The sequence below is a fragment of the Butyrivibrio proteoclasticus genome, assembly GCF_900115735.1.
Taxonomy (GTDB): Bacteria; Bacillota; Clostridia; order Lachnospirales; family Lachnospiraceae; genus Butyrivibrio; species Butyrivibrio proteoclasticus_B.
On sequence record NZ_FOXO01000008.1, the window covers coordinates 1 to 57,671 of the forward strand.

At 39.5% G+C, this 57,671-nt stretch carries 44 protein-coding genes and 1 riboswitch (1 of these 45 running past the window's edge); of the genes, 31 read left to right on the forward strand and 13 right to left on the reverse strand.

The genetic code is table 11. The annotated features are described in order from the left end of the window. Positions 1-714: 714 nt before the first annotated feature. Entirely contained in the window at positions 715-2,544 is a 1,830-nt protein-coding gene (typA, locus tag BM146_RS06435) for a translational GTPase TypA (RefSeq protein WP_074886093.1), read from the reverse strand. Between the two features lie 206 nt (positions 2,545-2,750). After that, a riboswitch (Lysine riboswitch) is annotated at positions 2,751-2,923 on the forward strand. Between the two features lie 117 nt (positions 2,924-3,040). On the opposite strand from typA, the gene dapA reads away from it, so the two are divergent. The 3 genes from dapA to hisA all read left to right on the forward strand — a co-directional run bounded on the left by dapA (position 3,041) and on the right by hisA (position 5,735). Then, on the forward strand, positions 3,041-3,925 hold the full coding sequence (gene dapA, locus BM146_RS06440; protein ID WP_074886096.1) for a 4-hydroxy-tetrahydrodipicolinate synthase: 885 nt from the start codon (positions 3,041-3,043) through the stop codon (positions 3,923-3,925). Positions 3,926-4,020: 95 nt separating this feature from the next. Beyond that, complete coding sequence (dapB, locus tag BM146_RS06445; RefSeq protein WP_074886100.1) at positions 4,021-4,776, forward strand: 4-hydroxy-tetrahydrodipicolinate reductase; 756 nt, start codon at positions 4,021-4,023, stop codon at positions 4,774-4,776. Positions 4,777-4,937: 161 nt separating this feature from the next. Then, positions 4,938-5,735 (forward strand): phosphoribosylformimino-5-aminoimidazole carboxamide ribotide isomerase, encoded by a 798-nt coding sequence (gene hisA, locus BM146_RS06450; protein ID WP_074886102.1) that lies wholly within the window; start codon positions 4,938-4,940, stop codon positions 5,733-5,735. Positions 5,736-5,869: 134 nt separating this feature from the next. Here hisA and BM146_RS06455 read toward each other — a convergent pair whose 3' ends face one another. Beyond that, the gene (locus BM146_RS06455) at positions 5,870-6,070 is read right to left on the reverse strand and encodes a cold-shock protein (protein ID WP_013281837.1); all 201 of its coding nucleotides are present in this window, start codon (positions 6,068-6,070) and stop codon (positions 5,870-5,872) included. Between the two features lie 270 nt (positions 6,071-6,340). On the opposite strand from BM146_RS06455, the gene BM146_RS06460 reads away from it, so the two are divergent. After that, positions 6,341-6,625, forward strand: coding sequence for a YerC/YecD family TrpR-related protein (locus tag BM146_RS06460; protein WP_022773837.1), 285 nt, complete (start codon positions 6,341-6,343; stop codon positions 6,623-6,625). A 61-nt stretch (positions 6,626-6,686) separates the two neighbouring features. On the opposite strand, the gene BM146_RS06465 is transcribed toward BM146_RS06460, so the two are convergent. The 4 genes from BM146_RS06465 to BM146_RS06480 all read right to left on the reverse strand — a co-directional run bounded on the left by BM146_RS06465 (position 6,687) and on the right by BM146_RS06480 (position 12,509). Beyond that, on the reverse strand, positions 6,687-7,148 hold the full coding sequence (locus BM146_RS06465; protein ID WP_074886104.1) for a bactofilin family protein: 462 nt from the start codon (positions 7,146-7,148) through the stop codon (positions 6,687-6,689). 14 nt (positions 7,149-7,162) lie between these two features. Then, entirely contained in the window at positions 7,163-7,945 is a 783-nt protein-coding gene (locus BM146_RS06470; protein ID WP_074886107.1) for a murein hydrolase activator EnvC family protein, read from the reverse strand. 143 nt (positions 7,946-8,088) lie between these two features. After that, complete coding sequence (locus tag BM146_RS06475; RefSeq protein ID WP_074886110.1) at positions 8,089-9,621, reverse strand: autotransporter outer membrane beta-barrel domain-containing protein; 1,533 nt, start codon at positions 9,619-9,621, stop codon at positions 8,089-8,091. Between the two features lie 437 nt (positions 9,622-10,058). Continuing rightward, positions 10,059-12,509, reverse strand: coding sequence for a glycoside hydrolase family 94 protein (locus tag BM146_RS06480; RefSeq protein ID WP_074886112.1), 2,451 nt, complete (start codon positions 12,507-12,509; stop codon positions 10,059-10,061). 385 nt (positions 12,510-12,894) lie between these two features. Between BM146_RS06480 and BM146_RS06485 the strand changes: the two genes are divergently transcribed. The 8 genes from BM146_RS06485 to BM146_RS06520 all read left to right on the forward strand — a co-directional run bounded on the left by BM146_RS06485 (position 12,895) and on the right by BM146_RS06520 (position 21,375). Beyond that, the gene (locus tag BM146_RS06485; protein WP_074886428.1) at positions 12,895-13,917 is read left to right on the forward strand and encodes a LacI family DNA-binding transcriptional regulator; all 1,023 of its coding nucleotides are present in this window, start codon (positions 12,895-12,897) and stop codon (positions 13,915-13,917) included. 70 nt (positions 13,918-13,987) lie between these two features. Beyond that, positions 13,988-15,424, forward strand: a complete 1,437-nt coding sequence (locus BM146_RS06490) for a type 2 periplasmic-binding domain-containing protein (protein ID WP_074886116.1) — start codon at positions 13,988-13,990, stop codon at positions 15,422-15,424. Positions 15,425-15,530: 106 nt separating this feature from the next. Continuing rightward, on the forward strand, positions 15,531-16,448 hold the full coding sequence (locus tag BM146_RS06495; protein WP_074886119.1) for a carbohydrate ABC transporter permease: 918 nt from the start codon (positions 15,531-15,533) through the stop codon (positions 16,446-16,448). 16 nt (positions 16,449-16,464) lie between these two features. Then, positions 16,465-17,328, forward strand: a complete 864-nt coding sequence (locus BM146_RS06500; RefSeq protein ID WP_074886122.1) for a carbohydrate ABC transporter permease — start codon at positions 16,465-16,467, stop codon at positions 17,326-17,328. 255 nt (positions 17,329-17,583) lie between these two features. Then, positions 17,584-18,087: a helix-turn-helix domain-containing protein gene (locus BM146_RS06505; RefSeq protein WP_074886125.1), complete on the forward strand. Its 504-nt coding sequence runs from the start codon at positions 17,584-17,586 to the stop codon at positions 18,085-18,087. Between the two features lie 221 nt (positions 18,088-18,308). Next, positions 18,309-18,764, forward strand: a complete 456-nt coding sequence (locus tag BM146_RS06510) for an ACT domain-containing protein (RefSeq protein WP_022773851.1) — start codon at positions 18,309-18,311, stop codon at positions 18,762-18,764. A 53-nt stretch (positions 18,765-18,817) separates the two neighbouring features. Continuing rightward, positions 18,818-20,026: a homoserine dehydrogenase gene (locus BM146_RS06515; protein ID WP_074886128.1), complete on the forward strand. Its 1,209-nt coding sequence runs from the start codon at positions 18,818-18,820 to the stop codon at positions 20,024-20,026. Positions 20,027-20,055: 29 nt separating this feature from the next. Further along, positions 20,056-21,375, forward strand: a complete 1,320-nt coding sequence (locus tag BM146_RS06520) for an aspartate kinase (RefSeq protein ID WP_074886131.1) — start codon at positions 20,056-20,058, stop codon at positions 21,373-21,375. A gap of 510 nt (positions 21,376-21,885) precedes the next feature. On the opposite strand, the gene BM146_RS06525 is transcribed toward BM146_RS06520, so the two are convergent. Continuing rightward, on the reverse strand, positions 21,886-22,683 hold the full coding sequence (locus tag BM146_RS06525; protein WP_074886134.1) for a hypothetical protein: 798 nt from the start codon (positions 22,681-22,683) through the stop codon (positions 21,886-21,888). A 309-nt stretch (positions 22,684-22,992) separates the two neighbouring features. Here BM146_RS06525 and BM146_RS06530 point away from each other — a divergent pair, with 309 nt between their 5' ends. The 5 genes from BM146_RS06530 to BM146_RS06550 all read left to right on the forward strand — a co-directional run bounded on the left by BM146_RS06530 (position 22,993) and on the right by BM146_RS06550 (position 30,422). After that, entirely contained in the window at positions 22,993-23,505 is a 513-nt protein-coding gene (locus BM146_RS06530; RefSeq protein WP_074886138.1) for a DUF6106 family protein, read from the forward strand. Positions 23,506-23,558: 53 nt separating this feature from the next. Continuing rightward, positions 23,559-25,016, forward strand: coding sequence for an IMP dehydrogenase (gene guaB / locus BM146_RS06535; RefSeq protein WP_074886141.1), 1,458 nt, complete (start codon positions 23,559-23,561; stop codon positions 25,014-25,016). A gap of 23 nt (positions 25,017-25,039) precedes the next feature. Next, entirely contained in the window at positions 25,040-27,769 is a 2,730-nt protein-coding gene (locus BM146_RS06540; protein ID WP_242949355.1) for a sensor domain-containing phosphodiesterase, read from the forward strand. A 67-nt stretch (positions 27,770-27,836) separates the two neighbouring features. Continuing rightward, positions 27,837-29,543: a glutamine--tRNA ligase/YqeY domain fusion protein gene (locus BM146_RS06545; protein WP_074886144.1), complete on the forward strand. Its 1,707-nt coding sequence runs from the start codon at positions 27,837-27,839 to the stop codon at positions 29,541-29,543. A gap of 21 nt (positions 29,544-29,564) precedes the next feature. Next, on the forward strand, positions 29,565-30,422 hold the full coding sequence (locus BM146_RS06550) for a DUF2225 domain-containing protein (RefSeq protein ID WP_074886147.1): 858 nt from the start codon (positions 29,565-29,567) through the stop codon (positions 30,420-30,422). Between the two features lie 223 nt (positions 30,423-30,645). Here BM146_RS06550 and BM146_RS06555 read toward each other — a convergent pair whose 3' ends face one another. Next, entirely contained in the window at positions 30,646-30,984 is a 339-nt protein-coding gene (locus BM146_RS06555; protein WP_074886158.1) for a hypothetical protein, read from the reverse strand. Positions 30,985-31,199: 215 nt separating this feature from the next. On the opposite strand from BM146_RS06555, the gene BM146_RS06560 reads away from it, so the two are divergent. Genes BM146_RS06560 through BM146_RS06570 form a run of 3 tightly spaced genes read left to right on the forward strand, consistent with a single transcriptional unit; the run spans position 31,200 to position 39,352 of the window. Further along, entirely contained in the window at positions 31,200-35,414 is a 4,215-nt protein-coding gene (locus tag BM146_RS06560; protein ID WP_074886162.1) for a hybrid sensor histidine kinase/response regulator, read from the forward strand. Between the two features lie 19 nt (positions 35,415-35,433). Next, positions 35,434-36,195: a response regulator gene (locus tag BM146_RS06565; RefSeq protein WP_074886165.1), complete on the forward strand. Its 762-nt coding sequence runs from the start codon at positions 35,434-35,436 to the stop codon at positions 36,193-36,195. A gap of 10 nt (positions 36,196-36,205) precedes the next feature. After that, positions 36,206-39,352 carry an ATP-binding protein gene (locus BM146_RS06570; RefSeq protein ID WP_074886168.1) on the forward strand — a complete coding sequence of 1,049 codons (3,147 nt, stop codon included), beginning with the start codon at positions 36,206-36,208 and terminating at the stop codon, positions 39,350-39,352. 1 nt (position 39,353) lies between these two features. Here BM146_RS06570 and BM146_RS06575 read toward each other — a convergent pair whose 3' ends face one another. Then, positions 39,354-41,870, reverse strand: a complete 2,517-nt coding sequence (locus tag BM146_RS06575; RefSeq protein WP_074886171.1) for an ATP-binding protein — start codon at positions 41,868-41,870, stop codon at positions 39,354-39,356. Between the two features lie 161 nt (positions 41,871-42,031). On the opposite strand from BM146_RS06575, the gene BM146_RS06580 reads away from it, so the two are divergent. The 6 genes from BM146_RS06580 to tig all read left to right on the forward strand — a co-directional run bounded on the left by BM146_RS06580 (position 42,032) and on the right by tig (position 48,954). Next, positions 42,032-42,634 carry a TetR/AcrR family transcriptional regulator gene (locus tag BM146_RS06580; RefSeq protein ID WP_074886173.1) on the forward strand — a complete coding sequence of 201 codons (603 nt, stop codon included), beginning with the start codon at positions 42,032-42,034 and terminating at the stop codon, positions 42,632-42,634. Between the two features lie 13 nt (positions 42,635-42,647). Further along, positions 42,648-43,589, forward strand: a complete 942-nt coding sequence (locus BM146_RS06585; RefSeq protein WP_074886176.1) for a carbohydrate kinase family protein — start codon at positions 42,648-42,650, stop codon at positions 43,587-43,589. A gap of 162 nt (positions 43,590-43,751) precedes the next feature. Continuing rightward, complete coding sequence (malQ, locus tag BM146_RS06590) at positions 43,752-45,272, forward strand: 4-alpha-glucanotransferase (protein ID WP_074886178.1); 1,521 nt, start codon at positions 43,752-43,754, stop codon at positions 45,270-45,272. 82 nt (positions 45,273-45,354) lie between these two features. After that, positions 45,355-46,386, forward strand: a complete 1,032-nt coding sequence (locus BM146_RS06595; protein ID WP_074886182.1) for a LacI family DNA-binding transcriptional regulator — start codon at positions 45,355-45,357, stop codon at positions 46,384-46,386. A 114-nt stretch (positions 46,387-46,500) separates the two neighbouring features. Beyond that, positions 46,501-47,058: a CYTH domain-containing protein gene (locus BM146_RS06600; RefSeq protein WP_330391764.1), complete on the forward strand. Its 558-nt coding sequence runs from the start codon at positions 46,501-46,503 to the stop codon at positions 47,056-47,058. Between the two features lie 453 nt (positions 47,059-47,511). Continuing rightward, a complete protein-coding gene (gene tig / locus BM146_RS06605) occupies positions 47,512-48,954 on the forward strand; it encodes a trigger factor (protein ID WP_074886183.1) in 1,443 nt (480 codons plus the stop codon). A gap of 14 nt (positions 48,955-48,968) precedes the next feature. Here tig and BM146_RS06610 read toward each other — a convergent pair whose 3' ends face one another. Together BM146_RS06610 and BM146_RS06615 are read right to left on the reverse strand one after the other, a co-directional pair. Further along, entirely contained in the window at positions 48,969-50,102 is a 1,134-nt protein-coding gene (locus tag BM146_RS06610) for an anti-sigma-I factor RsgI family protein (protein ID WP_207649902.1), read from the reverse strand. Between the two features lie 26 nt (positions 50,103-50,128). Then, positions 50,129-50,881, reverse strand: a complete 753-nt coding sequence (locus BM146_RS06615; protein WP_074886190.1) for a sigma factor — start codon at positions 50,879-50,881, stop codon at positions 50,129-50,131. 167 nt (positions 50,882-51,048) lie between these two features. On the opposite strand from BM146_RS06615, the gene BM146_RS06620 reads away from it, so the two are divergent. The 3 genes from BM146_RS06620 (at position 51,049) to clpX (ending at position 53,984) form a co-directional block, all read left to right on the forward strand. Continuing rightward, positions 51,049-51,786: a hypothetical protein gene (locus BM146_RS06620; protein WP_074886193.1), complete on the forward strand. Its 738-nt coding sequence runs from the start codon at positions 51,049-51,051 to the stop codon at positions 51,784-51,786. Positions 51,787-52,098: 312 nt separating this feature from the next. Then, positions 52,099-52,701: an ATP-dependent Clp endopeptidase proteolytic subunit ClpP gene (gene clpP / locus BM146_RS06625; RefSeq protein ID WP_074886196.1), complete on the forward strand. Its 603-nt coding sequence runs from the start codon at positions 52,099-52,101 to the stop codon at positions 52,699-52,701. 14 nt (positions 52,702-52,715) lie between these two features. Continuing rightward, entirely contained in the window at positions 52,716-53,984 is a 1,269-nt protein-coding gene (gene clpX / locus BM146_RS06630; protein WP_074886199.1) for an ATP-dependent Clp protease ATP-binding subunit ClpX, read from the forward strand. Positions 53,985-54,032: 48 nt separating this feature from the next. Here clpX and yihA read toward each other — a convergent pair whose 3' ends face one another. After that, positions 54,033-54,641, reverse strand: a complete 609-nt coding sequence (gene yihA, locus BM146_RS06635; protein ID WP_074886201.1) for a ribosome biogenesis GTP-binding protein YihA/YsxC — start codon at positions 54,639-54,641, stop codon at positions 54,033-54,035. A 103-nt stretch (positions 54,642-54,744) separates the two neighbouring features. On the opposite strand from yihA, the gene BM146_RS06640 reads away from it, so the two are divergent. Next, the gene (locus BM146_RS06640) at positions 54,745-55,344 is read left to right on the forward strand and encodes an HdeD family acid-resistance protein (RefSeq protein ID WP_074886204.1); all 600 of its coding nucleotides are present in this window, start codon (positions 54,745-54,747) and stop codon (positions 55,342-55,344) included. Between the two features lie 22 nt (positions 55,345-55,366). Beyond that, positions 55,367-56,557, forward strand: coding sequence for a cob(I)yrinic acid a,c-diamide adenosyltransferase (locus BM146_RS20000; RefSeq protein ID WP_242949356.1), 1,191 nt, complete (start codon positions 55,367-55,369; stop codon positions 56,555-56,557). A 637-nt stretch (positions 56,558-57,194) separates the two neighbouring features. On the opposite strand, the gene BM146_RS06650 is transcribed toward BM146_RS20000, so the two are convergent. Further along, positions 57,195-57,671: the 3' portion of a methyl-accepting chemotaxis protein gene (locus tag BM146_RS06650; protein ID WP_074886207.1), read on the reverse strand. It continues 1,257 nt past the right edge of the window; the window shows 477 of its 1,734 coding nt (coding positions 1,258-1,734); its start codon lies off the right edge, out of view; its stop codon occupies positions 57,195-57,197.

The following is a 57,671-nucleotide window of genomic DNA, read 5'->3' on the forward strand; positions in this document are numbered from 1 at the left end:
GAAATACGAGAGAAAACGCATACATCAAGATGTTTGAAGGAGATTCACCTTTCAGCTTTTTTACATTAGATGATTTCAATATCGCAGAAACATGAAATTTATTGAAGAAAATCTTGATTGAATCTGTTATCTGCTTAGTATCGAGTTCATTCTGTGATATAATCTTAGACAAGGCGTTGGTCTCCTTATGGTTAATTTTTGGTGGTACTTAAATTATACCAATTTTAGAGGCTTATCGCCTTTTTTGTTGCCAGTTTTTATTGAATTTTCAAGGTTCTAGAGCACTTTTTAATGTGCGAAGTTTCAGTAAATAAATTGTCACAGTAAAATGAAAATATAGCCCTACACATTATTGAAAGTAGCCGCCACTACTGTTCTCGGAGTCAGAGCCTGAGGCAATAATTCCTAGCCACACCGCAGGTGCTTGCCATTGACGGGTTCTGAGGAAAACGCTACAATGCTGAATCCGACGGTGTGAGAAAACTACTGTTCCCATCATCCTCACCGTCGGCTCGCAGACCAAAGCGTTTTCCTCTGGTTCAGTCAATGGTGGCGTACGAAGCTGCAATCTAAATTTTTTAGAATGTTAGAGAAGTCACTTACGCATATACAAAGGGAGAGTATTGCGATGGGTGCGATTAGCATCCATCAGAATACTCTCCCTAATTTACAATATATATTTTGACAGTTTATTGCGTCCTGCTCGCAAAAACATTATTTCTTGAATCCGGCTCTCTTACGAAGAGTAGGATCAAGGATTCTCTTTCTGATACGAAGGCTAGTAGGTGTTACCTCCAAAAGCTCATCGTTATCGATGAATTCGATGCACTGCTCAAGAGACATGATCCTAGGTGGAACAAGACGAAGAGCTTCATCAGAAGCTGATGTTCTGGTGTTTGTAAGATGCTTTGTCTTGCAGACATTAACCTCAACGTCCTCAGACTTACCACTTGTTCCAATAACCATTCCTGAGTAAACCTTGTCACCAGGCTTAATAAAGAGCTGTCCACGGTCCTGAGCATTGAAAAGACCATATGCTGTAGCTTCACCTGACTCAAAAGCGATAACTGAACCTGTCTTACGGTAGTTCATATCTCCCTTGTAAGGAGCATATCCGTCGAAGATTGTGTTGATGATACCGTTACCCTTTGTATCAGTCATGAACTCACCTCTGTATCCGATAAGTCCACGTGAAGGAATGTTGAACTCAAGACGAGTGTATCCACCGTTTCCGGCACCCATATTTACAAGCTCACCTTTTCTTTCGCCGAGCTTCTGAATAACGCTTCCGGAGAATTCATCAGGAACATCGATATAACACTTCTCCATAGGTTCAAGCTTGTGGCCCTGTTCGTCTGTGTGGTAGATAACCTCTGCCTTACTTACAGCAAACTCAAAGCCTTCACGACGCATTGTCTCAATAAGGACTGAAAGGTGAAGCTCACCACGTCCTGAAACCTTGAATGTCTCTGTAGTATCTGTATCTTCAACACGAAGAGAAACATCAGTGTTAAGTTCTTTATAAAGTCTGTCACGAAGGTGACGGCTCGTTACATATTTACCTTCCTGTCCGGCAAGTGGAGAGTCATTAACAATGAAGTTCATTGAAATAGTAGGCTCTGAAATCTTCTGGAATGGAATAGCAACCTGATTATCAACTGAGCAAAGTGTATCACCAATCTTAAGATCTTCGATACCTGAAATGGCAACGATTGAACCGATTTTTGCTTCCTGAACTTCAACTCTTCCAAGGCCATCGTACTCATAGAGCTTGCTGATCTTGGTCTTGATACGTCTGTCTGGCTCGTGGTGGTTAACAACTACAACTTCCTGGTTAACCTTAACAACACCGTTATCAACCTTACCTACACCGATACGTCCAACGTACTCGTTGTAATCGATTGTGCTGATAAGTACCTGTGTGCTGGCATCAGGATCACCAACAGGAGCAGGAATATAATTAACGATTGTGTCAAGAAGTGGCTTCATATCTGTGCCGGGCTCATCAAGTGAAAGTGATGATGTTCCGGCCTTAGCTGATGCAAATACGAATGGGCAGTCAAGCTGATTGTCATCTGCGCCAAGATCCATAAGCAGCTCAAGTACCTCATCGATAACATCGTTTGGTCTTGCCTCAGGACGGTCAATCTTGTTGATACATACAATAACAGGAAGACCAAGATCCATTGCTTTACCAAGAACGAACTTAGTCTGTGGCATAGGACCTTCGAAAGCGTCAACAACAAGGATAACGCCGTTAACCATCTTAAGAACTCGCTCAACCTCACCGCCAAAGTCTGCGTGACCTGGAGTATCAATGATGTTGATCTTGATATCTTTATATGTGATAGCTGTGTTTTTAGACATGATGGTAATACCACGCTCTTTTTCGATATCTCCGGAGTCCATAACACGTTCTACAACTTCCTGACCGGCACGGAATACACCACTCTGTCTTAAAAGTCCGTCAACCAAAGTCGTTTTACCATGGTCAACGTGAGCGATAATAGCAACGTTTCTTACATCATTTCTAGTCTGCTTCATAAATAAACCTTTCTTATAATTAATACAATTAACAATTATTTCTCAAAACTTTAGTAGTATAGCACGCGGTTTTTTCTAGTTCAACCCCATTTTCATTTCCTTAATAAAGTAATAATAAAATGTTTATAGTGGCTACTTTATTGGAAAAAGTGCGGCGCTCTTGACACGCTATTTTTCGTGTTGTAGTATTTAAAACAACTAAAGACGGTTTAGATAGAGGTTGCGTATTTAATGAGTATTTCTGTGGATGTGACAGGCACAGATGAATCAGAAAAAAAGGTAAATACGCCGAAAGGTTCAATTACCTGAAGATTGGATACTTGGGCATGCAGCAAACAGCTGTATGACTGTCATCGAAAGATGGGGCGCTATCAACAATGCAAATGCTTTAACCAGGATTGTTATAGGCTCATCAGATTTTCTGCTGAGCCTTTTTCTTTGAGTTTGATCGAGGAGAACAGGGTATTAGCGCACCAAAAGCCAAAAGGAGGGCAAAATGGCTATTTTTAAGGGAGCAGGAGTTGCAATCGCAACACCATTTAAGGAAAACGGAGAGGTCAATTACGAGGAGTTTGAGCGTCTTATTGAGTTCCAGATTGAGAACGGAACAGATGCCATAATCGTATGCGGAACCACCGGAGAGGCAGCAACCATGAGTGAAGAAGAACATATGGATGTTGTGAAGTTTTGTATAGATAAGGTAGCAAAAAGAATTCCTGTAATTGCTGGAACAGGATCTAATTGCACAGAGACAGCGGTCAAGCTTTCAAAGCTTGCCGAGGAGTATGGTGCTGACGGATTACTTCTCGTTACTCCTTATTATAATAAAGCTACACAGGGTGGCCTTATGGCGCATTTCTCAGCTGTTGCAAAAGAAGTAAATATACCTATTATTCTCTACAATGTACCAAGCAGAACAGGCTGCAATATCCTTCCTGAGACAGCTGTTAAGCTTGCACGTGAATACAAGAATATAGTTGGTATCAAGGATGCTACAGGTAATATTTCACAGACAACCAAGATGATGCAACTAGCAGAAGGCTGCATTGATCTTTACTCAGGTGATGATGATCAGATCGTACCTATCATGTCAATTGGCGGCCTTGGTGTTATTTCGGTTCTTTCAAATATCGCTCCGCGACAGACACATGAAATTTGCCAGAAATGTCTTGATGGAGAATTTGCGGCAGCGAGAGAGCTTCAGTTCAAAGCGTTTCCTCTTGTGAAAGCTCTTTTTTCTGAGGTTAATCCTATCCCTGTTAAGAGTGCCCTTAAAATGGTAGGCTTTGCAGCAGGCCCTCTTCGTCTTCCACTTACAGAGATGGAACCTGAAAATCAGGAGAAGCTCCGCGCAGAGATGAAGAAGTTCGGACTTATCTGATGAATTTTTCCACAAGTTCAAGCTTATAAAAGGAAGTTTTCCACAATTGATCGGTGCATAAATGTTTTTAAACGCACGATTTCGGAGGATTAAAGATGACAAAAATGATAATGCACGGCTGCAATGGCCGTATGGGACATGTAATAATCGACCTTGTTAAGGAAGACAAGGATATAGAAGTTGTTGCAGGAGTAGATGCATATGGAGAAAGCTCCTATGATTTTCCTGTTTTTAAAAGCCTTGAGGAATGCAATGTGGCAGCAGATGTCATTGTTGATTTCTCAAATGCTTCTGCAGCAGAAGGGCTTCTTGCCTACTGTGAAAAAACTTCTACTCCGGTGGTTCTCTGCTCAACAGGCCTTTCTGAAGAACAGCTCCTTAAGGTAAAAGAGACATCCAGGAATGTTGCAGTTTTAAAGTCTGCTAATATGTCTGTAGGTGTTAACGCCCTTATGAAGGTGTTAAAAGAGGTTTCTCCACTTTTGGCTGCGGCCGGATTTGATATAGAGATAGTTGAAAAACACCACAATCAAAAACTTGATGCACCAAGCGGAACAGCAATTGCCCTTGCGGACAGCATCAACGATTCTCTTGGCAATGAATACGAGTACGTATATGACAGAAGCACAAGAAGAGAAAAGAGACCTGAAAAAGAAATAGGAATCTCAGCGGTACGTGGAGGTACGATCGTTGGGGATCACGATGTTATCTTTGCGGGACACGACGAAGTTGTAACGCTTTCTCACAGAGCTTATTCAAGAGCAATATTTGGAAAAGGAGCTATTGAGGCTGCCAAGTTCCTTGCAGGAAAACCTGCCGGAATGTACGATATGAGTGACGTACTTGCCTGATGATATGGCTGAAGTTATACTACACAATCTTGAGGGATACATGTGCAGAGCTTCAGCCATTTTTATATTTTTTTGTTTTTCTGAGGAAAAACAAAAAAATATAGAATAAACGAGACGGACGTAAAAAAGTCGCGAGTAACTTTTTTCTGAAAGGAATGACCATGAAGCTTAGACCATGCATTGATATTCATAACGGAAAAGTTAAACAGATAGTTGGAAGTAGTCTTGTAGATGACGGAGACATGGCCAGAGAAAACTATGTTTCTTCAAAGGATGCTGCTTTTTATTCTAATATGTACAGAGAGTTGGGGCTTTCTGGAGGGCATGTCATTTTGCTTAATGCTGTGGACAGTCCATACTATGAGATGACAAAACAACAGGCAATTGGAGCTCTCATGGCTAATCCTGGGCTTTTGCAGGTAGGTGGTGGAATAACTGCTGACAATGCGCAGGAATTCATTGAAGCAGGAGCATCTCATGTTATAGTTACTTCTTATGTATTTAAGAATGGCAAGATCAGCTATACAAATCTAAAAAAGCTACTAAAGGCCGTCGGTAAAGAAAGGATAGTTTTGGATCTTTCCTGTAAAGCCAAAAATGATAAAGATGTTCATGTGCAGGGGGCATCTTACTATATTGTTACAGACAGATGGCAGAAGATGTCTGACGTCAGACTCTGCAATGAGACTTTGGAAGAACTCTCAAATTATTGTGATGAGTTTCTGGTGCATGCCGCAGATGTTGAGGGCAAACAAAATGGAATAGAAGAGAAAGTGGTAAAGGTATTGGCTGATTGGGGGAAAATACCAATTACATATGCCGGCGGTGTGGGAAAAATATCAGATATTGAAAAACTGAAAAAGCTTGGAAAAGGAAAATTGGATGTCACTATAGGTTCAGCCCTTGATATATTTGGTGGACATCTTGTAATGAACGATGTTATAGCTGCATGCGATTAAAATAAAGCTAAAAAAGGCCATCTGACAAATGTCAGATGGCTTTTTCTATTAATCATTGTTACAATCTTGCAAATTCAATATATATATATTAGAATAAGGCACTTTGTAGTCTGATTAATTGCTCTAATTCAGAATTAAAGCTTGTTTACGTTTACGGCCTGAGGTCCCTTTTCGCCCTGGATTACATCATACTCTACAGAAGCGCCCTCTTCGAGAGACTTGAAACCTTCCATGTTGAGTCCTGAATAGTGTACGAATACATCATTTCCAGCCTCGTCTGAGATGAAGCCGTAACCCTTCTGGTTGTTGAACCACTTAACAGTACCTTTGTTCATTGTAATACCTCCACTAAAAATAAAAAAATATTCGTTCTGTTGTCTAGTCTATGACAACATATTTACAATAGCACAGTAAAATACAAAAGTAAAGCGCATATTTTGTATTTTGCGTATAATCATTACAATTTTTAGTGCTTTTCCGATATAAAAAATACCTCTTTACTTTACAAATTTAGAGTGATAAAATGTTTAAGCACGAAAGTATTTTAAACGAAATATTGATAAGTTGTGGCGACAGAAAAAATATGGAATTGGAGGACATGGCATATGAACAAAAAAATTAGAACAGATGCAGTAGATCACCTGTTTGATGCAATTCTTTGCCTTCAGAATAAAGAGGAGTGTTACAGCTTCTTTGAAGATCTGTGTACTGTTAATGAGCTTCTTTCTCTTTCACAGAGATTTGAAGTTGCTTCTATGCTGAGAGAACATAAGACTTATTTGGAAATCGCGGAAAAGACCGGTGCGTCTACCGCAACCATAAGCAGAGTTAACCGCTCGCTTAACTATGGTGATGATGGCTACGAGTTAGTTTTCGAGAGAATGAAATAAAACAAAAAAATTCGCTTGCCTTGGATGATATCCATAGGCAAGCGTTTTTTTATTCTATTTTTCAGTTGGCTTCTGTCTTATTTTCTTCAGCCGTTTCTTCTTTTGATTCCTTGTCAGCAACAGCTCTTTCTTTCGCTATAGAAGCAGAAGACTTGTCCTGACCGGTCATTTCACATTTGCCCTGGAAAACGGCATTCTCATCAATGATGATTCCCTTGCAGGAAATGTCGCCATAAACTTTTCCAGTATCACTTATCTCAATCTTACCCTGTGGAGCAGTGATATTACCTGTAACCTCACCGGCAACATATACGTTAAGCGCTGAAATTGTACCTGTTATCTTGCCTTCCTGTCCGATGATAAGTGCACCTGAGATAGTTACATTTCCTTTAATTGTCCCATCAATTCTGGTTGAATCTTTAGTTGTCAGTGGGCCTTCAATTACTGCGCCGGGGCCAATGATTGTTCCAACCTGTTCCAGTAATGCGTTGTCTTCGGCTGAGTCTTTTTTGTTTCCGAACATGATTATCCTCCGATTTAACCATTAATCTCTATTAGTTCTTCAGGATCGATAAATTTATCATCCTGCTGAATCTGATATCCAAGGGTGGTATTGTCGCTTACCACAAAGATAATGTCGCCTCTGTCTATGGCATCGCCTTCAGAAACAAGTGGATCTCCTGCGTTTCTATAGAAAGTGATATATCCATTGCCATGGTCAATGGTGACCATATTGCCAAATTTGGCATCAGTAGTTACTGATAAAACTGTGCCTGTACCTGTTGCAATTACATTGCTTCCGGCTGTTGCTTCAAATAAAACAATAGGATTGCCGGTAGCGGTATCTTTATTTTCATCTGTAATCTTGGTAACAGTAGTGGAGTTCGTATCGTCAACAGCTGCAATAGGTGCTGAAGCTCCTGCTGTAAGTGGAAAACCTGTTGGGACAGCGAGAGTCTCAGCTTCTTCAGCTGACTGCTGCTCATTTTCCAGTCTCAGATTAAGAGCTGCTCTAAGCTGTTGTTCCTCAGTTACAAGAGTCTCATTCGATGCTTCCAAAGTACTGTTTTCTACTTTGAGATCTTCAATCTGTTTTTTTTGCTCAGCCTGTATGGACCTGAGAGTATTTATGGTCATTGCCGAGTAGATAATGTAGCAGACCAGTGCAAGAACTATTGCAAAAGAACAGTAGGCAAGCAATTGTGTCTTAAAATGATTAAGATGGAGACGCTTTGTGCTTCCGTCAGAGTCTCCTGAAATAATCATGAAAGTATAATGTCTTTTATGCCTGTGCTTTCTGGGCTTTTTTTCTGCGCTCATATTCACCTCCGACTAACTAATAATTTTATCATAAATGCCTGTGATATGGCAAATTTGCGCAGAAATTTCCTTCTAATGTAAAAAAATCCTATACAGCAAGGCTCTTTGGAGGGAAATCCATGCTATATAGGAAAGTTTGACTGTTATTTTGTGCCTGTTAAAGCTGTACCGTTTACATAGAGTGTATAACCGTTGCTGATGATGCTTGAAGCATCTCCATCAAATGAGGTTATGTAGGTATCAGCAGTGAGTGTCCAAGTACTGCTTGAATCGATGCTTACTGAAACTGTTCCAATTTTCGAAGAAACTGTTTCGCCATCAGCATTAGTTATGTTTCCATCTATATTACCTTCAAATGTAGATCCATTTGTAAGGTTTAAAGTAAATTCTGAATCATCCCCAACAAGAATGGTTCCTGACAAAATCTGATCATCTGCATTGAGAGTAGCTATATTGTTATCGCCTGTCCATCCGTCTGCACATACTGAGAGAAGGATGTTATCAGAATCGGCATTGCTGATGCTTACACTTGAGAGGTTGATGACCGCGTTTGTGTTTGTAACGTGGAATACGTGACCATTTTTACTTGTAAGTGAGCCGCCGTTCATTGTAAATGTAGATGTTCCGCTGTCTGCATCACCTGACATTGACTGGTAGATCATGATGGTGTCGTAGAATGTAGCGTTACCATTAGTGTCAGTATTATTTGCAGTCATATCGCAGTCATTTAAAGTGATAGAGTTGATACCTTCTATGCATACACCTTCTGAAAGATTTGAGGTAAGTGTTGCATTTGAAACAGTAATGTCTGCTGTTGAGTAGATGGCAGGTGATCCCAGACCATTTGTAGTATATGAACCGCCATCTACAGTAACAGTACCGCCACCTCTGTCCGTTCTGATGGCAGCAGAAGACTGACCTGATGTTTCGACTGTAAGATTAGATGCTTTTGTAACACCGCCACCTGTTGTCATGATACCGCCTGAACCATCACCTGTTGTTGTGATTGAGGTGTCAGAAATAATCACTGTTGTGCCATCTCCGGAAGCACCGTTTTGTCCACCGTTACCACCGTAGGAGAATACTCCGTTTGCTCCGTCTGCATCAGAAGTGATAGTTCCACCTGTTATGGTAGTTGTAGATCCGTCTTTTACCAGAACTGCTGCGTTTAATCCGTAGAAGTTACAGTTGTCACCACCGTCAGAATCACCAGTCTTTTCGACTGTTGGATTTGTAATTGTTACATCATCTGAAGTTGCAACCAAAAGAGCGCTCTGATCAACTGTACTTGTTGAATATGTCTTTGAGTCCTGAGTATCGGCAGATGTGATCTCAACTGCGCCTGAATAATCTATATCAGCGCTGCTGCTACCGCCGCCAAAGCCGCCACCACCTTCTCCTACGGGACCACCGCCGGGTGCTCCATCGGGAGCTTCACCCTGAGGCTTTTCTCCATCAGGTGCCTCGCCTTCAGGCTTTTCACCTTCTTTATTATCTGCAGGCGCTTCGCCTTGAGCCATGTCTTTTTCACCAGCTTCTGCAGGTGCTTCAACACTGCTTTCAGCCTGGGCATCCTGAGTTGAAGCTGTACTTTCCTGACCGCAGGCAGCAAGTGATGCGCACATTACTGTTATAGCTGCAGTAGATATCAGTTTTTTGACATAATTCTTTTTCATCTTAAGTCATCTCCTAATAGATTTGCTTTTTAGTTTATGTGTGCATTATGAAACTTAAACCTAAAATTAACTTAAAATGTAAAAAGAAAATCAAACAATTATTATATTCTCATGTTTTCCATCGACTCTTACAGTAGTTGTGGAGTAGATAAAGTCGATATGCAAAAAGCCGCATAAATCTGCTTGAATGCAGAAAATATGCGGCTTTTAGGCATTTCTTAAAAGAGGTATAAAAAAGTATGCATTCTTGAATCAACAATTCAAGAATGCATCAACCAAGCCAATTTAAATCGACTTCGTCGATGAGGCTTGGTTGACTCTACACTCATATTCTCACGAAATCCGCAGTATATGCGGATTTCTGGAATTTAGTTCAAGATGTCATAATTCTTTTATGAAAAATAAGTTTCGTGGTCGATATCTTTTATAAAATAAGATTACATGATAACTTCAACTTTGTACTCTTTTATTCCGGCTTCATAAGGAATTACAGTTCCTTCGATCTCTTTGCCGTTTACAGTTAGTTTCTTGACTCCGCTCTGTGAACCATTTGTCTTAACATCAATTGTATAAATTGCATCTCTGTACTTTCTTGTGATTGTAAAGTCACCAAAGTCCTCAGGAACACAAGGGTTTATAGAAAGACCATTGTGAGTAGGATATACACCAAGAATGTACTGTGAAATGTTAACAAATGTCCATGCGGCAGTACCTGTAAGCCAACTGTTTTTGCCCTGACCGAAGAATTTGGCATCTCTTCCTGCAACCATCTGAGAGTATACATAAGGCTCAGTGCAGTGAACATCGCTGATGTCTTCAATATAAGCAGGACATGTCTTTTTGTAGATCTCAAAAGCTCTGTTTCCGTGGCCAAGAACTGTCTCAGCAATAGAAACCCAAGGATTGTTGTGGCAGAAGATACCGGCATTTTCCTTGTATCCCGGTGGATATGAGCTTACTTCACCAAGTTCAAGGTGATATTTTGTGTAAGCAGGCTGAAGGATCATTACGCCATACTTGGTATCAAGTCTTTCTTCAACGCTCTTAAGAGCCTTAGCTGCAAGGCCTTCCTTAACACCGATTCCTGCGAGAACGCAGAAGCCCTGAGGCTCGATGTAGATCTGACCTTCTTCACATTCTTTTGAACCAACTTTGTTGCTGTAGGCATCATATGCTCTTACAAACCATTCGCCGTCCCAACCTGCATCGAGTACAGCGTCATAAACTTTTTTAACTTCGTCTCTTGCGCGCTTTGCTTCAGCATCATCGCCTAAGAGTTCAGCGAGCTGAGCGTACTCTTCGCCGTACTTAACGAACATTCCGGCAATGAATACAGATTCTGCAACAGGTCCTTCAGAAGGTCCGAATGTCTGGAACGATTCACCTGGGTGCTCTGAGAAGCAGTTGAGGTTCAGACAGTCGTTCCAGTCAGCTCTTCCGATAAGAGGAAGTCCGTGAGGTCCCTTGTGAGTGATAGTGAAGTTAAGTGAGCACTTTAAGTGTTCCATAAGTGTCTTTGCAACACTCATATCGTTATCAAAAGGTACGATCTCTTTTAATATAGAAAGATCACCTGTCTCTCTTACATATGCGCTTGTTCCTGCAATGAGCCAAAGCGGATCATCATTGAAGCCGGATCCGATATCGGAGTTACCCTTCTTGGTAAGTGGCTGATACTGATGATATGCGCTACCATCCTGGAACTGAGTAGAAGCGATATCAATTATACGCTGTCTTGCTCTGTCCGGAATAAGGTGAACAAAGCCCAGAAGATCCTGACATGAATCTCTAAAGCCCATTCCACGGCCGATTCCTGACTCATAATAAGAAGCAGAACGTGACATGTTGAATGTTACCATGCACTGATACTGGTTCCAAATGTTGACCATTCTGTCAACTTTCTCATTTTTGGAAGAGATGTGGTAGATTCCAAGGAGGTTATCCCAGTAATCGCATAACTCTTTAAGAGCCTTATCAACAGCTTCCTCTGTCTTGTAGCTGTCAAGCATCTTGAATGCAGGTTTTTTATTAACAACAGAAGGAGCTTCCCATTTATCATCTTCAGGATTCTCGATATAACCGAGTGTAAAGATGAAAGTCTTGGACTCGCCGGGAGCAAGCTCAAGGTTGATCTGCTGAGATGCAATAGGAGACCATCCGCTTGCAACTGAATTTGTTGCCTTTCCTTCTGCAACTACATCAGGGCTGTCAGGGCCGTTGTATGCACCAAGGAAAGCATCTCTGCTAGTGTCGAATCCATCAACTTTAGTATTTACACCGTAGATAGCATAGTGGTTACGACGCTCTCTGTACTCTGTCTTGTGGAAGATAACAGATCCGCCGTCAACAACTTCAACTTCACCGGTGCTTAAGTTTCTCTGGAAGTTCTTCATATCATCATCAGCATTCCAAAGGCACCACTCTACATAAGAAAAAAGTGACAACTTAGCTGCTGTGTTCTTGTTATTTGTAATTGTGAGCTTTGAGATTTCACAGTTGTCATTCATAGGAACGAATGTTAAAAGTTTTGCTTCAACATCATTTTTGGATGATGTGAACTTGCTATATCCAAGGCCGTGACGACATTCGTAGCTGTCAAGTTTTGTCTTGACAGGCTGCCAACCCGGATTCCATACAACAGTGTTAGCGGCATCTGTTACATCTTTAATATAGAAGTATTTACCATTGTTGTCATAAGGCACGTTGTTATAGCGATATCTTGTGAGTCTTAAAAGCTTGGCATCCTTATAGAATGTATAACCGCCACAAGTGTTGGATATTAGTGAAAAGAACTCTTTATTCCCGAGGTAGTTGATCCAGGGAAGGGGAGTCTTTGGGGTAGTGATGACGTATTCACGAGCTGCGTCGTCAAAGTAACCGTATTTCATATCGACCTCCTAATACTTAAACGTTTAAGATAATTTCCTAGTGACATTATATATGGCAAGTTGATGGAATGCAATAGAAAAAATCGAAAAAAGATTCACCTGAATGCCGCACAAAACCTAAGGGTAATTAAAATAAACAAATCGTTTCCGTGGAATAGGCGCAGAACCTGTATTATAGCGAAAACGTTTAAATCAAAAATGAACAAACTATGTACAACTCTAGAAAAGTGTATGAAAAAGCGATAACGTTTTTGTAAAAAACAAACAAAATTATATAATGTGCACAAAAAAATAATAATGATACTTGATTTGAAAGTCAAAATGATGTATATTGAAATTACGAAAACGATTAAGTGTATGTGAAAAGGTACTAATGACAAAGAGAATGGTTTCACTCAAAGACATATCTAAGGCTTGTGGAGTGTCGGTTGCGACTGTTTCCAAGGCCCTTAATGATCATAGTGATATAAGTAAAGAAACAAAAGAACGTGTCAGAGAAATTGCTGAACAGCTTGGCTATCATCCCAATGCTGCGGCTCAGGCTCTCAAGACAAATAAAACCAATAATATCGGAGTATTATTTGTTGATGAAGCTAACAGTGGTCTTACTCATGATTACTTTTCACATGTTCTTGACAGTTTTAAAAAGAAGGCAGAGCAGGAAGGCTTTGATATCACCTTTATAAATGGTGATAAGACCCGCAACAATATGAGCTATTTATCCCACGCGATATACAGAGGATTTGACGGTGTGGTAATTGCCTGTGTTGATTTTTCAGATCCGCAAGTTGATGAGCTTATTAAGAGCAAAATCCCGGTTGTCACTATCGACCACTCTTTCTTCAATAGAATATCGATCATGTCTGACAACATAAAAGGTATTAAGGATCTGGTTACATATATATATGAAATGGGACATCGGAAGATAGCTTATGTACACGGCTACGAAAATACAGCTGTTACACAGAGCAGATTGGCGAGTTTCTATAATACATTACAGGAACTTGGGGTAAATGTTCCGGATGAATATATTATTGGAAGTCCTTACAGAAATACCGAGAAGGCTTATGAAGCTACCAAGAAGCTCCTTGATCTTCCTGATCCACCGACATGTATACTTTATCCTGATGATTTTGCAGCCTTTGGTGGATTTAATGCAGTAAGAGAGAAAAATCTGCGTATACCGGAAGACATTTCTATTGCCGGTTACGATGGAATTGAGATAGCAAGACGCATAAGCCCACGCATGACCACAATAGTTCAGGATACAGATAAGATTGGGACAATGGCAGCGGCCAAGCTCATAGATCTGATAAATAATCCGAAAGGAACTCTTATCGAACAGATAGTTATAGAAGGAACCCTTGAGAAGGGCGAGTCAGTGGGACGTATAGAGACAGAAGGATAAGGTTTAAAGCGGCCAAGCCGTTTTAGATAAAAATTATTAAACACTCATATAAAAGGGAGGTACATTAGTTATGAAGAAGAAAGTACTTGGATTGTTACTTTCAACAACTATGGTAGCAGGTATGCTTTCAGCATGCGGTAGCACAGCTACTACAACAGAGACTCCGGCAGCAGAGACACCTGCAGCTGAGACAACAACAGAAGCTCCGGCAGCAGAGACACCTGCAGCTGAGACAACAACAGAAGCAGCTGCTGAATTACCAGCAGATGAGGGAAAAGTTCTTAACATTTCAGCATGGAACGAAGAGTTTAAGTCTCGTCTTACAGATCACTATCCAGGATATGAGGTAGTTGATGGAACAACAGGTAAGATCGGTGATGTAACAGTTAACTGGCTCATTACTCCTAACGAAGAGAACGCTTACCAGAACAGACTTGATGAGCTTCTTCTTGCACAGGATAGTGCAGCAGCAGATGATAAGGTTGACCTTTTCCTTGTAGAAGCTGACTACGCTGTTAAGTACACAGATACAGATTACACACTTCCTGTAAAGGATCTTGGAATCACAGATGAAGATCTCAAAGATCAGTATGCATACACACAGGCAGTTGTTACAGATTCTAACGGAGTTCTTAAGGGAACATCATGGCAGGGCTGCCCTGGCGTTATGATCTACAACAGAGCAATTGCAAAAGAAGTATTCGGAACAGACGAACCTGCAGATATCCAGGCTAAGTTCTCAGATTGGGATAAGTTCTTTGAGTCAGCAGGCGAACTTGATAAGGCTGGCTACGATGTAATTTCTTCAACAGCTGATACATTCCGTGTATATCAGAACAACGCTAAGCTTCCTTGGGTAGATGGAACAAAGATCCAGGTTGATGACAACCTTAAGAAGTGGGTTGAAGATTCTAAGAAACTTGCTGACGCTGGTTACTGCAACACTTGGGGACAGTGGGGCGAAGACTGGAACAAGGGATTCTATCCTGAAGGAAAAGTATTTGCTTACTTTGGACCAGCTTGGCTTATCGATTTCTGTATGGCAGCTGATGTAGAAGGTTCTGTTGCACATGATGGCGGCTGGGCTGCTACAGAAGGACCTCAGGGCTTCTATTGGGGCGGTACATGGATCTGCGCAGCAGCTGGAACAGATAATGCTAACCTTGTAGCAGATATCATGAGAAAGATGACATGTGATCCAGAAGTTATGAAGGACATCGTTCTTAAGGACAATGATTTCGTAAACAACAGACCTGTTATGGAAGGTCTTGCAGCTGATGAGTCATACTCAAATGCAGTTCTTGGCGGACAGAACCCTCTTAAGATGTTCTGCGCTGGTGCTGATAACATTGATATGGCTAACCTTACAGCTTATGATCAGGGTCTTCTTGGTGACTTCCAGACAGCTATGGGCGACTACATCAACGGCAACTTTGCTACATATGATGAAGCTCTTGAGCAGTTCTACACATTAGCACTTCAGAGATATCCTGAACTTACAAGATAATCATTCTTAAGATTATTGCCTAATAAACTGCCTGCCGGTTCGCCGGCAGGCAATTCTTTAAAACGCTTTGGGTTTAAAGAGTAAAATATCGCGGAGGTACGGTAGTATGGACAAAAAGAAGTCCAATTCTAACGTGGTTAAGTTTAATAGATGGGGATACATCTTTCTTATACCATTCTTTGTAACATATATTGTTTTTAGTTTGATTCCACTTTTTTCAACAATTTATAACAGTTTCTTTGAAAATTATCGTTCCGGTCTTAAGCAGATAGGACCAAATTTTGTTGGAATTACCAACTATATTAACCTTTTAAGCTCACCGGAAATTTGGAAATATTTGGTAAATACACTGATTATGTGGGTTGGTGGTTTTATTCCACAGATCACTATAGCTCTTTTGCTGGCTTACTGGTTCTCTGATCCATCTCTTCGTCTTAAGGGACAGAGATTCTTCAAGACAGTAATTTACATGCCTAACCTGATCATGGCATCAGCATTCTCTATGTTGTTCTTTGCTTTGTTTTCAGATTCTGGCCCGGTAAACCAGATTCTTTTGAGCCTTGGCTTTATAAAAGAGCCATTTAAGTTCTTCCAGTATGTTATTGCATCAAGAGTACTTGTAATGCTTATGAACTTCCTTATGTGGTTCGGTAATACAACAATACTTCTGATGGCTGGAATGCTTGGTATCGATTCATCACTTTATGAGGCAGCACAGGTGGATGGAGCTACAGCTTCACAGGTCTTCTTTAAAATCACAATGCCTATACTTCGTCCTATCTTTACATATGTACTTATAACGTCTCTTATCGGTGGTTTGCAGATGTTCGATGTTCCTCAGATCCTGACAAATGGTAGAGGTAACCCTACTGATTCCTTGACAACAGTTATCATGTTGCTCAACAGATACCTTACAAGTAAGGACGTTGGCCGTGGTGGTGCTTTGTCAGTATTCTTATTCGTTGTAACTGGTATTTTGAGCTTGGTTGTATTTAGAATGAACAGCTCAAAGGATAAAGACTAAGGAGGAAAAAGGGATTATGGAAAATCAGGCAGCGGCTAAAACCCATGGACTTCCTATAGGAGCAAGAAGAACAATTGCTTATATCGTACTTGTTTTCTTCTCATTCTTATGTCTCATATGGTTTTATATATTGCTTATCAATTCAACAAGATCACATTCAGAGATGACACTTGGATTTACAATTCTTCCAAGCACACATCTTTTGGATAACTGGAATAGCCTTATAACAGGAACTATTCCTATTGCAAGAGGTTTTGCAAACAGTATCACGGTTTCAGTTTGCACCAGTATTCTTTGCGTATACTTCTCAGCAATGACAGCATATGCGATCAATACATACAGATTTAAAGGAAGAGATGCGATTGCTGCATTCATCCTGGCAATCATGATGATCCCAGGACAGGTTACAGCACTTGGTTTCTTACAGCTCATCAATAGAATGAGACTTGATGACTCAATTATTCCACTTATCTTACCGGCAATTGCTTCACCTGTTACATATTTCTATCTTAAGCAGTACATGGAAAGTAACCTTCCATTGTCACTGGTTGAGGCAGCAAGAATTGACGGCTCAGGTGAGTTCAGAACATTTAACACAATTATTATTCCACTTATAAAGCCTGCTATCAGCGTTCAGATGATATTCAGCTTTGTAGGTAGCTGGAATAACTACTTCACACCGGCTCTTATCTTACATACAGATACAAAGAAGACTTTGCCTGTTATGATCGCTCAGCTTCGTGGAGCTGACTGGCTTAGATTTGATATGGGTCAGATCTATATTATGATCGCAGCATCTATTTTCCCTGTTATCGTAATATACCTTATCCTTTCTAAGTATATTGTAGGCGGAGTTTCAGCAGGAGCGGTAAAGGGTTGATTTTGCTTTACACAACGATTCGTTGTTTTAATTTGATGAGGTGGCTTATTTTATAAGTTTATCTTCATATTTTACTCTTTCCTTTTATAAGCGTTTAGGAAGCCATGACATTCCCCGTGTCATGGCTTTCTGCATTAATATGTGAAAAAAAATACGAAATAAGTGGGATTGCTTCTGTAAGTGGTGACATGGGCTAAGATGTATTGTAGAATTAGTAGAAATGTTTTTTTAGCAGTGTGTTAGTTGGAGGTTTATATGGGAAAAAGATCTATTAAGGAAAATAAAAATATTTATTTTGAATGCAGGGATAGTCTTGGATTGTCAAGAGCTCAGGCCAGCGAGCTGATGGAGGGTATTTCAGAGAGCAGCCTTGAGAAGATGGAAACAGGCAAGACCAACATATATCCTGAGGACGTTGTCCTTATGGCTAAAGCCTATAAAAGACCTGATCTTTGCAATTACTACTGCACTCATGAATGTGCTATTGGAAAGACATCTGTGCCTGAAGTAAAAATATCATCACTTTCAGAGATTGTACTTGGAATGCTTTCATCTCTCAACTCTCTTGAACGTCAGAAAGACAGGCTTATAGAGATCACAGCCGATGGACAGATATCTGATGATGAGCTTGAAGACTTTGCAAATATCCAGAAACAGCTTGAACATATCGATGCTACAGTTGAGGCACTAAAGCTTTGGGTTAATGGTACTATAGCTGAAGGCAAGATAAATAAAGAAAAGCTCGATGCTTTAAAGTAAGATTTTTTTTACCAGTCAGTCGGATATTGTAGAATGAAATATGACGAAATACACATTGGTTAAGCGAGCTTCTATGTGCATTTTGTCATATTTTTAATTGGGTTTGAAATTTTTAATTTTTGTACTTGTCTTTAAAACTTTAATGTGCTAAAATTCTTTCCAGTACATACAAATGTCCGTGGCAGAAATACAAATATTAAAAAGTGTAAGTGAGAAGGAAAATGGAGCAGGATACCGGTTTTTATGTAATTAAAAAGCAAGCTGTTCCAGAAGTGCTTTTAAAGGTCGTAGATGCAAAAAAGCTTCTGGAATCCGGAAAAGTCAAAACTGTAAATGAAGCTGCTGACAGAGTCGGGATCAGCAGAAGTTCTTTTTATAAATATAAAGAAGATATCTATGAATTCCACGATAGCCTGCAGGGAACTACCCTGACACTCACATTCCAAATGAATGATGAGGTGGGGCTGTTATCTTATGTGCTTGGACTCATTGCAGAGTTTGGAGCCAATATACTTACAATTCATCAATCAATTCCCCTTAACGGAGTGGCATCAATTTCTATAACTATTCAGGTGCTACCCACTACAAGAGACATAATGGACATGATAAATAAGATGGAAAAGGCTGACGGCGTCCACAAGGTCCATATTACCGGACGAAGCGCAACTTTTACATAATACATGTATTCTCGAAACAGAGAATTATAAATACATAAATTTTGGAGGAAGACATGGCAAAAGTAGCAGTATTAGGATATGGCACAGTTGGTAGCGGCGTAGTTGAAGTATTGGATACTAATGCGAATGAAGTTGCAAAAAGCGCCGGTGAAAAGATAGAACTTAAGTATATTCTTGATTTGCGCGATTTCCCTGGAGATAAGCATGAGTCACAGGTAGTTCACGATATCAATATTATTTTGGATGACCCTGAAGTAGACGTTATCTGCGAGACCATGGGTGGTATAGAACCTGCATTTACTTTTGAGAAGCAGGCTCTTTCAAAAGGCAAATGTGTATGTACCTCCAATAAGGAACTTGTTGCAGCTCACGGACCGGAACTTGTGGAACTTGCAAAGAAAAATGGAGTAAGCTATCTCTTTGAAGCAAGTGTAGGTGGTGGAATACCGGTTCTTCGTTCAATAAATGATTCCCTTAAGCATGAGAAGATTGACTCAATTACAGGTATCTTAAACGGCACTACAAACTATATTCTTACCAAGATGGATAAAGAGGGAGTTGGCTTTGCAACAGTCCTTAAAAAGGCGCAGGAAAAGGGATATGCAGAAAGAAATCCTGAAGCTGATGTAGAAGGATATGATGCATGCCGTAAGATCGCTATTCTTTCAAGCCTTATGAGTGGCAAACATGTGGATTATGAAGATATCTACACTGAGGGCATCACACACATCTCTATCGAAGATTTTGAATATGCGCGTGCACTTAATATGGCCATCAAGCTCCTTGCTATGTGTAAAAGAAATGAGAATGGTTTCTTTACTATTGTTGCGCCATTCCTTATTCCTTACGAGCATCCACTTGCCAATGTAAATGGTGTATTTAATGCCATAAATGTTCATGGAAACATGCTGGGTGATGTAATGTTCTATGGAAAAGGAGCAGGAAAAAATGCCACAGCAAGCGCTGTAGTTGCCGATGTTATCGATATGGTCAAGCATAAGGGCAAACATATCGAAGTTAATATGAATTCTGAAAAGGCTAAGCTCACTTCAAAGGACAACGCTGTCAGAAGATTCTTTGTAAGAGTTCCTGAATCATTTAAGGATCAGGCAACAGAGCTCTTTGGATCAGATATCGACGTTGTGAAAAGAAACAGCATTTCAGGTGAATTTGCATTTATTACAGATCTTATTTCTGAAAAGGATTTTGAAGAGAAGCTTTGGAAGCTTGATAGTGTTAAAGGTTATATAAGAATGTATTAAAAATAGCTATTATTTTTTAGGAGAATATTATGAAAAAAGTAGTTAAATTTGGCGGAAGTTCACTTGCCAGCAGCGAACAGTTTGAAAAAGTAGGAAACATCATAAAGTCAGATCCTGACAGAGTTTATGTAGTTCCTTCAGCACCTGGAAAAAGAAATTCCAAGGACACTAAAGTTACGGATATGCTTTACAAGACATATGCTCTTGCAGAGGCAGGAAAAGACTTTTCAAAACAGCTATCAGACATCAAAGCAAGATATGATGAGATCATAAAAGGACTTGGACTCAAGCTCAACCTTTCAAATGAGTTTAAGACCATAGAAAAGAACTTTAAGGAAGCAGCCGGAAAGGACTACGCTGCAAGCCGCGGCGAGTACTTGAACGGTATTATCATGGCTGCATACCTTGGATATGAATTTATAGATGCGGCAACAGTAGTAGCTTTTGATAAGAACGGAGAGTTCGACGGAGAAAAGACCAACAAGCAGATGGCCAAAAAGCTTGAGAAGTCTCCAAAGGCTGTTATCCCTGGTTTTTATGGAGCTTATCCTGATGGAAGCATCAAGACCTTCTCAAGAGGAGGATCAGATATTACAGGTTCTATCGTAGCAAGGGCCATAAAGGCAGATGTCTATGAGAACTGGACAGACGTATCAGGATTTTTGGTTGCTGATCCAAGGATCATTGAGAAGCCGCCACACATCGAGACAATAACTTATACAGAGCTTCGAGAGCTTGCTTACATGGGTGCTTCAGTTCTTCACGAAGATGCGATCTTCCCTGTCAGAAAAGAAGGAATCCCGATCAATATAAGAAATACCAATAAGCCTGAGGATCCAGGAACATGGATTGTAGAGTCAACAGCTAAAAAGTCCAAATATGTTATTACAGGTATTGCCGGTAAAAAAGGCTTTTGCTGCGTAAATATCCTAAAGGATCAGATGAACTCTGAGGTTGGCTTTGTGAGAAAAGTACTTCAGGCATTTGAAGATCAGAATATTTCAATTGAGCATGTTCCATCAGGAATTGATACTATGACAGTATTTGTTCAGCAGGATGAGTTCATTGAAAAAGAGCAGGCAGTAGTATCAGAGATTCACAGACTTGCAAGGCCTGACATGCTTGAGATTGAATCAGATCTTGCACTTATTGCAGTAGTAGGTCGCGGCATGAAATCAACACGAGGCACAGCCGGACGAATCTTTTCAGCGCTTGCACATGCCAGCGTAAACGTCCGCATGATCGACCAGGGCTCATCCGAGCTTAACATCATCATCGGCGTAGAAAACCGTGACTTTGAAAAAGCCATCAGTGCCATCTACGACATCTTTGTAACAACACAGATGTGAGACGTTTTGGCAGCGCTCGATGCGGAAAATATACTTTTTTGTAAACGGACGCAGCCAAGCTGAAAGTGTAGGCATAGCTCTGTTCACTCTGATATTTTTCAATGTGATAAATTGGACATAAAACACCCACAAAAGCCTTGTTTCATACTTATTCAGAACACAAGTCTTTTGCGGGTTTATTTATATCCATTTATCATCATTTCAAAATAAATCGTTCACATCACTATGCCTACACTTTCAGTTCGTCTGCTGTTCTTGCAAAAATAGTAGTCTTTATATATGTAGTAAACCATAAATCCACAAGTACACATACCTTTGGATAGAGCGATTTAGTATGAGCAATAGAGACAGTTAAGATAAAATAAAAGCCCTGTTTTCTGTTCTGAATAAGCATGAAAGAAAACAGGGCGCATTATTTTATATTTACTGTATCTTTGCGAATACTCTGAGATCTATCCAAAGGTATGGGCACTTGTGGATTTAATGCCACTCGCAAAAAAGTATACTTATTTATTTTAGAAGATATTCAATGAAGAGTTTGGCGTTATCAAGGCGAGTTGTGTTGGCAATTATGCCGACTACAGGAGTTGTTCCCTGATAGAGATTGTTGTCTTTTATAACACTTGAATCATCAATAATTATCCCGACGGGAACAGGGTTATCCATTTCAGCTACAGGAGTATCAGGATACTGGCCTGTTGCATATATATCAGCAGCCATGACTGCGTACTTGTTATCTTTATCGTAGGAACCATTCATAAGAAAATCCTGATAAGCATCGGACGCGATGTAATCAACAAGGCCTTTGTCTACATAGAAAAGCTTATCGGCATATTCATTTAGAAAACTTTCATCATAAATAGTCCTGAGATCTGTGAATATATCCTGATGTGCATAATAGGCAAATGTGTTCTGATCAGCGGCCATGGTATCGAGCTCTGCAGCGGAGAGATTTGCCATGATCTTTTGACTGGTAGCAATTGTCACTTCATCAATTATTTCTGTATTATATGTGACTGAAGTGTCAATAAAACAACTGTTTGTAGTTGTATCAATGCCGGCGTACTCAGTAAATTCGCTCTCAAGTACTTCTTCTGCATTTGATGAATAGCTGTTGATCATAAGTGCGTAAAAAGCGTAAGGCTTATTGTTTGTAATATCTTTTACCAAAACTACTATAAAAATGATAGCGGCTAAGGCAACGATAGTGTGTATTTTGTAGTAGTCCCAAAAATATTGAAGATGAGCCTTAAAGCCCTGACCTTTTAATTTCTTTTGCTGTTCTCTTATCTCTTCATGTACTGACATTTTCGTAACCTCCGTGATGCTATGAAATATTAACAGAAATATAATTTTTTTTATTCGCAAAAATGTATATAATAGAACTGATGACTCTGTGCAGGAAAAAGATATCCTGTTCATGAGCACTTGCCACTTATAATACAAATTTATAGCCTTTAATGTCAATATGAATAATAGATAAGCACAAAGAGTAAAAAGGGGATATATGTACTCTTTTTTCCTGGCACGTTTTGCCAGGATGCCCTTGACATGACATTAATTTGAATATAAGATACTTGATAAAAATGGCGACTAACAGGAGGAGTAGTTTTACAGATGGTTAACGACAATAATTATGTAGAATGCCTCGTTGAAAGTAAAGCATCGCCGGTTATTACTTTTCTCAAGTATTTGAGCATTTTTTTTGCAGTTGTTTTCTTTATTGCAGCTTTCATGCTTGGCTTTGGAATAATTGGCCTTATACTTTGCGTGGCAGCAGGTTTTGGTTATCATTTTGCGGCACTTAATGCAAACATTGAGTACGAGTATCAGTATTGTGACAGAGAAATATCAGTAGACAAAGTTCTTAATAAAAGTTCCCGTAAACATGTGGGTACTTATTCAGTTGAGCACATTGAGGCAATGGCTCCATCCAAATCATATCATTTAGACGAATTCAAGAATAAGACATACAAGACATCAGATTTTTCATCTAAAAATAAAGACGCACAGCCGGATCCAACATACACAATTTATTATGATGGAAAAGATAAAATAATATTTGAACCATCAGATGAATTTGTTGCAGCAGTTAAGGCTGTAGCGCCAAGAAAAGTTTTTACAGATTAAGTTAATAATTGCAATTTAATATATTAAGATTTAATAAATAACGGGAGATTATAATGGGACAGATAATTGGTGAAGGAATTACTTTTGATGATGTGCTTTTGGTACCTGCTTATTCACAGGTTATACCTAATCAGGTAGATGTTGGAACATGGCTTACCAAAAAGATCAGACTTAACATTCCTATGATGAGTGCAGGAATGGATACAGTTACAGAACATAGAATGGCAATAGCTATGGCCAGGCAGGGTGGTATCGGAATTATTCACAAAAACATGTCTATTGAAGCTCAGGCTGAAGAGGTTGATAAGGTTAAAAGATCTGAGAATGGTGTAATTACAGATCCATTTTCTCTTTCACCAGAGCATACACTTGCAGATGCAGATTCGCTCATGGCTAAATTCCGTATTTCAGGTGTACCTATTACAGAAGGTAGAAAGCTTGTTGGTATCATTACTAACCGAGATCTTAAATTTGAAAAAGACTACTCCAAGAAAATCAAGGAAGTAATGACAAGCGAAAACCTCATTACTGCAAAAGAAGGTATCACTCTTGAAGAAGCAAAGAGTATACTCGCTAAATCCAAAAAAGAAAAACTCCCGATCGTTGATGATGATTATAATCTTGTAGGACTTATTACTATTAAAGATATTGAAAAGACAATCAAGTATCCTCTTGCTGCAAAGGATGATCAGGGAAGGCTTTTATGCGGAGCCGGTGTCGGAATTTCTGCAAACTGCCTTGATCGTGTAGCAGCTCTTGTGGATGCTAAGGTTGACGTTGTTGTCCTTGATTCAGCACATGGTCATTCAGAGAATGTTCTTAAGTGCCTTAGAATGATTAAAGAGAAGTTTCCTGATCTTCAGGTTATTGCAGGAAACTGTGCAACAGGCGCTGCAACAAGAGATCTTATTGAGGCAGGTGCTGACGCTGTTAAGGTAGGTATCGGACCAGGTTCTATCTGTACAACACGTGTAGTTGCTGGTATTGGTGTTCCTCAGATTTCAGCTATTATGGACTGTTATGCTGTTGCTAAAGAATATGGTGTTCCAATCATTGCTGATGGTGGAATCAAGTATTCAGGAGATATTACAAAGGCCATTGCTGCCGGTGGAAATGTTGTAATGATGGGGTCAATGTTTGCCGGTTGTGATGAAGCACCAGGAGAATTTGAGCTTTACCAGGGAAGAAAATACAAAGTATATCGTGGAATGGGATCTATCTCAGCTATGGAAAATGGTTCAAAGGATCGTTATTTCCAGGAAGATGCCAAGAAGCTTGTTCCTGAAGGCGTTGAAGGTCGTGTAGCCTATAAGGGAACAGTAGAAGATACTGTATTCCAGCTTATTGGTGGACTTCGTTCAGGAATGGGATACTGCGGATGTAAGACAATTGATGCTCTCAAAGAAAACGGAAGATTCATCAAAATTACTTCAGCAGCTCTCCGTGAGTCTCATCCTCATGATATTCAGATTACAAAAGAGGCACCTAACTACAGCGCATCAGATAGATAATATTATTCTCTAGGAGTGAAAACTTGCAAGAGTATATAAAAGAAGTAGAAGCGAAAAATGCAAATGTAAAGGGCTTCCTAAAAGATTTTAGTGGAGTCCTTGGTGATTTTGCGCAAAAAAATGCCGCTTCGATCCAGTCATGGCAGGACAGATTTTGTGAGATGGCCGGGGTTTATGCTTTTTGCCTTGATTCAAACGAAGTGCCTGTTAGTAGTTTTTCAGGCAATCCAAGAGAAATAAAAATAATTCAAAAATATGTGACAGATGTAAGGATACATAACATATTCAAGCGCGTATCCGAGAGCGAGCTTGAGGATCAGGCTGTGGAGATCACAGAGGTTCCCAATTTAAAGCTCGCTGCTGTTGCTGTCAAAAACGATAATTCTACTGCCGCCGTGTGGATTGTCTGCGGTGTATTTACTGATGAAGAATATGAAAAAGAGTTTTATCATGTTCCACCATTGGAATCTTTTGCTTATCAGATCTCAGAACCTAAATTTTATAAGACGCTGGACTTTCTAAGGGAATCAATGAGCGTCGTTTTGGGCATAGAAACTTCCAGAACGATGGCAGAAGCCAGCAGCAAGGTGAGTAAGAAACAGGAACTTGAAATGACCAGTTCCTTTAGAAGAGCTGAAACCATGACAGAGATTGTATCTCTTCTTGACAGCGATGACTCGATAGAGGAAATAATGGTTGATATGCTTTCTAAACTTTGTGATTATCTTCAGGTAAGCAATTCTTATATCTGCAGGGTTCATCACGGGCATTTGATGGATATTGTAGTACAGTGGACGGCTGCAGGAGTATCCAAGATGTTTCCGAATACAACAGACCAGGAAAAGTGCTGGTTCCTTGGGACTGATAAGGCTGTTGTTGTGTCGAGTGACAGCCAGATGAATGCAGGGGAGAGAGAGCAGCTTGACAATCTGTCGATTAAAGCTCTTGTTACCATGCCAATTATAGTTAATGGTACGGTATTGTTCTATGCCTGCTTTACAGAGACCAGAGAAATAAGAATATGGTCTATTGATGATATAAAATACATTAATGATGCCATAAGAGTACTTCAGAGTATCATCACAAAGAGACTTCAAAAGAATTCACTTGCCAGCTCTTTTGCATCATTAGAGTCAGTTCTTGATAATGTGGGAAGCTCTATTTATGTGAGGGATATAGAGACAGGAGTTTTATTATTTGCTAACAGGAGTTTTAAAAAGAACTTCAGTAAGGAAATAAGTGAGAATTCACTGGTGGATCTTTTTGAATCCAATATTCCTTCCAGGAGCCGAAGCGGTAACTATGAAGTGAATCACAGGGCGAGAGGCAAATGGTACGATGTATATTACACCAGAATTAAGTGGGTTGATGGTCGTCCGGTATCTCTTTGCGCTTTATATGATATAACTGAGAAAAAGCTGTATCAGCGAAGAATTGAGCTTCAGGCCTATACAGACTTTTTGACAGGACTTTACAACAGAATGTGCTGTGAGAAGGACCTTGCAAGATATGTGGATGAGGCAAGGCAAAATGATACTCACGGTGCGCTTATGTACCTTGACCTTGATGACTTTAAACATATAAATGACAGTCTTGGACACCAGTACGGAGATATACTTTTACAGGATATTTCCAAGTCCATAAGCAGGATAGAGGGCATTGGCAATTCCTGCTACAGAATGGGCGGAGATGAGTTTGTCATAATTGTTCCACCGGATAGCTATGGCAGACTTGATAAGATACTGGAAGAAATCAAGGACGCTTTTGCAACTCCATGGTATCTTAAGGACAGCGATTATTACTGCACTATGAGTATGGGAATTGTTAAGTTTCCTGATCATGGCGATAGTGTTTCAGAACTTATCAGAAAATCTGACGTTGCCATGTATGAGGCTAAAAAATCAGGTAAAAACCGCGTGGCAGAGTACTCTGATAATATTGACTCTTCCTCTATTCACAGACTGGATCTTGAGAAGAGCATGTATGATGCCATTGGAAGGAGCTGCGAAGAGTTTGAAGTATTTTTCCAGCCTATAATAAGCCAGCCTGCTGATCTTAAGAGTGGTAATGGCCAGTTTAAGCACATCGGAGCCGAGGCACTTGTCAGATGGAACAGTGGTAAACTTGGCTTCCTTAGCCCGGACGAGTTTGTACCGCTGGCAGAATATTTAGGACTTATAAATCCTATTGGCAATTATGTGCTAAAAAAAGCCTGCGAATGCTGCAGACAGTGGAATGAATCCGGAACAGGAGAGTTTACCATTAGTGTTAATCTGTCTGTTGTTCAGATCATGCAGACGGATATTGTAGATATTATAAAAGAATGTATTGAGGAAAATCATTTAAAACCTCAAAATCTCATTTTAGAACTTACTGAGAGACTTGCGATAAATGATCTTGCAAGGACCAAACAGACTCTTCTTGATATTAAAGCGCTTGGCGTGCGACTTGCACTAGATGATTTCGGAACCGGTTATTCTGCACTTAGCAGTTTGCGTGCGCTTCCTTTCGATATCATAAAGGTTGATCAGAATTTCTCGAAAGGAATAGAGACAGATGATTATTCCAAGGCTTTTATCAAGACCATAAGTCAACTTGGAAAAACAATAGGTGCCGAGGTCTGTGTTGAAGGAATAGAGACCAAACAACAACTTGGCGCGTTAAAGGGTCTGGGAGTCAAGTATGTTCAGGGCTATTATTATGATAAGCCTCTAAGAAGGGCGGCTTTTGAGGAAAAATACGTCTATAGTTAAATGTTGCGTACTATGATATACTATGTTGTACGATTATAATTTTTAGAAAGTTGGTTATAAAAACGAAATGGCAGAAGAAGTAGTAACAAAAACAAATGATAATGCTGAAGAAGGCAATACTCCTTCAAGGCATTTTATTGAAGCAGCAATTGATAAGGATCTTCAGGACGGAGTATATGATCACGTTCACACTCGTTTTCCTCCTGAACCAAACGGCTTTTTACATATAGGACATGCTAAGAGTATTCTTTTAAATTATGGAATGGCAAAAGAGTACAATGGTAAGTTTAATATGAGATTTGATGATACTAATCCTACCAAGGAAAAGGCAGAGTTCATGGATTCTATCATCGAAGACGTTAAGTGGCTTGGTGCAGATTATGAGGATCGTTTATTCTATGCATCAGATTATTTCGATGAGATGTATGAGGATGCAGTAAAACTCATTAAGAAGGGCAAGGCTTATGTTTCTGAACTTACAGCTGATGAGATGCGTGAGTATAGAGGAACTCTTACAGAACCAGGTAAGAATGATCCTAACAGGGATAGAAGCGTAGAAGAGAACTTAAGGCTCTTTGAAGAGATGAAGAGCGGCAAGGTTGCTGACGGTGCAATGACTCTTCGTGCCAAGATAGATATGTCCTCACCTAATATCAATATGAGAGATCCTATTATTTATAGGGTTGCACATATGACACACGCCAGAACAGGCGACAAATGGTGCATCTATCCAATGTATGATTTTGCTCATCCTATTGAAGATGCAATTGAAGGTATTACACATTCTCTCTGTACACTGGAGTTTGAAGATCACAGACCTTTATATGACTGGGTAAAGACAGAGTGTGAATATAAGAATCCTCCAAGGCAGATTGAGTTTGCAAAACTTTATCTTAATAATGTTGTTACTGGTAAAAGATACATTAAGCGCCTTGTAGAGGACGGCATAGTAGACGGATGGGATGATCCAAGGCTTGTAACTATTGCTTCACTTCGCAGAAGAGGCTTTACGCCTGAATCAATTAAGATGTTTGTTGATATGTGCGGTATAAGTAAGGCTAATTCCACAGCTGAATATGCAATGCTTGAGTACTGCATAAGAGAGGATCTTAAACTTAAAGCAAAAAGAATGCTTGCAATCCTCAATCCTGTGAAGCTTATTATCGACAATTATCCGGAAGGCGAAACCGAGTATCTTGAGATTGAAAACAACAAAGAAGTTCCTGAAATGGGAACAAGAAAGATACCTTTCGGAAAAGAACTCTATATTGAGAGAGAGGATTTTTATGAGAATCCTCCTAAGAAGTATTTCCGTCTCTTCCCTGGAAATGAAGTAAGACTTATGAATGCTTACTTTGTAACATGTACAGGTTGCGATAAAGATGAAAATGGCAATGTAGTTGCTGTTCACTGTACATATGATCCTGCAACAAAGTCGGGAAGTAGATTTAATGAGAGAAAAGTTAAAGGCACAATACATTGGGTTTCTGCTAAGGAAGCACTTAATGCAGAAGTTCGTCTATATGAGAATATTATTGATGAGGAAAAGGGTGTTTATAACGAGGACGGATCATTGAATCTTAATCCTAACTCTATTACCGTAATCAAGAATGCTAAACTTGAACCTGAACTAAAAAATGTAGCGGCTTATGACAAATTCCAATTTGTAAGAAATGGATTTTTCTGTGTTGATTCCAAGGATTCCAAAGAAGGAGCACCTGTATTCAACAGAATAGTGTCATTAAAGAGCTCGTTTGTTTTACCAAAAAATTAATTTGAGAAAAGAGGTATAGGCATGGCTGGTATTTTTTCTGGACTTGAGAAACTTGGACTGGGAAACATCGGTGGCGGAGACCTTTTTGAGGATCCAAAAAAGAAAGAAACTGTAGTAAAAAAGGAAGAACCCAAAAAAAAGCTCGCACTTGTTAAAGAGGAAGATTTCCTTTTTGATAAGAAGTATAAATGTCCGGTTTGCGAATCAGAATTTGAGGCAAAAACTGTCAGAACTGGTAAGGTCAGAATGAGGGCTGTAGATATTGATCTTAGACCTGACTACAGTGAAGTTGATCAGAATAAGTATGATGTTATAGGTTGTCCTGAATGTGGATATGCAGCTCTTGGAAGATACTTTACGACACTTAATAAGTATCAGATTGAAGATGTCAGAGTGAAAATCTGCATGAATTATAGGAAAATTGATTATAAAGAACCTACTTACAGCTATGAACATGCCAAGAGTCTTTATCAGCTTGCACTTGCCAATGCAGTTGTAAAGAAAGCAAAAAACAGCGAGAAGGCTTATATTTGTCTGAAAACAGCGTGGGTTGTAAGAGGAGAGACACAACGTCTCGACGAGTCTGATCCTGAGTATGAGACCAAGAAAAAAGAAAATAATGAGCAGGAGAAAGAGCTTCTTACAAATGCTCTTAATGGATTTGTAATGGCTAGACAGTCAGAGGAATTCCCTATCGCAGGAATGGATTCAACAACACTTGACTATCTTATTGCTGCTCTTGCAATGGAGACAGACCAGTATGATATTGCAGGTAAGATGATCTCTGAGATTCTTACATCAAGGGTTGCAAATAGCAGAATAAAAGATAAAGCCAGAATTTTGAAAGATATGCTTACTGAGAAGACAGGAGCGCAATAAAAAAGAATGTCGCTTGCGACATTCTCGCGCCGAGCGCGGTTGCATTTATGCAACATCTTCCAATCGCGCGATGTGCAGATCACTTGGCGAGGTTTTTTCGAGCCTAGTGAAATGTCATACACAGTAGTGCGCTTCCTTAGCGGAGCGATCTTTTATATCATAGGAAGCAATTTCCTATGATATAAAAAAGAGGTGCCGCAAATGGCACCTCTTCTTAAATTAATCATTTTTCATCTTCGTCATCAAAGAATTCTTCTGATGATGAAGGTTCCTCATCGGCAGATTCTTCTTTCTTATCTTCTTTTTTCTTATCTTCTTTATCTTCTTCATCATTTTCGTCAGATTCAGAAGTTTTGATATCAACATACTTTCTGGATGTTGCCTTTATATCTTTTTCCTCATCGAGATCATCCTCGAAGTCTTCATAATCATCAAAATCATCGTCGAAGCTGTCAGCTATTTCAGCTTCTCTCTTGGAAAGATAGTAATAAGCACCTGCAGCTGCAGCGCCTACTGCTGTACAGAATAATATAAACTTACCAAATCCACTGTTTTTGGACATTTCAATAATCCTCCTATCGAACGATAGTTTAATTTTAATACAATTTAATTACAAATAAAAGCGTTAATTCATTGATGAGTAAAAAAAGTTTAAGGAAATCTAATGCTTTTATAAGAATTAAGAAATATTTAGGATATGTTCATAATGATATAATGTAATACAGTAAAACATAATTGCGATAATTTTGATAATTGCGCGGTTTGGGAGATTACTTAATGCTTTCAATAAATCTTAGAAAGATTGTAATTAGATATCTGTTTCTATTATTCTTTTTTCTGATGCCTTTATCTGCAAATGCTGAAGAAGAAAATGTCGGCGGAGCCATGGCGGCCACAGGACAGGTTAAGGGCATTGGATATGCTACAAAGCTCTATAATTCATCGAATGGCCTTCCAACTTCTGATGCAAATTGTATTTTATCAAGCAGTGATGGGTATATATGGGTTGGTGGATATGCCGGACTTATGAAATATGACGGCATTACTTTTGAGCGTCAGGACTCTACCAATGGTCTCACGAATGCCAATGCGCTGTTAGAGGATCATAAGCATAGATTATGGGTAGGAACCAATGACAATGGAATAGTGGTTATTGATAATGGCAATACTATCAGATACAGCTATCTGGATGGACTTAAATCATCCACCATGAGGACTCTTGCAGAGAGTATTGATGGCAATGTCTACGCCGGTTCTACTAACGGAATATCATATGTTGATGAATATATGAAGCTTCATCTTGTAGATGATTCTCTTTTGACTGATACATATATAATCAGGCTTATAGCTGATTCTGATGGCAGAGTGTATGGATGTAACAGGATTGGAGAAGTTTTTTGTATAGAAAACGGTGAGATCATATCCTGCTATTCCAGCGAGGATTTAGGTATAGATAATATTACGACGATTTTTGTGGATCCTGACTCAAAAGGATACCTTTATTATGGAACAACCAATGATCTTGTATACTATGGCAGATATGGCAGTAAAGGAATGGGGCTTAAGAGAGTCTCAGTCAGCCCTGCTTCAGATATATCATGGATAGGAAAAGCTGCAGACAGAGTATGGGTCATGTCCGGCAGTGTGGTCGGATATCTTGATAAAAATAACAGATATATTACATTGGATAACCTTCCTCTTACAAGCCTCATTGGCTCAATGATAGAAGATTATGAGGGTAATTTATGGTTTACTTCTACAAGACAGGGTATTATGAAGGTTGTGGCCAACAGCTTTGTAAATATTTCCGATCAGTCCAATGCAGGTAATGAAGTAGTGAATGCTACCTGTGCTTCTAACGGATCGTTATATATCGGGACAGAAAAGGGGCTTGAAGTCGTTACATCAGGAAATCATAAAATTGAGAATGCACTGACCGAAGAACTTGCAGATGTAAGAATACGATGTATTGTTGAGGATAATGAAAAAAATCTTTGGATTGGAACTTTTACGAAGGATAAAGGACTTATCTGTTATACCCCGAAAGGTGAAATACTTAAGTTTGATGAGAAGTCCGGCTTTATATGTAATGAGATAAGAAGCATTACCTTAAGGGGAGATGGATCTGTTTTAGTTGCAACTAACAGAGGACTGGCAGTAATAAAAGATAAAGCTGTCGTTGACACAATAGGAAAAGAAACCATCAGCAATACATTATTACTTACTTCTTGTGAAGGCCCAAATGGCGATATTTATATTGGCTCTGATGGAGATGGTATCTATATAGTTGATAAGGACCATAATGTTAAAAGACTGGGAAGAGATGAGGGGCTTACCAGTGATGTTATCATGCGCATTAAATATGACGAAAAAAGACAGGTCTATTGGGTTATAACGTCTAATGCTCTATGCTACATGAGAGATGAGAAAATCTACAATCTTGCAAAATTTCCATATTCCAATAATTATGACATTTTCTTTTCCAAATCCGGTGATGCCTGGGTTTTGGCCTCAAATGGTATATATGTGGCAAATGTAGAAGATATAATGAGTGGAAAAGAGTTTAAATATCAGTTCTTTGACGCTTCAAGCGGTCTTCCAAGCGTTCCGACAGGCAACTCATACAGCGATATAGATGATGATGGAAATCTTTTCATATGCGGACGAAGCGGGGTTAGCAGTGTAAATATAGATGAATATCAGGATCGTGAAGCCCATGTAAAGATCTATATCAAATCCATAACCTGTGATGATAAGCAGGTGAAACAAAGAGAAGATGGAACTTACGTTATTCCTGCTTCCAAGGGACGAATTCAGATAAATGCATCAATACTAAACTATACACTTATAAATCCTTTGGTAAGGATTTACCTTGAGGGATCCAGAGATGAAGGCGTGACTATGTTTCAGAATAGTATGTCAGCCTTGACATATACAAGTCTTCCTTATGGTAATTACAAGCTTCATGTCCAGCTTCAAAGTCAGTCCAATGGAAATGTATATCAGGATGAAGTCTTTTACATAAAAAAAGAAGCAAGGCTAACAGAGATAGTTGCTGTAAAGGTGACTTTTGGTATCATCGGAGCGATTATTATTGCGGTAATTGTGTGGCAGATACTCAGAGGAACCATTATAAGAAGGCAATATGAGCAGATTCGCGTAGCCAAGGAGGATGCTGAAAGAGCAAACAGTGCTAAATCGAGATTCCTTGCAAATATGTCTCATGAGATAAGAACACCTATAAACACTATCATGGGTATGGATGAGATGATAATGAGGCAGGACCCGGATGGAGTTCCTAAAGAGTATTATCAGAGCATAATGAGTTATGCCAGCGACATAAAAAGAGCGTCGGAGTCACTTTTGGGACTTATCAATGATGTTCTTGATCTGTCAAAAATTGAGTCAGGAAAAGTTCATCTTGTGGAAGAAGAGTATGATCTGGTTGAACTTTTAAGAGCAATCATCCCTATGATCAGGGTGCGAAGTAATCTGAAAAATCTTGACTTTAAGGTGGATGTAGATGAAAAGCTGCCCAAAAAATTATATGGTGATGATGGAAAGATAAAACAGGTAGTTCTAAACCTTCTTACAAACGCAGTGAAGTATACCGAAGAAGGCGAATTTATTTTAAAAGTCGAAAAGGTATGGGAAGATAAGGAAAATTGCAGACTCAGGTTTGTAGTAAAGGACACAGGAATAGGAGTTAAACAAGAGGATATAGAAAAGCTTTTTTCCGCATTTGAGAGATTTGAAGAGAACAGAAACCGCTCCATTCAGGGGACAGGACTTGGACTACACATTTCAAAACAGTTCGCAGAGCTTATGAAAGGTGACTTAAGGTGCGAAAGTGAGTATGGAAGAGGCTCAACTTTCACCTTTGAAGTCGAACAAAGAATAGTTGATGGGAGTGACATTGGTGAATTTACGGAAAGTAGCGGTGAAATACATATTGGTCCATATGTGCCTGAAGTCTATGCGCCTGATGCAAAAGTCCTTGTAGTAGATGACGATGCGATGAACAGGCAGGTTATCTCAGGTCTTTTGAGTAGAACAGGTCTTAGACTCACAACTGCGACAAATGGAAAAGAGTGTCTCGAAAAACTAAAAGAAAATTCTTTCCATTTAGTTCTTTTGGATCATATGATGCCTGTCATGGACGGAATAGAGACAATAAAGGAGATAAGAAAGTATTACCCGGATCTGCCCGTTCTTATGCTGACTGCAAATGCAGCTAACAGCGGAAATGAGTTTTATTTAAGCCATGGCTTTAATGGATATCTCCCCAAACCTATAAATGGTGCTGATCTCGAAAAAGCTATAAAAAAATATATTCCAAAAAATCTTTTGAAGGAAGAAGTACCGGAAGAATTCAGAGAAAAGCAGGTTGATATGGGGACAGACATGGGCGAGCTGTCATGGGTAAAAGACATTGATGATATATCTGTAGAAGAGGGTATACTAAACTGCGGAGGAAAAGATGCTTTTGTAAGTGCGCTTACTCTTTTTGCTAATACAGTGTCAGATAATTCAGATGTTATAGAAAAAGCCTTTGCTGAGAAGGATATTAAGGCCTTTACAATAAAAGTGCATGCTCTAAAGAGCGCTGCAAGACTTGTTGGAGCTAATGAGCTTTCTGAACTTGCCAAAAAATTAGAGGCAGCAGGCAATAATAATGACACAGAATTTATAAACGAAAAAACAAAACTTTTACTGGAAAAATACAGAGGATTCAAGGAAAAACTTAAGGGGCTTCTGGAAAAAGAGGTGGATAATTCAGATAAAGAACCAATACCAGAAGAAGAACTTAGGGAAGCATATGAAGCTTTGAATGAATTCGTTACCCAAATGGAGTATGATGGCGCTATAATGGTAGTGGAGCAGGTTAAGAAATACAAACTGCCGGAAAAAGATAAAAAGAAATTTGACAATATTGAACATGCTTTAAAACAATTTGACTGGGACAAAGTTGAAGATGAACTAAAGACATGATATTTACGGAGGGTTAATTATGTTTTTTGGCTCAGGTAAGGTGCTGGTAATAGGTGAAAAAGAGACTTTTATAATAAAAGTCTTAATGGGAAAATTAAATGATGCAAAAATGCAGACTTCTTTTGCCTCAGAGAGTTTAAATGAAATAAATGCGGCGTGGCCGGAAGATGGTCTTATTGTGTACTATATGGAAGCTGGAAACAGAATTTCACCTGAAATATTAACTTTTTTGAAGGATAAGCTGTCCGAAGACAATAAGCAGATATTTATTATTGGTGATGCCGTAGATACCAGAAGCATGATTGATTCAATGCCACCACATCTTATTGGAAAAGTTTTTGAAAGACCTCTAAACTATGAGAATTTTGTCAGTGGAACACTTACATATTTCAACATGGTTGCCGAGGGTGAAACGAAACGAAGTGTGCTGATTGTGGATGATGACCCCAATTACATGGGACTTGTACGGGAGTGGCTGAAGGAAAGCTATAAAGTTTCTATGGCGAATTCGGGGATGAGAGCGATAAAGTGGCTCAGCTCTAATAGTGCAGATCTTATATTGCTTGATTATGAGATGCCGGTCACTGATGGACCGCAGGTTCTTGAAATGCTGCGGAGTGATCAGGAAACAAAGGACATTCCGGTCATGTTCCTGACCGGAAAAGATGACAAAGAAAGCGTTATGGCAGTCCTTGCACTTAAACCAGAAGGTTATATATTAAAGACCTGTGGTAAAGATGAACTTGTAAATACAATTCGCAAGTTTTTTATGTCAAGGTGAATGATATCTGATGAGGAAAAGAACTTTTAAAGATTATTCATCAAAAGAAATATATATATACAAGGTGACGTTGATCCTGGCGGGAATCCTTTTGAACCTTGCCGGAAAATGGATTTCCGGTTTTTTTGGACTACCGCTTTTTATTGATACTGTAGGAACAGTATTCGCCTCTGCTGAATGTGGCTTGTTTGCAGGCCTTTTTGTTGCGCTTATGACAAATGTGGCAGGCAATTATTTTGATGGCGTATCCTTGTATTTTGCCATTGTAAATATGGTTGTTGCGCTTTGTTCTGCAAGATTCTTTTATAAGAATTATCTTAAGAGAAAGTTTGGACTTATTTCTTTTATTTCTGTGATATCTATAATATCAGGTACCCTCTCGGCATTTATCGAGTGGTCTATTATTGGAGTACCTGAAAATGAACTGGTTGCTGGATTTACTGCGCTTATTTTGGACAAGGCAGACCTTCCATATATGCTTTCCTATATTATTGGTGATGTAGCAGTCAGTTTTATTGATAAAACCCTGACTGTAGTCATTGCTCTCTTACTTGTATGGCTGATACCAGGTGGAATAAGGGAAGGGATATGGAACAGAGAGATAAACTATTCTGAAGTGGCAAAGGAACAGTTTTATAATGGCGAATATAATAACATGAATCGTCGAAAGATTAGAATAAGACTTTTGTCCATTATTGCTTTGGAAGCAACATTTCTTTCAGCAGTTATTTCATATGTGAGTATTTCACTCTATAACGAAAATGCCATACGCGATAGGATTGAGCAGGTAAGTGGTGTGACCAGACTGATTGCAGGAGCCTTTGATGGTGATATGATGTCTGTTTTTCTTCAGGAAGGTTTTTCAAGTCAAAAATACCTCGAACTTGAGGGGCTGTTAGTTGCGACCTGTGTTAATTCTCCCGGAGTAGACAGAGCATATGTTTATCAGATAAAAGAAAATGGATATTATATTATTTTTGATTCTGATCCTGGATTTAAGGTGGGTGGTTCTATTGGTGAGTATCATCCTCATATTGAAGGGTTTTTGCCTTATGTTCCGCAGCTTGTGGCAGGTGAAAAAATTAATCCTGTGGAGATCAATGATGACAGCGGCTGGTATATAACAGGACTTCAGCCTGTGTATAACAGTGCAGGAGAATGCGTAGCGTATGTTGGCGCAGATATGTCCATGAAAGATATACTAAGTTATAGACATGATTTTACTATAAGAGTGCTGCTGGTTGCCGTGAGTTTTCTTTTTCTTAGTATTTCTTTGGGTGTCTGGCTGGCAGCTAAATATCATACAATTTTGGACAGACAGTACGACATGCTTCGTGAAGCAAAAGAGGAAGCTGACAGTGCCAACAGGGCAAAGACAAGATTCCTTGCAAATATGTCGCATGAGATCAGAACGCCTATTAATACCATAATGGGCATGGACGAGATGATACTTCGACAGGATACAGAAGGTGTTTCAAGGGACTATGTGGAAAATATTCAGGGGTATGCCGCATCTATTAAGAAAGCCTCTGAAATTCTTTTAGGACTGATAAATGATATCCTTGATCTGTCAAAGATAGAATCAGGGAAGATGAATTTGTTAGAGCAGAATTATGACACAGCGGAAGCTCTTAGAAGTATAGTTTCAATGATACGTGTTAAAAGCAATGAAAAGGGATTGGATTTCAAAGTTGAGATAGATAAAGATATACCCAAAATGCTTTATGGTGATGTAGGAAAACTTAAGCAGGTTGTCTTAAATCTTCTCACGAATGCTATAAAATACACGAATGAGGGTGGCTTTACTTTAAAGCTTGCAATGCTTCGCTCAGACGGCGACAGGTGTGATCTGTATTTTGGCGTTAAGGATACCGGAATAGGCATTAAATCCGGGGATATAGAAAAAATCTTTGCGCCATTTGAACGAGTTGATGAAGTAAAAAATGAAGCTATTCAGGGAACAGGCCTTGGTCTTAACATCTCAAGACAATTTGTTAAGCTCATGGGCGGAGAACTTAAGTGCGAAAGTGAATACGGTGAGGGTTCGACGTTTTTCTTCACAATAAGTCAAAAGGTGATAAACAATGACCCTATAGGCGAATTTGTTGAGAAACATGATGAGAAGCATGTCGGAAAATATATTCCTAAATTTGTTGCACCTGACGCTAAGATCATGGTAGTTGACGATAATGAGATGAACCTTCAGGTTGTACTTGGTCTCTTAAAGAGGTCTAAGATAAATATCGTTACAGCCATGAGTGGTAGAGAGTGTCTTGATAAATTGGATGACAGCTATAACCTTATTTTGCTGGACCACATGATGCCTGGTATGGATGGTATTGAGACTCTTCAGGAAATACATCAGATCACAGTTGAGATTCCGGTAATTGCGCTTACAGCCAATGCTGCTCATGATGGAAGGGATTACTATAGAAGCAAGGGATTTATCGATTATCTGGCTAAACCGGTTGATGGAGATCTGCTTGAAGAAACTATCAGAAAGTACTTGCCTGACAAGCTCATTCACGAGGTTGACCCAAATGAAGTTGAAAGAGAAAAGCCGCATCTTTCTGAGAGTCTAAAAAAACTGGTAGGCATTGAAGGAATAAATCTTGATGACGGTATCAACTTCTGCGGAAGTACTGATTCTCTTGAAAAATTTCTTGATACTTTCTATGGGACAATCGATGATAAGTCCAAAGAGATAGAGGATGCTTTTACTTCAGAGGACTATAGTTTTTACACCATTAAAGTGCACGCCCTGAAGAGTACTGCAAGGATAATAGGTGCAAAAGAACTTTCAGAGCTGGCACTTAGTCTTGAAGAAGCGGGAAAGAGTGGAAATATCGAACTTATTAAAGAAAAGACAAACGCTCTTTTATTGCTCTACAGGAGTTACAAAGTAAAACTGCACGACTATTTTGCCAAAAGACATCAGAACGAAGGCGAAAAAGAAACCATTACAGAGGACATGCTGAAAGATGCCTACGGCGCTCTTAAAGAACTTGTCCCTGCAATGGATTATGATGCGGTAGAAATGGTACTTAATGAACTTGATAAATATGATCTTCCTTCTGAAGAAAAGGAGAAGATAAATAAACTTCAGGACCTTCTTAAAAAGGCGGACTGGGATGAAATGGAAAATTTATTAAAATAGATCAGTGAGATGATAAAAGTTCATCGATCTTATCCCAATCAAAGGCCTTAAGGGCTGTTGCAATATTATCAAATACAGCTTTATCCTCTTTTGGAAGAGCGTAATCATTTAGCTGGGCAAGGACTAATTCAGCACTATCATAGTCCATCTGCTCAGCTATTTCTTTTAATGTGGAATATGCACTGCTAAGATCATCAGAAGAAATGAGCTCTTTTCCTGTGTCGTCAGAGGTTTCTTTGTTGCCAAGTTTTGAAAGCTTATCTTTAAAGCTCCTGTACATTTCGAGAAGCTCATCGTTGTGGGTGGTAATAAAGCCCAAATCGGATTTGTTTCCAGCGTCCTCAAGCGACTTTGCAAGGTCTGAAAGCTCATTAGCTCCAATAATGCGGGCAGAGCTCTTTAAGGCATGAACCTTAATTGTGTAGAGTTTTATGTCGTTTTCTTTGTAGGCGTTTTCAATTACTTTTGCATTCTCATCTATGGTGTCGTAAAAGAGCTGTGCAGAGAAAACAAAGCCTATGGCACCACCGGAGTTTTTGATTCCATCTTCAGCTTTAATACCTTCTACCTCTTCAAGCCACTTTTTATCAGGAGGCAGTTCCGGACTTTCTTCAGGAATTATAGGAGAAACAGCCTCTTTGATCTTTTCCTTTGGAATATTGTCGAGAAGTGCTTTCTCTAAAACATTTGAATCAATAGGTTTACTGATATATCCGATAAAGCCCTTTGAACCATAGAATCCATCGCCGTTTGCCATATAATTTGCGGTCAGGGCAATGGCAGGTATTTCTTTGTTAAATTCTCTTACCTTTTCAAGGGTTTCGATTCCATCCATTCCTGGCATCATGTGATCTAAAAGAAGAAGGTCATAATTATTTTCTTTTAGCATATCCAGGCAGGCAAAGCCTGATTCAGCTGTGTCAATCTGCACTTTGATGGGCTTAAGGAATCCTTTTACAACAGCAAGGTTCATGGAGTTGTCATCAACAACCAGAATTCTGGCATCTTCTGCTGTAAATCCGGCCACGTGGAGTCCGACAGATTTCGTTTCTTCTGTTTCCTTAAACTCTCCAATAGGAGTGGCGTCAATTATTTTCTGGTTTACTTTGAAAATAAAAGTAGAACCTTCACCATAGACACTTTCGCAGGTGAGGCTTCCGCCTAAAAGCTCCGAGAACTGTCTGGAGATATCAAGTCCAAGTCCTGTTCCCTGAATACTGTTGTTTCTCTCTTCGTCAAGTCTTTCAAAAGCTGAAAAGAGCTTAGGGATATCTTCTTTTTTTACACCTATTCCGGTATCTTTTACAGAGAAAAGAAGATTACAATTATCACCTTCTACTGAGAGAACTTTTGCAGTAAGAGTAAAGCCGCCTACTTCTGTGTATTTTACGGCGTTTGTTAAGAGATTAAGAATTATCTGCTTGATTTTTCCCATATCTCCATAAAGTTTTGCAGGCAGTTCTTTATCTATATCAAGTTCAAAGTACAGGTCTTTCTGGTTACTTCTTATGCGGATCATGGTGATTATGCCCCTAAGAAGTGTAGTAACGTCATATTCCTGTTCAACAATGTGCATTTTACCTGATTCGATCTTGGAAATATCCAGAATGTCATTGATAAGTCCAAGCAAAGATTCAGAGGCATATCTGATATCGAGTGCGTAGTTTGTAATTGACATGAAATATGGCTTTGGAACGCCGGTGGCATCTTCCCTTAAGATCATCTCATCCATTCCCATGATGGTATTGATAGGAGTTCTGATCTCATGAGACATATTTGCCAGGAATCTGGACTTTGCATTATTGGCCTTTTCGGCAGCCATTTTGGCTTCTTCAAGCTTATTCATATTAATGATCTCAAATACATAGGCAAGCACTACCATTCCAACTATGGTCATGTTTGTAAGCGAAAGACCATAGGAAAAGATCTGTATTACAGTTGCCACGTATGGAAGAATGCTAAACAGAAGCAGAAAGATAGTAGAACTGCGGTACAAATATTTTCTGATCCTGATGATAGTGACAATCTGGAGCATAGTTATAGAAAGTGGGAATAAATATGACACAAGAAATCCCGGGTTTCTCACATAGTGATTGGACTCGTCAAAGTGATAATAGAATTTGGTAAAGAGGTTAGCGACTATCATAAGTGCACCGATAGTGAAAAGAAATTCACTGATAACCAGAAGTATCGGTGGCTTTTTAGGCTTTACTGTCGTTTTTAATATGTCTAGCAGATATACGTTAAAAGCGTGGGATACATATAAGGACAGCAAATAAACGAGGAAATTACTTATCCTTACCATCCAGTATCCTTTTTCTGATATATCACCTCTGTAAATATATGCAATCCTGTCAGAAATAAGAAGAAACATGGAAGAAAGTTCCATGGAAACAAGAGCGTGTTTTCGAGACTTGGTAAGAGTTTTGGTCGACAAAGCAAGGATTGTCAATACTCCACAGCCACCACTTAGAAACAGCATGATATCAAGTTGGTAAGTTCTCAAAAAATCGTACATACGAATACCTGCCGAAAGACTATATTTATAGATAGTACTAGTATACCATATTAATGATTAAAAATTGATAAAGTACGATAAAACGTTTGAACTGGACTTGGTAAAATGCTATATTTAATCTAGACTGTTGTAGTCAATTTGGGCTTCGTAGGTGATGCAGGATGAATGAAAAATTTTTTGAACTAAAAAAAGAGAAACAGGACCGCATGATAAATGCTGCACTTTTGGTATTTTCCAGTTACGGCTATTATCATGCAAGCACTGATGAAATTGTTAAAGTTGCCGAAATAAGTAAGGGACTACTATTTCACTATTTCGGAAGCAAGATCGGGCTATATTCTTTTCTTTATGATTATGCAACTCGTTTTGTTACGCTTGAACTTGCACAGAATGTGGATAAAGGGGAGACAGGGTACTTTGAACTGTATAAACAGATAGTTACAGCCAAGGCAGCTTCCATGGGCCAGTATCCTTACATATATCTTTTCCTTAAAAGAGCAGAGGAAGAGACGTATGCGGAGGCTCTCTCTGAAATCCTTGAAAGGCGCGAAAAGTATCAGAGGATAATGGAAGCCTTAAGAGAAAGGGCTGATATAACAGTTTTCCCTCCTGAAATTAGCTATAATAACGTATGGAATATGCTCGATTACACTGTAGATGGTGTCATGGAAAAAGAACTGAAGCAGGACACCTTCAGATCGGATCTGTTTTTGGAAGAAGTCATTGAATATATTGATATGGTGAGCAAAATGGTTCTCTCATAAAAAGGAGGCAAACATGAGCAATTTTTTAGTAGCAGGAGTAACACAGATTGAAACAATTGTCAGAGTTGATAAGATTCCTGTAAGCTATGCACCATTGACCAGCGTGCAGGATTCTATCTATACAGCCATGGGCGGTGATGCTTACAATGAGTCACTTGCTCTTAAGTGGCTGGGAGATGAGGTTACATTCATGTCCATTGTAGGAAGAAATCAGGATCTTGGTCTTATCAATCCGCCTGACAGAAAGATAACTCTTTCTACTGACTATATTATTCCTCAGATGAAGGAAACTCCTACGGAGGTGGTGCTGTATGACAAGCAGAGAAAGCAGCAGACTTTTGAGGACATTAAGGACCTTAGAGAAAATGTCTATGACATGAATGTGGTTACGCCTATTGCAGGGGTATGTGACATGATGGTTCTTGCCAATGCCAATTTCTGCAGACCTTTTGCCAAGACCGCTGCGGAGCTAAAAAAGCCAATTGCAGTAAATATCAGAAACTATAATCCTGAAAAGGAAAAATACAACACAGATTTCCTTGAGCCTGCAAAAGTCCTGTATTTTAGTGATGATACTCTTTCTGAGGATCCATATGATTTCATAGACAGAATGGCATCATCCTATGGAACAGAGGTCATCATTCTTGGACAGGGTAGTGAAGGACTTATCCTTTTTGACAAGACCAAGAATATAAAGGCTCATTACAAGACAGTAAAGACCAATGAAGTTGTCAATACAATTGGTGCAGGTAATGCGCTGTTTGCATGCTTCCTTCACTATTACATGGAAACAGGAGATAGTGTAAATGCCATAAAGAATGCTTTGCTATTTGCATCATATAAGATTGGTTACATGGGCACTTCTAATGGATTTATGACAGTAGAGCAGCTTGAACAATGGCGAAATCTTATTTGGGGTATTAAAAAGACTCCATTTGAAGAGCAGGGCGCTTGATATTTTTTTACTTGAAATAGTTTTTATAAACTGATAAAGTAGAGCTATGGAAACGTTACCGGGAATGGCATGTTTTTCCATAGCTCTTTTGCCGGAAATGCTTGAAATATGCAAAAGAACTGGTGCAACTATAGATTTTGATAAGTGTTGAGAGGATTGGTTATGGCTAATAAAAGTAAAAAGAAGACAAGAGCATGTGGAGTTTTACTTCCTATTTTTTCTCTTCCGTCTGAGTACGGAATCGGAACATTTTCAAAGCAGGCGTATGAATTTGTTGATTTTTTGAAAAAGGCAGGACAGAGCTACTGGCAGATTCTTCCTCTTGGCCCTACAAGTTATGGTGATTCTCCGTATCAGTCTTTTTCGACCTTTGCAGGGAATCCATATTTTATTGATATTACATCCCTTATTGAAGAGGGATTTTTGAAAAAAGATGACGCTGATAAGTGTGATTTTGGTGATAGAGAAGATTATATCGATTATGAGAAGCTTTACAGATCAAGGTTTAAGCTTTTGAAAAAAGCTTATGACAATCTTGATAACGTTTCTAATTCTGCTGAGATAAAAAAAGAATTTGAGTCTTTCAAAGCTGATCCTGATAATGACTGGCTTTTGGACTATTCTCTTTTCATGGCTCTTAAAAATGCCAATGGCGGCATGGCGTGGGATACCTGGGAAGAGGGTGTCAGACTTAGAAAGAAAGAAGCACTTAAAAATGCTTCTGAAAAATATAGTGAAGAGATTGATTTTTACAGCTTTTTACAATTTCTTTTCTCGAAGCAGTGGAAAGCGCTCAAGGCCTATGCCAATGAAAATGGTATTGATATAGTCGGAGATATCCCGATCTATGTGGCATTTGACAGCGCTGACACATGGGCTAACCCTGAACTGTTCCAACTTGATAAGAACAACGTTCCTACAGATGTTGCAGGATGCCCGCCGGATGCATTCAGCGCAACAGGCCAGCTTTGGGGCAATCCTTTGTATAGATGGGATTATCACAAGAAAACAGGCTATAAGTGGTGGATGAAAAGACTGTCACACTGCTTTAAGCTGTATGATGTTGTAAGAATAGATCACTTCAGAGGATTTGATGAGTATTATGCAATTCCATATGGTAATCCTACTGCTGAAATAGGTGAGTGGAGAAAAGGACCGGGAATTGAATTTTTCGATATTATGAAAAAAGAACTTGGGGAGCAGAGAGTTATTGCTGAGGACCTTGGATTTTTGACACCTTCAGTGATAAAGCTCGTTAAAAAGACAGGTTTCCCTGGAATGAAGATTCTTGAATTTGCTTTTGATTCAAGAGAGGAGAGCGACTATCTGCCTCATAACTATACAAAGAATTGCATCGTTTATACCGGAACTCATGACAATGAAACCTGCAGAGGCTGGTTTGATGCACTTCCAAGGAATGACAAGAGATTTGCCAAGGAATATCTTGGTATCACCTATGCAAAGGATGCTGTTAAGGCAATGATAAGATTTGCATTTGCAAGTGTTTCTGACACGGCTATTATTCCCATGCAGGATTATCTTGAACTTGATGCAAGCGCAAGGATCAATACTCCTTCAACACTTGGTGGCAACTGGGTATGGCGCATGAAAAAGGATGCACTTTCAGATTCTCTTTGCGCTGGAATGCATGATTATGCTAGAATCTATGGAAGATTGAGATAAAGAGAAAAACAGATCCGATGGTGTGTGGATAAACATCTACGCAGCATCGGACTTGTAGTTTCATAGAAGATAGGTGGATGATATGGCAGGTATTACAATAGTTGAGATTGCGAAAAGGTGCGGTGTTGGTGTCAGCACTGTATCGAGGGCAATCAATGACCACTCAGATATCAATCCTGAGACCAAAAAAAGGATTCTTGAGGTAATAAAGGAAACAGGATATGTTCCCAATAACAGTGCGAGGAACTTAAAGCGCACAGATGCAAAGTGTATTGCAGTTTTAGTAAAGGGTATAACCAATCCCTTTTTTACCCCTATGATACAGATAGCAGAACAGGAAGCGGAGAATCGCAAATATGCTCTGGTCCTTAGGCATGTTGAGGCATATGAGGACGAGCTTGACGTGGCTCTAGAGCTTGAAAAAGAAAAGAGACTTCGCGGAATAATATTCATGGGAGGAAGTTCCAGACATTCTTCTTCAAAAATAAAACAGCTAAATGTTCCTGTTGTTTTTGCTACTATTGGTTCTGAAGTATCAGAGAAATTAAGCAAAAAAGAGTATTCGACAGTTTCTGTGGATGATATGCTTGAAAGCCGAAAAATGACTGAGTATCTGATTGGACTTGGACATAAAAAAATAGCAATTTTATCTGAAGGCAGTGATAAGCCTTCTATAGTAAAGCTTCGTCTTGAAGGTTATATTGAAGCACTTAAGGCAAATGGCATAGAGATAAATAAGAACCTTATCCGGCTGGTTGATAAGAGAATTTATTCCATGGAGAACGGTTACCAGACCACCAAGGCGCTTATTGAGTCCGGCGAAGAGTTTTCTGCTCTTTATTGTATCTCGGATGTGCTGGCTGTTGGTGCTCTAAGGGCTTTTGCCGACGCAGGTATAAGAGTTCCGGAAGATGTGAGTGTGGCAGGATTTGATGGACAGGATATTTCAAGGTTCTGTGTGCCCAGACTTACAACGGTAAGGCAGCCCCTTGAAGATATATCAAAGGCGACCATGAAGTTATTGTTTGATATCATTGACGGAGAGAGCGGACATCGTCACATAATATTCCCCGGTGAACTGATCGAGGGTGAATCTACCAGGAAGAGATCATGAACAGCAATTCCTTTTGGATTTACCAATATTGAGAAATTCCAGGGCAAAATAGCGGCATAGGATATGTCTGCAAAAATAGTATATAGGCAGTAATTTTTTTAAAAGAGGAAAAATATGGGAATAGAAATTGAACGCAAATTTACAGTAAAACAACTTCCCAAGGATTTAGAGCGATACCCCTACCATGTTATTGAGCAGGGGTATCTTAATGTTCACCCGGCAGTCAGGGTGCGCAGAGAAGATAACATCTATTACATGACATATAAGGAATCTTCCATGGAAAATGAAGATCCATCGCAGGATGGTCAAAGCAGGCTGATAGGTAAAGTAGAATATAACATGCCCCTTGATAAAGAATCTTATGATCATCTTGTGCTCAAGGCTGATGGCAATATGATAAGGAAAAAGAGATACCTTATTCCATTAAACAGCGATGGATTTGATGAAGCTTTTTTTGCCGGTGATCCGGGTATAAAAAAGGCTGTAGAAGAGGGAAAGATAAAGATAGAACTGGATATTTTTGATGCGCCTTTTGAAGGGACCATTCTTGCGGAAGTTGAATTTCCGAGTGAAGAGGCTGCAAGAGCGTATAAGCCGGCAAAGTGGTTCTTTGAGGATGTTACCGGTGATGTGAAATACAGCAACTCTCATATGAGCTCAGTAAAATTGTGATTTGATGTTACTGTTCAGACAGAAATGCGCACTAAGCTGCGCATTTCGTGAGAACTTGATACGGGAGTGAGCGCATTCCATCGACGAAGTCGATTTGGAATGAATGCGCGAAGTGGTTACTGGAGCGAGCTGTATGCGAGTGAACAGTAACGATTTGATGTTACTGTTCAGACAGAAATGCGCACTAAGCTGCGCATTTCGTGAGAACTTGATACGGGAGTGAGCGCATTCCATCGACGAAGTCGATTTGGAATGAATGCGCGAAGTGGTTACTGGAGCGAGCTGTATGCGAGTGAACAGTAACGATTTGATGAGAATTGACTTTTTTAAGATAAATTGTTGTGGAAAAAAATATTTAGCTATGTTATAATCTACAAGCGATTGTGCCTAAAAGGCCAAAAGGGTTAAAAAACCCTTTATATAAACAATTTTTAGAAGGAGAATTTAGCAAAAATGAGCGTAACAGTAGAGAAGCTTGAGAAGAGCATGGCTAAGCTTAAGATCGAAGTATCTGCAGAGCAGCTTGAGAAGGCTATCCAGAAGGCCTATGACAAGAACAAAAACAAGATTCAGATCCCAGGATTCCGTAAGGGTAAGGCTCCTCGTAAGATGATCGAGCAGATGTATGGCAAGGGAGTATTCTATGAGGATGCTGCTAATGAGCTTATCGAGGAAGAGTATCCTAAGGCTGTAGAGGAGTGTGGAGAAGAGGTTGTTTCTTCACCTAAGATTGATGTTGAGCAGCTTGAAGCTGGTAAGGATTTCATCTTTACAGCAGAAGTAGCTCTTAAGCCTCCGGTTAAGCTTGGTAAATATAAGGGCGTAGAGGCTGAGAAGATGGATCTCGAAGTATCTGACAGTGATGTTGATGCTGAGATCGACAAGCAGAGAAATACAAACGCAAGAACAGTTGAAGTAACAGACAGAGCTGTTGAGGATGGCGATATCGTTACTCTTGACTTTGAAGGATTTGTTGATGGAGTTGCATTCGAAGGTGGTAAGGGAACAGATTATCCTCTTACAATCGGATCAGGTGCTTTCATTCCTGGATTCGAAGAGCAGCTTGTTGGATTTGAAATTGGTAAGGAAGGCGAAGTTAATGTAACATTCCCTGAAGATTATCAGGCTAAGAACCTTGCTGGTAAGGCTGCAACATTCAAGTGCACAGTTAAGGCTATCAAGGCTAAAGAGCTTCCTGAGCTCAATGATGAGTTCGCTAGTGATGTATCTGATTTCGATACACTTGCTGAGTACAAGGAAGATGTTAAGAATAAACTCGTAGAGAGAAAGACAAACGAAGAGAAGGCTAAGAGAGAGGACGCTGTAGTTAAGGCTGTCATCGAAGATTCAGAGATGGAACTTCCAGAGGCTATGGTTGAGACTCAGGCTAGACAGATCGTTAGTGATTTTGCTCAGAGACTTCAGATGCAGGGTATGAGCATGGATCAGTACCTTCAGTATACAGGCAACACTGTTGATAAGATGATCGAGCAGGTTAAGCCACAGGCTATCGAAAGAATTCAGGCTAGACTTGTTCTTGAAGAAGTTGCTAAGGTTGAGAACATCACAGTTAGCGATGAGGACTTCGAGGAAGAACTTAAGAAGATGGCTGAGCAGTATAAGATGGAACTTGACAAGCTTAAAGAGCTTATGTCAGAGTCTGAGCAGAAGACAATGAGAAGTGATCTCGCTGTTCAGAAGGCTGCTGATTTCCTTGTAGAGAACGTTAAGGAAGTTGCTAAGAAGAAAGCTGCAAAGAAGACAACAAAGAAGGCAGATGATGCTGAGGAAAAGCCTAAGAAGACAGCTACAAAGAAAGCTGCTAAGAAGGATGACGAAGCAGAAGAGAAGCCAAAGAAGACAACAAGAAAGAAAAAGACAGAAGAAGAGGCTTAACTAACTCTACAAGCTTAAGGAATTTGTACTTTTGGCGTAGCATTTTGCGGAGCCGACGGCATTTCTGAAATGCCTTTAGAACCGGTATCTTGTGGTACCGGTTCTTTTATTGCATTATTATTGTTTTCGTTTGGGGCACCTTCTGTAGTTGGACTGTTATCTGCAGGAGGAGCATTTTCTGAAGCACTGTTATTTTCTTCGGGAGCTTCATTTAACTGAGATGCATTTTGATTATCAGGTGCTATTTGCAAATCAGGATTGTTGTTGTCTTCGGATGGGATGTCGGGATTTTGCAGGCTCTCGGGATCATCAATTGGGATTTGCTTATCAGTTGTGTTTTCCTCTGGAATCTCGCCTGGAATTTCAGAAGGACCATTTCCGTTACCTTCAGCACCAGAGTACTCTGAGAGTATTTCTTTTACAGGGAGTGACTTATAAACATCTTTAAGTGTTGATAAGTCCTGGCTGTTATCACCGGTAAAAGAATCAGTTTCAGTTAGAGGAGTGTTATCAGCTATTTGCTTCATGGCTTCGAACCTTCCTGTACTCATACCGGAGTTAATGGCTTCCTGCCTTGAAGCTATATCAGATTCAAGGAGGCAAAGACTGATATTGCTATCATCAAAAGCTTTGGATATATCACAGGAAAGATTACTGTAAGAGCGTTCACTTCCGGGGACGACATCAATTAGTATTGAGACATCGTCACCGAGGAGATAATTGTTTTCCTGCAAAACAGCAACTGTTTCTGATAGTGCATCGGAAAGACTTTTGTTTTTCAGACTATCACTAAGGTCATCCACAATCTCGGCAGCATCGTCATTGAGGGCGGTTACGTTTATTACCTTGTTCAGTCTGTTTAAGGTGTATTCTATGGATGGATTTACATCGACTGTAACATAGGAATAAGCAAGAGCTGTCTCGTACATATAGGAGAGGCCTGCAGCAATGATGATAAGGGCAGCAGCCGCATATGGCAGAAATAATCTGTACATGCTTTGATGCCTGTTTTTTTTGCCTCTTATATGACAGGTTGTTGGCGAGTCTGCAATGACTGATATTTCCTGGCCGACGTCAAAGTTACCGGCTATTTTTCTAAAGCATCCGTCATCGCAAAGAACGGCACATATTCTTTTCTTTTTTTCCATTACAATTGCGTGCATGATCTGTCCCTTTACAAATTTGATGGAGAGTTTGTTATAAACCACATATATTCTGAAAGCTGTGGATAATCACCATTTATTATCAGTGTTGCAGTGATTATGTAGCGTCTGTATCTATCCATCATTTTTCTTGATATCCGGCTTTTTTCCTCGAGTTCTTTCATTGGAAGAGTTTTTGAACGTTTCATTTTCTGCAGCAGTTCTTCTGAAGTTAACATCGCCTTTACAGCCTTGGCGCATGCTCTCTTAGTCTTTTCCGTGCAGGGGGAGCATTTTGTCAGATCCATAAAGCTAAAACCATAGTCAGTAAGCTTGCTGCTGATCTCTGCTATCTCATCCTTTACAGTTACCTGATGGTCTATGGAATTTTGTTTTAAATAAGAAATATCTGCTGATTTTTCCTTGAGCTCAAATGAAATAGGAGACTCCTTGTCCTCATCTATTTCTCCTTCAAAAAGGTAGGGTTCTACGCTAAGCTCGCATTCATGGTGCTTTGCTTTTCTCATATGATCAAGAATCCTTCTCTTTATGACCAGATTTGCAAAACTTGAGAAAGCTCCTTTGGAAATATCGTAAGAATCGATAGCTTCAAGGAAAGCGCTAAGTGCAATGGAGTACTCATCATCGCTTTCTGTTATGAATCTTCCCACACATTTATATGCACAGTATTTTATGTACCCTGTGTTTTTTTCAATAAAAGAATTCAGCTGAGACGGAGTATTCTTTACCTCTATGACTTCTTCGCTAAATGCATTCTTTTCCATAATTAACTCCCGAGTATATTGAATTATTCGAATATGGATGGACAAAGAATGGGGTAGCCCGCCAAAAAAGATTTTTTGAATTTTTTTAATGTGACCCCACTATATTTGTTTGCTTGCAAGAAATATTACTGTGAGGAACTAAAAATAAATTAAAAATGGAGGAATCTATGATGAAAAGAATAATAGGAACAATGACAGCAATAGCTTCAGCGATTATAATGCTTGCGACCGTGCAGGTTACAGCCATGGCAGCACCTCAGGCAAAAGATGCGCAGCCACCTGCTCAGGGAGCGGCACCTGCCCAGGGCGAAGCGCCAAAGGGCGGACAGGCACCAAAGGATGGTGAGCAGCCACCGGAAATGCCTGATGCATCAGGAGCTGCAAGTACCGGTGAAGCACCTGAAAAGCCAGAGGGTGAAGCTCCTAAAGAAGAGCCTAAGGATGGAGAAAAGCCTTTAGCAGACGCAGATATGACAACTTTGCTTGAAAATCTTCTTGAGACGATCGAAGCTCTGGATGATGAAGAAGTAAAAGAAAACATTACAGAATTATATGATGCATTTGTAGATGCCCTTGATGCAGAGCAGGCAGCAATAGACGCAGAATCTGATGAAGACACATTAGCTGAAGTTAAGCAGGCTGTTGAAGATGCGAGAGCAGCGCTGCAGAGCGCTTTGGAAGAAGCAGGAATCGATTTTGATCTTGAGCCAAAGACAGGTGATGAAGCGCCAAAGGCTATAGAGGATGGTGGAGAGTTATCCGAAGAAATTGCACCAAAGGATGCAGAGCCTGCAGTAAATGAAGATGGAAGTGCTGATGAATCTGTTGAGAAGACAAGCCCTATCAAGAAGATTGGAAACGCAATAAAGAGCTTTTTTAACAAATTATTCAAAAAGAGCGAATAAGTTACAATTCAGACAGAAATGCGCACTAAGCTGCGCATTTCGTGAGAACTTGATACGGGAGTGAGCGCATTCCATCGACGAAGTCGATTTGGAATGAATGCGCGAAGTGGTTACTGGAGCGAGCTGTATGCGAGTGAACAGTAACACGCGAATAATTAAGAGTTTATTAAATTGTGTAAAAGACTTTCAAAAAACAGTAATTAGCCGTATAATATAGTGTGGTTGTGTATAGTTTTTTAGCTGTGCAGACCACACTATTTAGGTTTAGTGGTAAATAATGCTTTTTGATAAGGCAAGCTTGGAGGACAGATAATGAGTTTAATACCTTATGTCATTGAACAAACAAGCCGTGGAGAGAGATCTTATGATATTTACTCCAGACTTTTAAAAGAAAGAATCGTATTCCTTGGTGAGGAAGTTAATGCTACTTCAGCAAGTATTGTTGTTGCACAGCTTCTTTTCCTTGAGGCAGAGGATCCTAACAAGGACATACACATGTACATTAACAGCCCGGGAGGAGAGATCACTTCCGGAATGGCTATCTACGATACAATGCACTATATAAAGTGTGATGTAAGTACGATCTGTATTGGTATGGCTGCCAGCATGGGTGCATTCCTTCTAGCAGGTGGTGCAAAGGGTAAGAGAATGGCACTTCCTAATGCTGAAGTAATGATCCATCAGCCACTTGGCGGAACACAGGGTCAGGCAACAGAAATTGAGATTGCTGCAAAGCACATCCTCAAAACAAAAGAGAAGATGAACAGAATGCTTGCAGAAAATACAGGAAAGACATATGAGCAGGTTTGCGCAGATACAGAGCGTGACAACTGGCTTTCAGCTCAGGAAGCTCTTGACTACGGTCTTATTGATTCAATCATTGAGAATCGTCCTGTAGAGAAGGAATCTAAGTAATCAAAGGAGATGTTATGGCAGGAAAAAATTCCGGAGAGATCAGGTGTTCTTTTTGTAACAAGACACAGGATCAGGTAAAAAAGTTAATAGCAGGACCTGCAGGAGTATATATTTGTGATGAATGCGTTGAGATATGCGCAGATATCATAGAGGAAGAGTTCGAGGACGAACCTGTCGCAGCCAGCGAGAAGAACATCAATCTTCTTAAGCCGGTTGAAATCAGAAACTTTCTTGATGAGTATGTAATCGGACAGGATGAAGCTAAAAAGGTTTTAGCGGTATCTGTTTATAATCACTACAAGAGAGTTCTTGCTCCTAAGAGTGAGGACAAAAACGAAGTTGAGCTTCAAAAGAGTAACATTATCATGATCGGACCAACAGGTTCCGGTAAGACATATCTTGCACAGACACTTGCCAAGATCATAAATGTTCCTTTTGCTATCGCTGATGCTACTACTCTCACTGAGGCAGGATATGTTGGTGAGGACGTTGAGAATATTCTTCTTAAACTTATCCAGAATGCTGATTACGATATTGAGAGAGCTCAGTACGGAATTGTTTATATCGATGAGATTGATAAGATCACTAAAAAGAGTGAGAACGTATCTATAACAAGAGATGTTTCAGGTGAAGGTGTACAGCAGGCACTTCTTAAAATCGTAGAAGGTACTGTTGCAAGTGTTCCACCTCAGGGCGGAAGAAAGCATCCTCATCAGGAGCTTATCCAGATTGATACAAGCAATATCCTCTTCATCTGCGGTGGTGCATTTGATGGTCTTGATAAGATCGTTGAGGCAAGACTTGATAGAAATTCAATCGGATTCAATGCAGAGATTGCTGATAAGTCAGAAAGAGAGATCGGAGAGGTCCTTAAAGAGGTAACACCTCAGGATCTTGTAAAGTTTGGTCTTATTCCTGAGTTTGTTGGACGTGTACCGATCACAGTTACTTTGGAAGGTCTTTCTAAGGAAGCTTTGGTCAAGATCCTTACAAAACCAAGGAATGCCCTTGTTAAGCAGTATCAGAAGCTCTTTGACTTCGATGATGTAAAACTTACATTCGAAGATGAAGCAGTTCAGAGAATTGCTGAAATGGCTTACGAGAGAGAAACAGGAGCCCGTGGACTTCGTTCCATTATGGAGAAGACTATGATGGATGTTATGTATCAGATTCCTTCTGATGACACCATCAGTGAGTGCGTTATCACAGATGCTTCTGTAGATGGCACAAGCCAGCCACTCATCGTCCACAAGGACAGCAAGAAATTAAAACAGGCTAAATAAAAAATAAAAGCTGTGAGAAATGAGAGATCATTTTTCACAGCTTCTTTTTTAGGCTTCGGTTGAAGGAGATACTTCCGTGAGCAGTTCATCCATGAAGTCGTAGATTTCCTGTCTGCCTTCTTTGGATAATGCTGAATATGGGAAGATTTTAATTTCATCAGGAAGACCAAGGCCGTTTCTTAACATATTCAGGTGCTTCTCACGCTGAGAAGGTTTGATCTTATCAGCTTTGGTTGCAATGATAACCGGCTGAAAGCCTTGATGAACGATCCATTTGTACATCTGAACGTCATTGGCCGAAGGCTCATGGCGGATATCGATAAGAAGGAAAACTCTAAGGAGCTGCTTGGATGTGTGGAGATAGTTCTCAATCATTTTTCCCCACTGTTCCTTAACCTTTTCAGGAACACGAGCAAATCCGTATCCCGGAAGGTCTACAAGGTAGAACTCGTTGTTTATATTGTAGTAGTTGATTGTCTGAGTTTTTCCTGGCTCCTGTGAAGTTCTGGCATAGTTTTTGCGATTCATAATGCCATTTATCAGGGAACTCTTTCCTACATTACTCTTTCCTGCAAAGGCAAACTCTGGGAAAGGGTTGTCTGGTAGTGTGCTTGTGATTCCACAAACTGTTTCAAGATTTACATTTTTAATAACCATGCTATTCTCTCTATTCTTTGTAATTGATGCTTAACAATAATCATTGATTAAGTTAAAATTTAAGGTGAATGTTAATACATTATAGCATATTCGGAGGCGAAGTATGGAAACACTTAAAAAAATGAAGTTAAATTACGTGATTGAAGCCATCGTGATGATTGTTATAGGTGTTGTTCTTATATTCTGGACAGAGGCAAGTCTTCTCATCATGGCGAGAGCGTTGGCAATCCTGCTGGTAATAGCAGGTGTAATATTTGTATTCAGCTATTTTTTGCATAAAGAGCGCAGCATTGTAATGTCCGGCGGATTTGCAATGGGAGTTATTATTGCAGCCATTGGCGTTTGGATCTTCCTTAAGCCTGATACATTTACCGATTTTATCCCCAAGCTCTTTGGTGTATTTATCCTGCTTAGCGGACTTATGAATCTGGGACAGACAATCTCTCTTGTCAGCTACAGATATTCGCTTTGGTGGATTTCTTTGATCCTGGCCGTAGGAACTATCGGTATGGGAGCATTTCTTTTGTTTAATCCTAAGGATGCAAAAGAAATAGCGGTGACTATCATCGGAATATTCCTGGTTTATGATGGAATCACCAATCTGTGGACAATATCAAGAGTCTCCAAGTATGCAAAGAGAGTTAATCAGGAGATGAATGCTGTCGATGTTGAAGCAGTTGTTGAGGATGTAGATAAAAAGTAATGCCGGAAATTGAGGAATAATAATGACATTTGAACCAATAGAGGTATCGCTTGATGAGGGCTGCATTGATGCTTTCATCAGGCGATATCATTTTAATGACAATGAAAAAGCAGAAATAATAAGAATTTACAGGAAGATTGCTCCAAGAGTTCATGCTATTTTTCACCATATCATCGAAGAGGATGAAGAGGGAAAAAAGTCTGCACTTGTAGTAGCAAGTCTTGGAAGAGCAATTGATGAGTTTCAGAATAATCTTTTAGAAAAGGGAAATATTCAGGAAGCCTATATTGTTGATTGTCTGGGACTGGATTTTTTATCACTTGCCTATGAAAAAATAGATGAAAGACTCCATGAGTCCACAGGTCTTTATGCCGGAGGATATCAGTTTGCAGGAAGTGATGACTTTCCGCTTGAAAGTATTCCTGAAGCCATGAAAAAGCTTGGACAAAAGAAAATAAGATATAATGACGCCTTTGTGCTTGTTCCCAAAAAGAGTGTTGTGTTTAGGACTCAACTATTTGAAAAGCAGCAGGAAAAGCATTCCAAGTGTAGTAGCTGCAGTTCTGAAAAATGCGTATACAGGACAAGTGAGTATGCCGGAGCTACAAGAGTTTTGAAAGATAATGCAGATGTGAAAATAGATTTGTCGAAAGAGAAGAGAGAAAACATGGGAGACGGTGATAAGAGGGCAAAAGGCCTGATCCACCTCTATACCGGCGATGGAAAGGGAAAGACTACAGCATCTATAGGACTTGCCATAAGGGCAGCAGGTTCCGGCAAAAAAGTTGTATTCACCCAGTTCATGAAAGGAAGACAAACATCGGAATTAAATTCTTTTGACGAACTTGAGAATATTAAAGTGATCAGAAGCAGCAAGAATTTAGGGTGGTTTAAAAAAGATGATCCTGATTCTGTTCTTGCTTTTACAACTGAGCATAACAGAATACTTGACAACATAGAGAATTTAGTAGAAAAAGGACAGTGTGATGTACTTATAATGGATGAAGCTACCTATCCATACAATTACGGGATTATTGATAAGGACAGATTTGAAGCTTTGATACTAAACAAGCCTGCCTATATGGAAATTGTTTTAACAGGTAGAAATGCACCTGACTTTTTTATTGATAATGCAGATTATATTACAGAAATGAAGAAAATAAGGCATCCCTACGACGGGGGCATTGAAGCTCGTCTGGGCATTGAATATTGATGCGCTCACAGGAAAGTATACTATCTTGTTAGAGGACGCAGTCAAACTGTCAGTGCAGGCATAGTTCTGTTCACTCGGTATTTTTCAATGTGATAAATTGGACATAAAACACCCACAAAAGCCTTGTTTCATGCTTATTCAAAACACAAGTCTTTTGTGGGTTTATTTATATCCATTTATCATCATTTCAAAATAAATCGTTCACATAACTATGCCTGCACTGACAGTTTATCTGCTGTTCTTGCAAAAAAATTATTCTTTATATGTGTAGTAAACCATAAATCCAGAAGTGCCCATAACTTCGGATGGAGCGATTTAGTATGAGCAATAGAGACAGTTAATATAAAATAAAAGCCTTGTTTTCTGTTTTGAATAAGCATGAAAGAAAACAAGGCGCATTATTTTATATTTACTGTGTCTTTGCGAATACTCCGAGATCTATCCGAAGTTATGGGCACTTCTGGATTTTATGCCACTCGCAAGAAAGTATGACATCTTGAACTAAATTCCAGAAATCCGCATATACTGCGGATTTCGTGAGAATATGAGTGAAGAGTCAACCAAGCCTCATCGACGAAGTCGATTTAAATTGGCTTGGTTGATGCATTCTTGAATTGTTGATTCAAGAATGCATGGATTATGAGGGCATTTCTTCCAATGTGAAGAAGGCCATTTTTTCGTTGAGAGTTTCTGCCATGTCACGAAGATCATTGGCTGCACCACTTATAAGAGAGAATGTAGCGTTTAGCTCTTCCATAGAAGCATTTGTCTCTTGTGTGGAAGCAGCATTCTGCTGAGATATAGCAGAAAGCTCTGTAATGATATCTGAAAATCCTGCCTTAAGTTCATTAAGAAGATGAATTTTCTTGGATATTACCTTTGTAGAATTGTCTACATTGTTGACGTTTTCTACAACTGCATCCATATCATCTTTTGTAGTATTGAGCTGAGTATTCTGCTCCTGCATGCTCTTTCCAAGCTCTTCAATAATTTCAACGTTCTTCTGTGACTCTGCAACAAGATTTTCTACTATTTCCTTGATTGAAACAGCGGCATCTTTTGACTGCTGTGAAAGGTTACCTATTTCTGTAGCAACTACTGAGAATCCCTTACC

Bases quoted from the DNA above. Each gene is read 5' to 3' on its own strand.
- typA (WP_074886093.1), bottom strand. From the start codon at position 2,544: ATGAAGCAGACTAGAAATGATGTAAGAAACGTTGCTATTATCGCTCAC.
- dapA (WP_074886096.1), top strand. From the start codon at position 3,041: ATGGCTATTTTTAAGGGAGCAGGAGTTGCAATCGCAACACCATTTAAG.
- dapB (WP_074886100.1), top strand. From the start codon at position 4,021: ATGACAAAAATGATAATGCACGGCTGCAATGGCCGTATGGGACATGTA.
- hisA (WP_074886102.1), top strand. From the start codon at position 4,938: ATGAAGCTTAGACCATGCATTGATATTCATAACGGAAAAGTTAAACAG.
- BM146_RS06455 (WP_013281837.1), bottom strand. From the start codon at position 6,070: ATGAACAAAGGTACTGTTAAGTGGTTCAACAACCAGAAGGGTTACGGC.
- BM146_RS06460 (WP_022773837.1), top strand. From the start codon at position 6,341: ATGAACAAAAAAATTAGAACAGATGCAGTAGATCACCTGTTTGATGCA.
- BM146_RS06465 (WP_074886104.1), bottom strand. From the start codon at position 7,148: ATGTTCGGAAACAAAAAAGACTCAGCCGAAGACAACGCATTACTGGAA.
- BM146_RS06470 (WP_074886107.1), bottom strand. From the start codon at position 7,945: ATGAGCGCAGAAAAAAAGCCCAGAAAGCACAGGCATAAAAGACATTAT.
- BM146_RS06475 (WP_074886110.1), bottom strand. From the start codon at position 9,621: ATGAAAAAGAATTATGTCAAAAAACTGATATCTACTGCAGCTATAACA.
- BM146_RS06480 (WP_074886112.1), bottom strand. From the start codon at position 12,509: ATGAAATACGGTTACTTTGACGACGCAGCTCGTGAATACGTCATCACT.
- BM146_RS06485 (WP_074886428.1), top strand. From the start codon at position 12,895: ATGGTTTCACTCAAAGACATATCTAAGGCTTGTGGAGTGTCGGTTGCG.
- BM146_RS06490 (WP_074886116.1), top strand. From the start codon at position 13,988: ATGAAGAAGAAAGTACTTGGATTGTTACTTTCAACAACTATGGTAGCA.
- BM146_RS06495 (WP_074886119.1), top strand. From the start codon at position 15,531: ATGGACAAAAAGAAGTCCAATTCTAACGTGGTTAAGTTTAATAGATGG.
- BM146_RS06500 (WP_074886122.1), top strand. From the start codon at position 16,465: ATGGAAAATCAGGCAGCGGCTAAAACCCATGGACTTCCTATAGGAGCA.
- BM146_RS06505 (WP_074886125.1), top strand. From the start codon at position 17,584: ATGGGAAAAAGATCTATTAAGGAAAATAAAAATATTTATTTTGAATGC.
- BM146_RS06510 (WP_022773851.1), top strand. From the start codon at position 18,309: ATGGAGCAGGATACCGGTTTTTATGTAATTAAAAAGCAAGCTGTTCCA.
- BM146_RS06515 (WP_074886128.1), top strand. From the start codon at position 18,818: ATGGCAAAAGTAGCAGTATTAGGATATGGCACAGTTGGTAGCGGCGTA.
- BM146_RS06520 (WP_074886131.1), top strand. From the start codon at position 20,056: ATGAAAAAAGTAGTTAAATTTGGCGGAAGTTCACTTGCCAGCAGCGAA.
- BM146_RS06525 (WP_074886134.1), bottom strand. From the start codon at position 22,683: ATGTCAGTACATGAAGAGATAAGAGAACAGCAAAAGAAATTAAAAGGT.
- BM146_RS06530 (WP_074886138.1), top strand. From the start codon at position 22,993: ATGGTTAACGACAATAATTATGTAGAATGCCTCGTTGAAAGTAAAGCA.
- guaB (WP_074886141.1), top strand. From the start codon at position 23,559: ATGGGACAGATAATTGGTGAAGGAATTACTTTTGATGATGTGCTTTTG.
- BM146_RS06545 (WP_074886144.1), top strand. From the start codon at position 27,837: ATGGCAGAAGAAGTAGTAACAAAAACAAATGATAATGCTGAAGAAGGC.
- BM146_RS06550 (WP_074886147.1), top strand. From the start codon at position 29,565: ATGGCTGGTATTTTTTCTGGACTTGAGAAACTTGGACTGGGAAACATC.
- BM146_RS06555 (WP_074886158.1), bottom strand. From the start codon at position 30,984: ATGTCCAAAAACAGTGGATTTGGTAAGTTTATATTATTCTGTACAGCA.
- BM146_RS06560 (WP_074886162.1), top strand. From the start codon at position 31,200: ATGCTTTCAATAAATCTTAGAAAGATTGTAATTAGATATCTGTTTCTA.
- BM146_RS06565 (WP_074886165.1), top strand. From the start codon at position 35,434: ATGTTTTTTGGCTCAGGTAAGGTGCTGGTAATAGGTGAAAAAGAGACT.
- BM146_RS06570 (WP_074886168.1), top strand. From the start codon at position 36,206: ATGAGGAAAAGAACTTTTAAAGATTATTCATCAAAAGAAATATATATA.
- BM146_RS06575 (WP_074886171.1), bottom strand. From the start codon at position 41,870: ATGTACGATTTTTTGAGAACTTACCAACTTGATATCATGCTGTTTCTA.
- BM146_RS06580 (WP_074886173.1), top strand. From the start codon at position 42,032: ATGAATGAAAAATTTTTTGAACTAAAAAAAGAGAAACAGGACCGCATG.
- BM146_RS06585 (WP_074886176.1), top strand. From the start codon at position 42,648: ATGAGCAATTTTTTAGTAGCAGGAGTAACACAGATTGAAACAATTGTC.
- malQ (WP_074886178.1), top strand. From the start codon at position 43,752: ATGGCTAATAAAAGTAAAAAGAAGACAAGAGCATGTGGAGTTTTACTT.
- BM146_RS06595 (WP_074886182.1), top strand. From the start codon at position 45,355: ATGGCAGGTATTACAATAGTTGAGATTGCGAAAAGGTGCGGTGTTGGT.
- BM146_RS06600 (WP_330391764.1), top strand. From the start codon at position 46,501: ATGGGAATAGAAATTGAACGCAAATTTACAGTAAAACAACTTCCCAAG.
- tig (WP_074886183.1), top strand. From the start codon at position 47,512: ATGAGCGTAACAGTAGAGAAGCTTGAGAAGAGCATGGCTAAGCTTAAG.
- BM146_RS06610 (WP_207649902.1), bottom strand. From the start codon at position 50,102: ATGGAAAAAAAGAAAAGAATATGTGCCGTTCTTTGCGATGACGGATGC.
- BM146_RS06615 (WP_074886190.1), bottom strand. From the start codon at position 50,881: ATGGAAAAGAATGCATTTAGCGAAGAAGTCATAGAGGTAAAGAATACT.
- BM146_RS06620 (WP_074886193.1), top strand. From the start codon at position 51,049: ATGATGAAAAGAATAATAGGAACAATGACAGCAATAGCTTCAGCGATT.
- clpP (WP_074886196.1), top strand. From the start codon at position 52,099: ATGAGTTTAATACCTTATGTCATTGAACAAACAAGCCGTGGAGAGAGA.
- clpX (WP_074886199.1), top strand. From the start codon at position 52,716: ATGGCAGGAAAAAATTCCGGAGAGATCAGGTGTTCTTTTTGTAACAAG.
- yihA (WP_074886201.1), bottom strand. From the start codon at position 54,641: ATGGTTATTAAAAATGTAAATCTTGAAACAGTTTGTGGAATCACAAGC.
- BM146_RS06640 (WP_074886204.1), top strand. From the start codon at position 54,745: ATGGAAACACTTAAAAAAATGAAGTTAAATTACGTGATTGAAGCCATC.
- BM146_RS20000 (WP_242949356.1), top strand. From the start codon at position 55,367: ATGACATTTGAACCAATAGAGGTATCGCTTGATGAGGGCTGCATTGAT.